General features: G+C 41.3%; 52 protein-coding genes, 21 tRNA genes, 3 rRNA genes and 1 other annotated feature (1 of these 77 running past the window's edge). Of the genes, 63 read left to right on the forward strand and 13 right to left on the reverse strand.

Translation table 11 applies throughout. The features are described from left to right. From LC455_RS28850 to rocF, 13 genes are all read left to right on the forward strand, one after another. Positions 1 to 117, forward strand: a 23S ribosomal RNA gene (locus LC455_RS28850); the annotation flags it as partial. Positions 118 to 255: 138 nt separating this feature from the next. Continuing rightward, a 5S ribosomal RNA gene (gene rrf / locus LC455_RS28855) occupies positions 256 to 372 on the forward strand. Between the two features lie 14 nt (positions 373 to 386). Continuing rightward, positions 387 to 461 (forward strand) — tRNA-Asn (locus tag LC455_RS28860). 28 nt (positions 462 to 489) lie between these two features. Next, positions 490 to 562 (forward strand) — tRNA-Thr (locus LC455_RS28865). Between the two features lie 20 nt (positions 563 to 582). Further along, positions 583 to 657: transfer RNA gene (locus LC455_RS28870), tRNA-Glu, on the forward strand. A 39-nt stretch (positions 658 to 696) separates the two neighbouring features. After that, positions 697 to 772, forward strand: a tRNA-Val gene (locus LC455_RS28875). Positions 773 to 809: 37 nt separating this feature from the next. Continuing rightward, a tRNA-Thr gene (locus LC455_RS28880) sits at positions 810 to 882 on the forward strand. Positions 883 to 896: 14 nt separating this feature from the next. Continuing rightward, positions 897 to 981: transfer RNA gene (locus LC455_RS28885), tRNA-Tyr, on the forward strand. 45 nt (positions 982 to 1026) lie between these two features. Then, positions 1027 to 1101: transfer RNA gene (locus tag LC455_RS28890), tRNA-Gln, on the forward strand. 3 nt (positions 1102 to 1104) lie between these two features. Continuing rightward, positions 1105 to 1177: transfer RNA gene (locus tag LC455_RS28895), tRNA-Lys, on the forward strand. Between the two features lie 54 nt (positions 1178 to 1231). Then, a tRNA-Gly gene (locus tag LC455_RS28900) sits at positions 1232 to 1306 on the forward strand. 8 nt (positions 1307 to 1314) lie between these two features. Next, positions 1315 to 1390, forward strand: a tRNA-Ala gene (locus LC455_RS28905). Positions 1391 to 1869: 479 nt separating this feature from the next. Further along, entirely contained in the window at positions 1870 to 2769 is a 900-nt protein-coding gene (gene rocF / locus LC455_RS28910; protein ID WP_223596260.1) for an arginase, read from the forward strand. Positions 2770 to 2807: 38 nt separating this feature from the next. On the opposite strand, the gene LC455_RS28915 is transcribed toward rocF, so the two are convergent. Next, positions 2808 to 2969, reverse strand: coding sequence for an aspartyl-phosphate phosphatase Spo0E family protein (locus LC455_RS28915; RefSeq protein WP_223596261.1), 162 nt, complete (start codon positions 2967 to 2969; stop codon positions 2808 to 2810). 190 nt (positions 2970 to 3159) lie between these two features. Between LC455_RS28915 and sigW the strand changes: the two genes are divergently transcribed. The 8 genes from sigW (at position 3160) to LC455_RS28955 (ending at position 11835) form a co-directional block, all read left to right on the forward strand. Next, positions 3160 to 3723 (forward strand): RNA polymerase sigma factor SigW, encoded by a 564-nt coding sequence (sigW, locus tag LC455_RS28920; protein ID WP_223596262.1) that lies wholly within the window; start codon positions 3160 to 3162, stop codon positions 3721 to 3723. 18 nt (positions 3724 to 3741) lie between these two features. Next, the gene (locus LC455_RS28925; RefSeq protein ID WP_223596263.1) at positions 3742 to 4365 is read left to right on the forward strand and encodes an anti-sigma factor family protein; all 624 of its coding nucleotides are present in this window, start codon (positions 3742 to 3744) and stop codon (positions 4363 to 4365) included. A 135-nt stretch (positions 4366 to 4500) separates the two neighbouring features. Next, positions 4501 to 5328, forward strand: a complete 828-nt coding sequence (gene cdaA / locus LC455_RS28930; protein WP_223596265.1) for a diadenylate cyclase CdaA — start codon at positions 4501 to 4503, stop codon at positions 5326 to 5328. Then, positions 5321 to 6544, forward strand: coding sequence for a CdaR family protein (locus LC455_RS28935; protein WP_223596267.1), 1224 nt, complete (start codon positions 5321 to 5323; stop codon positions 6542 to 6544). Before cdaA ends, LC455_RS28935 begins: the two co-directional genes overlap by 8 nt. A gap of 37 nt (positions 6545 to 6581) precedes the next feature. Then, positions 6582 to 7931 carry a phosphoglucosamine mutase gene (gene glmM, locus LC455_RS28940; RefSeq protein ID WP_223596269.1) on the forward strand — a complete coding sequence of 450 codons (1350 nt, stop codon included), beginning with the start codon at positions 6582 to 6584 and terminating at the stop codon, positions 7929 to 7931. 481 nt (positions 7932 to 8412) lie between these two features. Beyond that, positions 8413 to 10215: a glutamine--fructose-6-phosphate transaminase (isomerizing) gene (gene glmS, locus LC455_RS28945; RefSeq protein WP_223596270.1), complete on the forward strand. Its 1803-nt coding sequence runs from the start codon at positions 8413 to 8415 to the stop codon at positions 10213 to 10215. Positions 10216 to 10336: 121 nt separating this feature from the next. Continuing rightward, positions 10337 to 11068, forward strand: a complete 732-nt coding sequence (locus LC455_RS28950; protein WP_223596271.1) for a hypothetical protein — start codon at positions 10337 to 10339, stop codon at positions 11066 to 11068. Positions 11069 to 11070: 2 nt separating this feature from the next. After that, positions 11071 to 11835, forward strand: a complete 765-nt coding sequence (locus LC455_RS28955) for a hypothetical protein (RefSeq protein WP_223596272.1) — start codon at positions 11071 to 11073, stop codon at positions 11833 to 11835. A 64-nt stretch (positions 11836 to 11899) separates the two neighbouring features. On the opposite strand, the gene LC455_RS28960 is transcribed toward LC455_RS28955, so the two are convergent. Then, the gene (locus LC455_RS28960) at positions 11900 to 14008 is read right to left on the reverse strand and encodes an MMPL family transporter (RefSeq protein WP_223596273.1); all 2109 of its coding nucleotides are present in this window, start codon (positions 14006 to 14008) and stop codon (positions 11900 to 11902) included. Between the two features lie 122 nt (positions 14009 to 14130). Further along, positions 14131 to 14706 (reverse strand): TetR/AcrR family transcriptional regulator, encoded by a 576-nt coding sequence (locus tag LC455_RS28965; RefSeq protein ID WP_223596274.1) that lies wholly within the window; start codon positions 14704 to 14706, stop codon positions 14131 to 14133. Between the two features lie 174 nt (positions 14707 to 14880). Between LC455_RS28965 and LC455_RS28970 the strand changes: the two genes are divergently transcribed. Next, positions 14881 to 16536, forward strand: a complete 1656-nt coding sequence (locus LC455_RS28970; protein ID WP_223596275.1) for an FAD-binding dehydrogenase — start codon at positions 14881 to 14883, stop codon at positions 16534 to 16536. A 55-nt stretch (positions 16537 to 16591) separates the two neighbouring features. Here LC455_RS28970 and LC455_RS28975 read toward each other — a convergent pair whose 3' ends face one another. Beyond that, entirely contained in the window at positions 16592 to 17518 is a 927-nt protein-coding gene (locus tag LC455_RS28975) for an MBL fold metallo-hydrolase (RefSeq protein WP_223596276.1), read from the reverse strand. Between the two features lie 101 nt (positions 17519 to 17619). Between LC455_RS28975 and LC455_RS28980 the strand changes: the two genes are divergently transcribed. The 5 genes from LC455_RS28980 (at position 17620) to LC455_RS29000 (ending at position 23273) form a co-directional block, all read left to right on the forward strand. After that, positions 17620 to 18675, forward strand: coding sequence for an ArsR/SmtB family transcription factor (locus LC455_RS28980; RefSeq protein ID WP_223596277.1), 1056 nt, complete (start codon positions 17620 to 17622; stop codon positions 18673 to 18675). Positions 18676 to 18801: 126 nt separating this feature from the next. Then, positions 18802 to 19503, forward strand: a complete 702-nt coding sequence (locus LC455_RS28985; RefSeq protein ID WP_223596278.1) for a response regulator transcription factor — start codon at positions 18802 to 18804, stop codon at positions 19501 to 19503. Further along, the gene (locus LC455_RS28990) at positions 19503 to 20474 is read left to right on the forward strand and encodes a sensor histidine kinase (RefSeq protein WP_223596280.1); all 972 of its coding nucleotides are present in this window, start codon (positions 19503 to 19505) and stop codon (positions 20472 to 20474) included. The genes LC455_RS28985 and LC455_RS28990 overlap by 1 nt, the downstream gene beginning before the upstream one ends. Positions 20475 to 20623: 149 nt before the next feature. Continuing rightward, positions 20624 to 21394 (forward strand): ABC transporter ATP-binding protein, encoded by a 771-nt coding sequence (locus LC455_RS28995; protein ID WP_223596282.1) that lies wholly within the window; start codon positions 20624 to 20626, stop codon positions 21392 to 21394. Then, positions 21369 to 23273, forward strand: a complete 1905-nt coding sequence (locus LC455_RS29000; protein ID WP_223596284.1) for an FtsX-like permease family protein — start codon at positions 21369 to 21371, stop codon at positions 23271 to 23273. Before LC455_RS28995 ends, LC455_RS29000 begins: the two co-directional genes overlap by 26 nt. A 395-nt stretch (positions 23274 to 23668) precedes the next feature. Here the strand turns inward: LC455_RS29000 and LC455_RS29005 are convergent, their stop codons facing one another. Then, positions 23669 to 24574 carry a nuclease-related domain-containing protein gene (locus LC455_RS29005; RefSeq protein ID WP_223596286.1) on the reverse strand — a complete coding sequence of 302 codons (906 nt, stop codon included), beginning with the start codon at positions 24572 to 24574 and terminating at the stop codon, positions 23669 to 23671. A gap of 158 nt (positions 24575 to 24732) precedes the next feature. Here LC455_RS29005 and LC455_RS29010 point away from each other — a divergent pair, with 158 nt between their 5' ends. The 3 genes from LC455_RS29010 to LC455_RS29020 are packed head-to-tail and all read left to right on the forward strand — an operon-like array spanning position 24733 to position 27298. After that, positions 24733 to 25710 carry an ABC transporter ATP-binding protein gene (locus LC455_RS29010; protein ID WP_223596288.1) on the forward strand — a complete coding sequence of 326 codons (978 nt, stop codon included), beginning with the start codon at positions 24733 to 24735 and terminating at the stop codon, positions 25708 to 25710. Beyond that, positions 25707 to 26510, forward strand: coding sequence for an ABC transporter permease (locus LC455_RS29015; RefSeq protein ID WP_223596290.1), 804 nt, complete (start codon positions 25707 to 25709; stop codon positions 26508 to 26510). The genes LC455_RS29010 and LC455_RS29015 overlap by 4 nt, the downstream gene beginning before the upstream one ends. Before the next feature lie 5 nt (positions 26511 to 26515). Further along, positions 26516 to 27298, forward strand: a complete 783-nt coding sequence (locus tag LC455_RS29020) for an ABC transporter permease (protein WP_223596292.1) — start codon at positions 26516 to 26518, stop codon at positions 27296 to 27298. Between the two features lie 47 nt (positions 27299 to 27345). Here the strand turns inward: LC455_RS29020 and LC455_RS29025 are convergent, their stop codons facing one another. Beyond that, positions 27346 to 27945, reverse strand: coding sequence for an undecaprenyl-diphosphatase (locus LC455_RS29025; protein WP_223596294.1), 600 nt, complete (start codon positions 27943 to 27945; stop codon positions 27346 to 27348). 219 nt (positions 27946 to 28164) lie between these two features. On the opposite strand from LC455_RS29025, the gene LC455_RS29030 reads away from it, so the two are divergent. Then, positions 28165 to 28734, forward strand: a complete 570-nt coding sequence (locus LC455_RS29030; RefSeq protein ID WP_223596295.1) for a TetR/AcrR family transcriptional regulator — start codon at positions 28165 to 28167, stop codon at positions 28732 to 28734. Positions 28735 to 28802: 68 nt separating this feature from the next. On the opposite strand, the gene LC455_RS29035 is transcribed toward LC455_RS29030, so the two are convergent. Both LC455_RS29035 and LC455_RS29040 read right to left on the reverse strand, forming a co-directional pair. After that, on the reverse strand, positions 28803 to 29069 hold the full coding sequence (locus tag LC455_RS29035; RefSeq protein WP_223596297.1) for a hypothetical protein: 267 nt from the start codon (positions 29067 to 29069) through the stop codon (positions 28803 to 28805). Between the two features lie 134 nt (positions 29070 to 29203). Then, a complete protein-coding gene (locus LC455_RS29040) occupies positions 29204 to 29455 on the reverse strand; it encodes an alpha/beta-type small acid-soluble spore protein (RefSeq protein WP_223596299.1) in 252 nt (83 codons plus the stop codon). A 103-nt stretch (positions 29456 to 29558) separates the two neighbouring features. Continuing rightward, positions 29559 to 29773: a binding site (T-box leader), on the forward strand. A 52-nt stretch (positions 29774 to 29825) separates the two neighbouring features. Between LC455_RS29040 and argS the strand changes: the two genes are divergently transcribed. From argS to LC455_RS29070, 6 genes are all read left to right on the forward strand, one after another. Beyond that, positions 29826 to 31520, forward strand: a complete 1695-nt coding sequence (gene argS / locus LC455_RS29045; RefSeq protein ID WP_223596301.1) for an arginine--tRNA ligase — start codon at positions 29826 to 29828, stop codon at positions 31518 to 31520. A gap of 69 nt (positions 31521 to 31589) precedes the next feature. Continuing rightward, positions 31590 to 32057: a DinB family protein gene (locus tag LC455_RS29050; protein ID WP_223596303.1), complete on the forward strand. Its 468-nt coding sequence runs from the start codon at positions 31590 to 31592 to the stop codon at positions 32055 to 32057. Between the two features lie 71 nt (positions 32058 to 32128). Then, on the forward strand, positions 32129 to 33313 hold the full coding sequence (locus tag LC455_RS29055) for an MFS transporter (RefSeq protein WP_223596305.1): 1185 nt from the start codon (positions 32129 to 32131) through the stop codon (positions 33311 to 33313). A gap of 26 nt (positions 33314 to 33339) precedes the next feature. After that, positions 33340 to 33831 carry a methylated-DNA--[protein]-cysteine S-methyltransferase gene (locus LC455_RS29060; protein ID WP_223596307.1) on the forward strand — a complete coding sequence of 164 codons (492 nt, stop codon included), beginning with the start codon at positions 33340 to 33342 and terminating at the stop codon, positions 33829 to 33831. A 193-nt stretch (positions 33832 to 34024) separates the two neighbouring features. Then, on the forward strand, positions 34025 to 35848 hold the full coding sequence (locus LC455_RS29065) for an APC family permease (RefSeq protein WP_223596309.1): 1824 nt from the start codon (positions 34025 to 34027) through the stop codon (positions 35846 to 35848). Between the two features lie 342 nt (positions 35849 to 36190). After that, entirely contained in the window at positions 36191 to 36526 is a 336-nt protein-coding gene (locus LC455_RS29070; RefSeq protein ID WP_223596310.1) for a hypothetical protein, read from the forward strand. Here the strand turns inward: LC455_RS29070 and LC455_RS29075 are convergent. From LC455_RS29075 to mgtE, 3 genes are all read right to left on the reverse strand, one after another. After that, a complete protein-coding gene (locus LC455_RS29075) occupies positions 36523 to 37116 on the reverse strand; it encodes a DedA family protein (protein ID WP_223596312.1) in 594 nt (197 codons plus the stop codon). The two genes, LC455_RS29070 and LC455_RS29075, sit on opposite strands and share 4 nt — an antisense overlap. 83 nt (positions 37117 to 37199) lie before the next feature. After that, positions 37200 to 38384: an FtsW/RodA/SpoVE family cell cycle protein gene (locus tag LC455_RS29080; protein ID WP_223596314.1), complete on the reverse strand. Its 1185-nt coding sequence runs from the start codon at positions 38382 to 38384 to the stop codon at positions 37200 to 37202. A gap of 133 nt (positions 38385 to 38517) precedes the next feature. Next, entirely contained in the window at positions 38518 to 39876 is a 1359-nt protein-coding gene (mgtE, locus tag LC455_RS29085) for a magnesium transporter (protein ID WP_223596316.1), read from the reverse strand. A 255-nt stretch (positions 39877 to 40131) separates the two neighbouring features. On the opposite strand from mgtE, the gene LC455_RS29090 reads away from it, so the two are divergent. The 7 genes from LC455_RS29090 to LC455_RS29120 all read left to right on the forward strand — a co-directional run bounded on the left by LC455_RS29090 (position 40132) and on the right by LC455_RS29120 (position 48287). After that, a complete protein-coding gene (locus LC455_RS29090) occupies positions 40132 to 40908 on the forward strand; it encodes a hypothetical protein (RefSeq protein ID WP_223596318.1) in 777 nt (258 codons plus the stop codon). Positions 40909 to 41355: 447 nt separating this feature from the next. Beyond that, positions 41356 to 42435 carry a D-alanine--D-alanine ligase gene (locus tag LC455_RS29095; RefSeq protein ID WP_223596320.1) on the forward strand — a complete coding sequence of 360 codons (1080 nt, stop codon included), beginning with the start codon at positions 41356 to 41358 and terminating at the stop codon, positions 42433 to 42435. 70 nt (positions 42436 to 42505) lie between these two features. Then, entirely contained in the window at positions 42506 to 43885 is a 1380-nt protein-coding gene (locus tag LC455_RS29100; protein ID WP_223596321.1) for a UDP-N-acetylmuramoyl-tripeptide--D-alanyl-D-alanine ligase, read from the forward strand. Between the two features lie 28 nt (positions 43886 to 43913). Then, positions 43914 to 44603 carry an alpha/beta hydrolase gene (locus tag LC455_RS29105; protein ID WP_223596322.1) on the forward strand — a complete coding sequence of 230 codons (690 nt, stop codon included), beginning with the start codon at positions 43914 to 43916 and terminating at the stop codon, positions 44601 to 44603. A 205-nt stretch (positions 44604 to 44808) separates the two neighbouring features. Next, on the forward strand, positions 44809 to 46293 hold the full coding sequence (locus tag LC455_RS29110) for a DEAD/DEAH box helicase (protein ID WP_223596323.1): 1485 nt from the start codon (positions 44809 to 44811) through the stop codon (positions 46291 to 46293). Between the two features lie 70 nt (positions 46294 to 46363). After that, complete coding sequence (locus tag LC455_RS29115; protein ID WP_223596324.1) at positions 46364 to 46843, forward strand: PH domain-containing protein; 480 nt, start codon at positions 46364 to 46366, stop codon at positions 46841 to 46843. Next, complete coding sequence (locus tag LC455_RS29120; protein WP_223596325.1) at positions 46836 to 48287, forward strand: PH domain-containing protein; 1452 nt, start codon at positions 46836 to 46838, stop codon at positions 48285 to 48287. Before LC455_RS29115 ends, LC455_RS29120 begins: the two co-directional genes overlap by 8 nt. 19 nt (positions 48288 to 48306) lie before the next feature. Here LC455_RS29120 and LC455_RS29125 read toward each other — a convergent pair whose 3' ends face one another. Further along, the gene (locus tag LC455_RS29125; protein ID WP_223596326.1) at positions 48307 to 49035 is read right to left on the reverse strand and encodes a rhomboid family intramembrane serine protease; all 729 of its coding nucleotides are present in this window, start codon (positions 49033 to 49035) and stop codon (positions 48307 to 48309) included. A gap of 91 nt (positions 49036 to 49126) precedes the next feature. Between LC455_RS29125 and acpS the strand changes: the two genes are divergently transcribed. The 6 genes from acpS (at position 49127) to LC455_RS29155 (ending at position 55406) form a co-directional block, all read left to right on the forward strand. Then, positions 49127 to 49474, forward strand: a complete 348-nt coding sequence (gene acpS / locus LC455_RS29130; protein WP_223596327.1) for a holo-ACP synthase — start codon at positions 49127 to 49129, stop codon at positions 49472 to 49474. Between the two features lie 158 nt (positions 49475 to 49632). Next, positions 49633 to 50643: a LolA family protein gene (locus LC455_RS29135; protein ID WP_223596329.1), complete on the forward strand. Its 1011-nt coding sequence runs from the start codon at positions 49633 to 49635 to the stop codon at positions 50641 to 50643. Positions 50644 to 50727: 84 nt separating this feature from the next. Continuing rightward, on the forward strand, positions 50728 to 51891 hold the full coding sequence (gene alr / locus LC455_RS29140) for an alanine racemase (RefSeq protein ID WP_223596331.1): 1164 nt from the start codon (positions 50728 to 50730) through the stop codon (positions 51889 to 51891). Positions 51892 to 52075: 184 nt separating this feature from the next. Next, positions 52076 to 52357, forward strand: a complete 282-nt coding sequence (locus tag LC455_RS29145) for a CopG family ribbon-helix-helix protein (RefSeq protein WP_223596333.1) — start codon at positions 52076 to 52078, stop codon at positions 52355 to 52357. Between the two features lie 4 nt (positions 52358 to 52361). Next, positions 52362 to 52712 (forward strand): type II toxin-antitoxin system endoribonuclease NdoA, encoded by a 351-nt coding sequence (ndoA, locus tag LC455_RS29150; protein WP_007083556.1) that lies wholly within the window; start codon positions 52362 to 52364, stop codon positions 52710 to 52712. A gap of 534 nt (positions 52713 to 53246) precedes the next feature. Next, positions 53247 to 55406, forward strand: coding sequence for a Tex family protein (locus tag LC455_RS29155; protein WP_223596338.1), 2160 nt, complete (start codon positions 53247 to 53249; stop codon positions 55404 to 55406). 20 nt (positions 55407 to 55426) lie between these two features. On the opposite strand, the gene cmpA is transcribed toward LC455_RS29155, so the two are convergent. Continuing rightward, a complete protein-coding gene (gene cmpA, locus LC455_RS29160; RefSeq protein WP_223596335.1) occupies positions 55427 to 55540 on the reverse strand; it encodes a cortex morphogenetic protein CmpA in 114 nt (37 codons plus the stop codon). 96 nt (positions 55541 to 55636) lie between these two features. Here cmpA and LC455_RS29165 point away from each other — a divergent pair, with 96 nt between their 5' ends. The 13 genes from LC455_RS29165 to LC455_RS29225 form a co-directional block, all read left to right on the forward strand. Further along, positions 55637 to 56110: a SprT family protein gene (locus LC455_RS29165; RefSeq protein ID WP_223596337.1), complete on the forward strand. Its 474-nt coding sequence runs from the start codon at positions 55637 to 55639 to the stop codon at positions 56108 to 56110. Between the two features lie 115 nt (positions 56111 to 56225). After that, positions 56226 to 56300 (forward strand) — tRNA-Asn (locus LC455_RS29170). Positions 56301 to 56304: 4 nt separating this feature from the next. Next, positions 56305 to 56395: transfer RNA gene (locus tag LC455_RS29175), tRNA-Ser, on the forward strand. 10 nt (positions 56396 to 56405) lie between these two features. Further along, a tRNA-Glu gene (locus LC455_RS29180) sits at positions 56406 to 56477 on the forward strand. 49 nt (positions 56478 to 56526) lie between these two features. Beyond that, a tRNA-Asp gene (locus LC455_RS29185) sits at positions 56527 to 56603 on the forward strand. A 26-nt stretch (positions 56604 to 56629) separates the two neighbouring features. Then, positions 56630 to 56704 (forward strand) — tRNA-Gln (locus tag LC455_RS29190). Positions 56705 to 56877: 173 nt separating this feature from the next. Beyond that, a tRNA-Lys gene (locus LC455_RS29195) sits at positions 56878 to 56950 on the forward strand. Between the two features lie 17 nt (positions 56951 to 56967). Then, positions 56968 to 57052: transfer RNA gene (locus LC455_RS29200), tRNA-Leu, on the forward strand. A gap of 61 nt (positions 57053 to 57113) precedes the next feature. Next, positions 57114 to 57199, forward strand: a tRNA-Leu gene (locus tag LC455_RS29205). A 61-nt stretch (positions 57200 to 57260) separates the two neighbouring features. Beyond that, positions 57261 to 57337: transfer RNA gene (locus LC455_RS29210), tRNA-Arg, on the forward strand. A 6-nt stretch (positions 57338 to 57343) separates the two neighbouring features. Next, positions 57344 to 57420 (forward strand) — tRNA-Pro (locus LC455_RS29215). 14 nt (positions 57421 to 57434) lie between these two features. Then, positions 57435 to 57508, forward strand: a tRNA-Gly gene (locus LC455_RS29220). Between the two features lie 113 nt (positions 57509 to 57621). Further along, a 16S ribosomal RNA gene (locus tag LC455_RS29225) occupies positions 57622 to 57671 on the forward strand (its annotated part continues 59 nt past the right edge of the window); the annotation flags it as partial.

A 57671-nucleotide genomic window follows, 5' to 3' on the forward strand; every position in this document is an offset into this window, starting at 1 on the left:
TTTCCCATAGCGTCAAGCTAGTAAGAACCCTGAAAGATGATCAGGTTGATAGGTCAGAGGTGGAAGCGCGGTGACGTGTGGAGCTGACTGATACTAATCGTTCGAGGACTTAACCAAGTCATATGAACATATGAAGGTGAACTCGTTTTTACAAACTTCTTCTGTATTATCTAGTTTTGAGGGAATGAAAAAATTAAAATTTCCTCTTGCATAATATAAAAAAGACATTATAATAAAATAGTGTCGATTAAATAGTCTGGTAATAATGGCGAGAAGGTCACACCCGTTCCCATACTGAACACGGAAGTTAAGCTTCTCAGCGCCGATGGTAGTTGGGGCACGCGCCCCTGTGAGAGTAGGACGTTGCCAGGCTGTTATATTATTGTTCCGCAGTAGCTCAGTGGTAGAGCTATCGGCTGTTAACCGATCGGTCGTAGGTTCGAGTCCTACCTGCGGAGCCATTTTTATTTCATCAAGAATATCAGCTATGCTTCCATAGCTCAGTAGGTAGAGCACTTCCATGGTAAGGAAGAGGTCAGCGGTTCGAGCCCGCTTGGAAGCTTACCTATATTTAAATTGTATGGCCCCTTGGTCAAGCGGTTAAGACACCGCCCTTTCACGGCGGTAACACGGGTTCGAATCCCGTAGGGGTCACCATAGTTATTTCGTAATAACGAAAATAACTTTCATGAATTAGGAGGATTAGCTCAGCTGGGAGAGCATCTGCCTTACAAGCAGAGGGTCGGCGGTTCGATCCCGTCATCCTCCACCATAATTTTTTTGCGATAGCGAAAATAATTTTCATTTGTGCCGGTTTAGCTCAATTGGTAGAGCAACTGACTTGTAATCAGTAGGTTGGGGGTTCAAGTCCTCTAGCCGGCACCTTTCTTTTTTATGGAGGGGTAGCGAAGTGGCTAAACGCGGCGGACTGTAAATCCGCTCCCTCGGGGTTCGGCGGTTCGAATCCGTCCCCCTCCACCACTTATATTTTTTTTATTTTTGGACATTCTAGTTACTATCAACTATTGGGCTATAGCCAAGCGGTAAGGCAACGGACTTTGACTCCGTCACGCGTTGGTTCGAATCCAGCTAGCCCAGCCAAGAGAGCCATTAGCTCAGTCGGTAGAGCATCTGACTTTTAATCAGAGGGTCGAAGGTTCGAGTCCTTCATGGCTCATTTTAATATTTAAACCCTAGGTTAACATTGTCTTGGGTTTTTATTTATGAAAATGCGGAAGTAGTTCAGTGGTAGAACACCACCTTGCCAAGGTGGGGGTCGCGGGTTCGAATCCCGTCTTCCGCTCCATAGTTAATGGGGTCTTAGCTCAGCTGGGAGAGCGCCTGCTTTGCACGCAGGAGGTCAGGGGTTCGATCCCCCTAGACTCCACCATCACACTACATATAAAATTTATGCCTTGAATCGTACTGGTTCTAGGCTTTTTTTGTGTTTTCAAAACATTTTAGTCCGTATTGATTTCAGTATCGTTGTTTCTATTAGACAATTTTCCGACTTCATCGGATTATTTTATCCCATAGAGCTCTCCTATGGGACACATCCCAAAGAAATTAAGCCGGTAATGTCCCATAGAACTATTCCATGAGACACTTCCCAAAGTTTTACCTACCAAAATGTCCCATATTGGTATTCAATTGAGAATTTCTTACTTTTTATACTACTTTTTTTCAATAACAAAAAAACTAATTAAACGTTTGATTAGTTTTGGTGTTTTTCGTTCGTATAAAAGTCCAATTATTAACCTAACTGAAATGACGACCAACACGCATATATATACATAATTTTGTCGAGTTGAGTCATCCCACTGAAAGCGGTTAAAATAGTACATATTAAAGGGTAGGAGGAATTTAAAGATGAGTAAAAAACTTTCAATTATTGGGATGCCGATGGACTTAGGACAAATGCGCCGCGGTGTAGATATGGGACCAAGTGCAATCCGTTATGCTGGCATTAATGAAAGACTAAAGCCACTATTTGATGATATCCACGATTTAGGAGACATTCCAATCGGCAGACCGGAAGTCGTAATCGATAAAGAATCAAACCTGCGCAATCTCGATCTTGTTGCAGAAAAAACATCCATGCTGGCAGAAAAAGTAGATGAGGCAATCCAATCCGGTTCATTTCCGCTCGTACTTGGCGGTGACCACAGTATTGCAATTGGAACCTTAGCGGGGGTAGCAAAGCATTATAAAAACCTAGGTGTCATTTGGTATGATGCCCATGGTGACTTAAATACTGCAGATACAAGCCCGACAGGAAACATCCACGGCATGCCTTTAGCTGCGAGTATTGGATTAGGGCATCCGAAATTAACGGAACTGGGTGGTTACTTCCCGAAGGTTAAACCTGAGAACGTAGTCATTATCGGAGCAAGATCCTTGGATGAAGGGGAAAGAATCCTCATAAAAGAAAAAGGAATTAAAGTCTACACAATGCATGAAATCGACCGCCTAGGAATGGCGCACATCATGGAAGAAACGATTGCTTACTTGAAAGAAAGAACAGATGGCGTACATCTTTCATTAGACTTGGATGGGTTAGATCCAAGTGAATGTCCAGGAGTAGGAACACCGGTTATGGGTGGTATCAGCTACCGCGAAAGCCACTTGGCTATGGAAATGCTCGAAGAGGCAAAGATTATAACCTCTGCAGAATTTGTGGAAGTAAACCCTATTTTAGACGAAAAAAATAAAACAGCACAAATCGCTGTTGGTCTAATGGGCTCATTATTCGGAGAAAAATTACTATAAAGAATAAAGCAGCTGCATCCTGTTTCGGTGTAGCTGCTTTATTTTTCCACAAGAGATGAATATTCATTTAGTAGAGAGTCCAGCCTCCGACTAGCCTCAATTACTTCGTGATGGGCAAATGAGTTTACAGACGCAAGTCGAACCATATCCATCCGGCAGCTTTCAATTTCCGCTAATAGTCCCTCCAGTCGGGCACCCATGTAAAACATGACCTCTTTCCAATGTATTATTACTTTTATCCCCAGCAGGAAATTCTTTAAACTAGTATTTGAGCCTTTTTGGTAAATTTTTGTTAATATTATAGGTATGGAGAAGTTTTTTCGTGAAAAACGAAACTTTTTTGCTAACGATTCGTATGAACGTATAGCGTATTGGAGCTGAGAAACGTTAATGGAAGCTATTGTAAAAAAGAGAATAAAACAAGTGATAAAAGGCGATCAGGATGCATTTGGGGAGATCGTTGAAATTTATAAAAACAGTGTCTATCAGCTGTGTTTCCGAATGCTTGGAAATAAACATGAAGCCGAGGATGTGGCACAGGAGGCGTTTATTCGTGCCTATGTGAATATAAAGTCGTTTAACCAAGATTTGAAATTTTCCACCTGGCTATTTCGGATTGCCACCAATTTATGTATCGATCGAATGCGCAAAAAGAAACCTGATTATTACTTAGATGCAGAAGTGGTCGGAACAGAAGGGTTAACCATGTATTCCCAAATTCCTTCCAATACTCCACTGCCAGAAAAAGAGCTGGAAAGCCTAGAGTTGCAGGAAACCGTACAGAAGGAAATATTAAAGCTGCCAGAGAAATATCGGTCTGCGATCGTTTTGAAATATGTAGAAGAATTATCATTAAATGAAATTAGTGAAATTCTTGATCTTCCTCTAGGGACAGTTAAAACAAGAATTCACCGAGGACGGGAAGCTTTAAGACAACAATTACGTTATGTTTGATAAGAGGTGAAACAAAAAATGTGTCCAGAACATATCATCGATCTCATGCACGAGTATTTAGACGAGGAAATTGACCAAGAAAAAGAACGGATCTTAAGAGAGCACATTCAAAGCTGTAAAGAGTGTGAGGCTATATTTAATGAACTAAAAAAAACAGTAGCCTTCGTTAAAAGTATATCAAATATGCAGGCACCGGCAGATTTTACAGCCAATGTCCTAGCGCGTCTGCCTAAAGAGAAAAAGAAGGTTTTGATGGGGGGCTGGCTGAGAAACCATCCAATGCTAGCTGCAGCCTCATTATTCCTAATTTTAATGGTAGGAAGCCTATTTTCCATCTGGAATCAGGACCGGGAATTCTCGGTATCGAAGCAAAAAAACCTGGTGGTTAAAAATAATACTGTCATTGTCCCTAAAGGCGAGGTTGTCAAAGGTGATGTGATTGTTCGGAATGGGACCTTAAAAATTGAAGGGGAAGTGCAGGGAGACGTTACCGTCATAAATGGTGAAAAGTACCTGGCATCCGCCGGTCATGTGACAGGACAAATTGATGAAGTGAACGAAGTGTTTGATTGGATTTGGTATCATATGAAAAGAACGGTCCAAGAGACCATCGAAATCTTTGACCATTCTGAAACCGAATAAAAAACAAGTCACTCGTTTATGAGTGATTTGTTTTTTTTAATGAGATACATATAATAAGTACAAGCTTGATTTATGCTATAATAATGTAGTTGTATTCCAATATATACGTTTTAAGAAAATTACGGAGGAAAAACAATGCCGTTTGCCGATTTTACTATATGGAAGTATTTAGCTAGTATTGTTGATATTCTCCTCGTATGGTATGTCATATACAAACTGATTAACATTATAAGAGGAACCAAAGCGGTTCAGTTACTAAAAGGGATTTTTGTCATTCTTCTTGTAAAAGTAGTCAGTGATTTTTTTGGCTTATCCACTTTAAGCTGGATGATGCAGCAAGTCATAACATACGGGTTTCTTGCGATTATTATTATTTTTCAGCCAGAACTCCGCAGAGCACTTGAGCAATTGGGAAGGGGGAAATTTTTCTCAAGAAGCTCAAGTCCCGATGATGACGATCAGGAAAAAGCTGTTCAGGCAATCATTAAGGCAACTGACTACATGGCCAAGCGCAGAATTGGGGCTTTAATCTCGATTGAAAGAGAAACAGGTATGGGTGATTACATAGAAACAGGTATTCAACTAAATTCTAAGATTTCATCTGAACTCTTGATTAACATCTTCATTCCAAATACACCGCTCCATGATGGGGCCGTTATCATCCAACGAAATAATGTTGCTGCAGCAGCATGCTATCTTCCTTTATCGGAAAGTCCGTTTATTTCAAAGGAGCTTGGAACGCGGCACCGGGCGGCATTAGGAATCAGCGAGGTAACCGATAGTATTACCGTCGTTGTTTCAGAAGAGACGGGCAGCATCTCACTGACGAAAAATGGTGAACTTCATCGTGACTTAAAGGCAGAAGAATTTAAGGAACTCCTCACGAGTGAATTGATGATACCAAACAAGACTAAACAAGCTTCTTCAGCTCGTTGGAACTGGAGGGGGAAAAATAATGGATAAGCTGATGGATAATCGCTGGTTTATCAAAATTCTTGCATTACTTTTAGCCATTTTGCTTTATTCAACTGTATCGAACAAAGAAAATAAATTAACAGTTAACGTCCCAAGCCAATCGACTTCTGCGACGATTAAAGATATGCCCGTAAATGTCTACTATGATACCGAGAATTTAGTGGTTTCGGGGATTCCAAACACAGTGGCTATCACAATTAAAGGGCCTATTACCCACGTCCAATCCACAAAGGCCTTAAAAAACTTTGAAGTGTATGTGGATTTGACAGAAGCTAAGATAGGGAAACAAAAAGTAAAGCTTAAAGTAAAAGATTTATCTGATAAATTAAAAGCCACTATTAATCCTGCTTCTGTCACCGTGAATGTTCAAGAAAAGATCACCAAGGAATTCAAAGTGGAAGCTGAATTTAATGCAAGTCAAGTGGAGGAAGGTTATTCAGCCGGACAGCCGATTGTCGAACCAAACAAAGTAAAAATCACCGGTGCAAAAAGCGTGATTGATCGAATTGCCTTTGTCAAAGCAACACTAGAGGAAAAGTCTAAACTGAAAGAGACGATTACCAAAGAGGCCCACGTACAGGTTCTTGACAAAGACTTGAATAAATTAGACGCAGTGGTCGCGCCAGAAACCGTAAAAGTGACGATACCAATAAAAAATAATAGTAAAACTGTTCCAATTAGTATTCTTAAAAAAGGAACGCCTCAGGATGGTATTACGATTGATTCCATTGATCTGGATGTGAAGGAAGCAACGATTATTGGACCGGAAGATATCCTGAAACAGACTGAAAATGTCCGCGTGGAGGTAGATGTTAGTAAAATTACCGAAAACACTACCCTTAATCTTCCGGTGATCATTTCAAATGGGATCACGAAGGTGACACCACAAATGGTAAAAGCAACGGTCTTGGTGAAAAAGGAAGAGGAAAAAACCGTTTCAGGAATACCGTTAAAAATCCAAGGATTATCTGATACGTACATAGCGGAGATTAATGATCCTGATAATAAGATCATCAATCTGATTGTAAACGGACCAAGCTCGCTTGTAGATGGATTAAAGCCTGAGGACTTTAATGTATATATTGATTTATCCAATTTGGATGAAGGCAGTCATGAAGTGAATATCCACGTGGATGGCCCTGCCAATTTAAACTGGAAGCCTAATAAAGCGACTGCAAAAATTACAATTACGAAAAATGCCTAATACCTAGCAATAATTGTTGAAGGAGCGATTTTTTAAAATGGGAAAATATTTTGGTACCGATGGGGTACGCGGAGTAGCAAATAGTGAATTAACACCGGAATTGGCCTTTAAACTAGGCCGGTTTGGTGGATATGTTTTAACAAAGGATAAAGATCGTCCAAAGGTTTTAATTGGCCGTGATACTCGTATTTCAGGTCATATGCTTGAGGGTGCCCTTGTGGCAGGTTTGCTGTCCATTGGAGCGGAGGTCATGCGTCTTGGCGTGATTTCTACTCCGGGGGTAGCTTATTTAACGAAAGCTTTAGGAGCACAGGCTGGGGTCATGATTTCAGCTTCTCATAATCCAGTAGCAGATAATGGAATTAAATTTTTCGGCCCTGATGGTTTTAAGCTTTCTGATGACCAGGAATTAGAAATTGAAGAGCTTATTGATATGCCGGACGATCAGCTGCCTAGACCTGTAGGTGGTGATTTGGGCTTGGTCATGGACTATTTTGAAGGAGGACAAAAGTACCTTCAATACTTAAAGAATTCCGTGGATGAAGATTTCTCCGGTATTCATATTGCACTGGACTGTGCAAACGGTGCAACTTCTTCTTTAGCGACACACTTGTTTGCTGATCTGGATGCAGATTTGTCTACGATGGGGGCTGCACCAAACGGATTAAATATTAATGCCGGTGTTGGCTCAACACACCCTGAAGCACTCGCAGCCTTAGTGAGGGAAAAAGGGGCCGATGTGGGTCTTTCCTTTGATGGTGATGGGGACCGCTTGATTGCGATTGATGAAAAGGGAGAAATCGTCGATGGCGACCAAATCATGTACATTTGCGGCAAATATCTTAAAGAGCAGGGGCGCCTAAAGCATGGAACAATTGTATCCACCGTTATGAGTAATCTTGGCTTTTATAAAGCGCTTGAAACTCATGGCATTCATAGCGTTCCGACCGCCGTTGGCGACCGTTATGTAGTCGAAGAAATGAAGAAGAGCGGATTTAATCTTGGCGGGGAACAATCTGGCCACATTATTTTCTTAGACTATAACACAACCGGCGATGGTTTATTATCAGGACTTCAATTAGTGAATATCATGAAAGCAACCGGGAAGCCATTGTCAGAGCTGGCTAGTGAAATGAAGAAATTCCCGCAAAAGCTTGTAAACGTTAGAGTGACAGACAAACATCATGTGACCGATAATGTAAAGGTTAAAGAGATCATTGAACAGGTTGAAGAAGAGATGTCTGGAAACGGAAGAATTCTTGTTCGGCCTTCCGGAACCGAACCATTAGTCCGAGTTATGGCGGAGGCACCGACAAAGGAGCTTTGTGAATCGTATGTCGATCGCATTGTCACAGTCGTAAAAGATGAAATGGAACTAAAAGAATAGATGAATCGTCTAATATGCATAAGGGAACTCTCCAAGTCCCTTATGCATATTTTATTATGTATGGTGGTTATAGAAAATGGAAAAAAATATTATTTTGTGTAATTAGTTGACGGGGTGCCTCCAATCATGTAGTATTAACTTGCTTTGTTTATTCAAAGCTTTTTTTACCATTTTATGAAAAGAAAGGTGGGCAGCAGACAAAACGGATTTACTAAAGCGCCTGAACTAATCTAGAGACGTTGATTAGTTGACGAGGAGGAGGTTTATCGAAACTTCGGCGGATACCTCCCGGCTGTGACGCAGGGCCGAAATTTCTTCTTTAAAACACTTAGGCAACTTTGTGGACAAAGAGAAGGAAATGCGCATACTAAAAGTAATGTTTATAAGGGTATAGACAGATACCCGACTAAAACAGAGATAAGGGGGCAAGGTGGGCCTCCAAAGCGTTCTTTGCCCCCTGTATCAGGGAGGAAAAAGAAAAATGTGTGGAATTGTTGGTTATATTGGAAATAATGACTCGAAAGAGATTTTACTAAAAGGTTTAGAAAAGCTTGAATATAGAGGATATGACTCAGCAGGTATTGCTGTTAAAAATGAGAACGGAATTCATGTCTTTAAAGAAAAGGGCCGAATTGCAGATTTGCGTGCGATTGTCGATGAGAACGTTTTGGCTAAAATCGGTATCGGACATACGCGCTGGGCTACCCACGGAGTTCCAAGTAAAGTGAATTCTCATCCGCATCAAAGCACATCTGGACGTTTTACGCTTGTGCATAATGGTGTAATCGAGAACTATGATCTATTGAAGCGTGAATATCTAACAGATGTTACATTCGTCAGTGAAACAGATACAGAAGTTATTGTTCAATTGATTGAACGTTTTGCGAGTGAAGGCTTAGAGGTTTTAGAAGCGTTCCGCAAAACCTTGACTCTTTTACATGGATCTTACGCTTTAGCTCTTTTAGATGCTGAAGATAATGAAACCATCTATGTAGCAAAAAATAAAAGCCCTCTTTTGGTTGGACTAGGCAGCGGATTTAATGTTGTAGCAAGTGATGCAATGGCGATGCTGCAAGTAACGGATCAATACGTGGAATTAATGGATAAAGAAATTGTTATCGTTACAAAGGATGAAGTAACGATTCAAAACCTTAACGGTGAAGTTATTAACCGTGCGCCATATAAGGCTGAACTTGATGCCAGTGATATTGAAAAAGGCACCTATCCTCATTACATGCTAAAAGAAATTGATGAGCAGCCGCTTGTGATGCGTAAAATCATTCAAACATATCAGAATGAGAACGGTGAATTAACGATTGACGAGAAAATCGTGGACGCTTTGAATGCTGCTGACCGCCTTTATATTATTGCGGCAGGTACTTCTTATCATGCAGGTCTTGTTGGAAAGCAATTCATTGAAAAAATGGCGAAAATCCCTGTAGAGGTTCATATCTCCAGTGAATTTGGCTATAACATGCCGCTTCTTTCTGAAAAACCTTTGTTCATCTTCATTTCACAAAGCGGTGAAACAGCTGATAGCCGTGCCGTTCTTGTTAATGTCAAAGAAATGGGTTACCCTGCATTAACCATCACCAATGTTCCTGGTTCTACGCTTTCTCGTGAAGCGGACTATACATTGCTGCTGCATGCAGGCCCTGAAATTGCGGTTGCGTCAACTAAGGCATATACAGCCCAATTAGCTGTCCTTGCGATTATGGCTGAAGTAACAGCCAAGAGCCGCGGATTAGAAATTGGTTTTGACTTGATTCAAGAGCTTGGTTTGGTGGCAAATGCAATGGAAGTTCTTTGTGACTCTAAAGAATTGCTTGAAGTAATCACAAGAGAATTCTTATCTGTAACACGCAATGCCTTCTTCATCGGCCGCGGAATCGACTTTTACGTTGGCCTAGAAGGTGCACTGAAACTGAAAGAAATTTCTTATATTCAAGCTGAAGGATTTGCCGGTGGGGAATTAAAGCATGGTACAATCGCTTTAATCGAAGAAGGTACTCCAGTTATTGCTCTTGCTACTCAAGAAAGTGTAAACTTAAGCATCCGCGGTAATGTGAAGGAAGTTGTAGCCCGCGGTGCCAACCCATGCATCATCTCGATGAAGGGATTAAATATGGACGAAGACAGCTTCGTCATTCCTGAAGTAAATGAATTATTAACACCACTTATCTCTGTCATACCATTACAAATACTTGCCTACTACGCAGCTCTGCACCGTGATTGCGACGTCGATAAACCGCGTAATCTTGCAAAGTCTGTAACGGTTGAGTAATTTGTTCTTAAGAATCGGGAAACGTACTTTATGTGCGTTTTCTCGGTTCTTTTTTATTTTGTTAAAACATAATAAAGGAATATGCAGGCGATTGGTGAATTATGTAAATAGGAGGTGGACAATGACCTTAAATTATAATTTTGCTTTTTCGTTTCAACTTATTCCCATTATTACACTTATTTTAGCTTGGTGTGTTATTGCAATTATTGCCTATCGAATGATGAAAAAACAACAGGTGAAACCAAAGGCCTGGAAAGGTCTCGTTTGTGTTCTGGTCGGTCTTTTTTCTTTCTCGATTAATTTTCCGTCGTTATGGGATACGCCGATTAAGATATCCATCCTACCGCTTGGTGTTTGGATTTTGTATGCCTTTCTAAAAAGAAAGGAAGGGAGCTGGGTGACCTATAGGCGTTTCGCGTGGCTCGGGTTTTGGGCTAATTTTATTTTTCTAGCGGCTGCCCTAATTGCAGTGCCCATTCAAAATGCCACATATCCTAAAAATGAGCTGTCTACCTATATGTCTACCGTCGAGAATGCATCGATCAGGAGTATCCATCCCTCTGGGAAAAAACGCGTTTTAGATACAGATACTTTGCTAAAGCAATTACATAATATGAGTCAAGAAAAAATTCAGGGTATTCAGTGGTATCAAGAAAAAGAAATTAGAAGTGAGCAATCGACCAAAAGGAATGAACGGTTTCCATATCAGCTTTTCGGAACATCTTCAAAATGGGGAAGCGGCCTGTACCCGATTATTTACGTAGAAGCCGATGGAAAAGGAATATTAATATCAGCGCCTCAAAAGCAGCTTTTTTTTCGTTCCAATGAATCATTGCTGAAAGGAGGGGAATAAGCATGCTGAACAAGAGATTCGTCTTTATTGGTTTAGTAGCTGTTGTTATTGTATTGGCGGCGGCAGCCTGGTTTTATTGGGTTAATTTTTCCAAACCAGCCTCCTTTCCCGCTAATGAACAATTGATTGAGAGAATGAATAAAGTTTTTCCAACAGCAGCTGTTAAGAGCATTCAGGATCATGTTCATGTTGATGAGCGGCATGTGTTCGTCCCGTTTGTTTCGGAAGAGGGCCGGTACGGGGTAAGTTATTGGGCTTGGAAGGAGCATAAATGGAAGTTGCTTTCTATAAATAATGCCGGGGAGCCGCGTCTTTGGAAGATTAATAGTAACGATCCTTCAACGTTTTATATAGCGTGGAATTCCCATCCGGATGACAAAGTGAGCTATATGAAATTCTATTTTATTCGTGACAGAGGGTTTCAAGGCCATGATGGGATTGAAACCTATAACCCAAGGATCCAGCTAGAGAAAAAGGTACCCCTTACGGATAAGTCCTATGGCGTATTATCCATGCCGGCTGATTGGTTAGCAATCATGAAATCATTGCAGCAAGAAGGAAATCCTAATATTTCTGATAGACTTATTGATAGTGTGTTACCAAATAATAATAATTTGTATTTTGGGTTTATTCCATTTGATCAATCAAACCAAGAGACAGGTATCATGAACTCCGTGAATGGCAGCAGCTTTACCAATGGTGATATAAATCTCGATTATATAAGTATTTTGAGCAAATCTAAAATTGAAGAACCGTTAGAACAATAATCAGGACATAAAAAACGAGCTTGTTTAGGAGAATCGAACAAGCTCGTTTTTTGATGTCGTGAATCTAGTTACTCTCGCTAGTCGCTTTGTCCTTCTCTAATAAAACAATGAGACCTGGTAATAATATCCCCCTGATTAAGAAGGTATCCAGTAAAATTCCCACAGCGACAATGAAGCCAAAAATAAACAGTAGTTGGATGGGCTGTGTCATCAAAACTGCAAAGGTTGCAGCGAGAATAATTCCTGCAGAGGAAATGACCCCGCCTGTGTTAGCAACAGCAATTTCTACTGCTTTTTTAACAGAATGTTTGGCTCGTTCTTCTTGGAATCTTGAAATAAGCATAATATTGTAATCAATTCCGAGCGCTACCAAAAAAACAAAAGCATAAAGAGGAACGCGGTTACTGATCGTGTCGATACCAAAGAAAAGGTTGCTTAAAAACATTCCCAATCCCAATGCAGCAAAGAACGAGATTAATATCGTCCCCATCATGTAAATCGGCATTTTAACGGATTTCGTTAGGACAATTAACAATCCAAATATTAAAATCGTTTCCAGTAACACGATGATGATGACGTCCTGGTTGTTAACAGAGCGGTCATCGACTTTCACAGCAGTTTCCCCTGCAAAATAAAGTTTCCCATTCAGGTGACTGTCTGTAATGATTTGTTTTTTATGACTTATGATTTTCTCTAAGGCATCCAAGGTCCCGATAGAATATGGATTTCCTTGAAACGTTAGGCTATATTGAATGATCTTTTTGTCCTTGGCAGTTCCAGATAAACGGACATTACTAACACTTGGCTGCTTGGCTAGTGTACTGCGTAATGTTTCCTGCTCCGCGGCCGTGATTGGTTTTGCTGATTCAAACACGACGGCTGTAGGGGCAAGTTCGCCCCTCTCAAATTTAGCAGCTAAGATTTCATAGCCTTGGCGGGAAGGCATATCTTTAGGGAACGATTTTATTGTATCGAACTCATACTTAAGATTAAATAGATTACTAGCAGACAACAGCAGGAAAAGACCGATTACAAAAACGGAAAGTCCGGGCTTCCTTACAACGAAGCGTCCGATTTTGTCCCAAAGAAAATGTTTCTTGGCCGATTGACCTCCAACACGCGGAATTTTAGGCCAGAAGGATTTCCTGCCGAAAAGGGTAAACAAAGCTGGAACGAGTGTAACGGATGCAATCATGATTACCATCATGGTGGCAGCAAAGGTTGGGGCAAAGTTTTTAATATCTCCTAATTGAGCAAAAAACAATACGAGCATCGCCGCTAAAACAGTTCCCCCAGAAAAGAAAACCGGCATTCCAGTTTCCCTCATCGCCGCTTTCATGGCATCAAACTTGCTTTCATGACGGGTGAGTTCTTCCCGATAGCGAGAAAACACAAATAAAGAATAATCAATCATCGCAGCAAATAACAAAATTGACATAATGGATATGGTTTGATTGCTCAAAGCTAGGCCCGCTTTACCCATTATTCCAAGTACCTGCATTACCACTTCATAGACGAAAACGGCTGCTAGGAGTGGAATCAACGCCAATAACGGTGAACGATAAATTACAATCAATAAAATAAGGATTAAGCCCACTGTCGATAAAATAAGGACGACATCTGCACGCGAAAAAAGATCAAGAGAATCTGCGGCAATCCCTGCAGGTCCGGTAACATACAGCTTAAAATTTGATGAATCAGCAGCAACTTTCTTGATTTGTGCTAAAGACTTTTTCATATCCTTTGTTTCTAGAGAAGAATCCAAGGTTAAAGGGATAATCGCCGTTTTCTTATCGGCTGAAAAGAAACTGGCGGCAGCTTGTGGAGGCAGGGCTGCTAACGGGATGATCTGAGTAATCCCTTTAATGTTTTTGTTTTCGAATTTAGCTAAAACCTCTACCAGCTGGGTGGGCTCTATCTGACCATCCCTAGATTGGAAGACTAATATGGCAGGGGTTCCTTCATTAGTAGGAAAATACTGATCCATCTTCTTTTGTGCAATGGCAGATTGGACATCCTTAGGAAGGGAATCTATTCTCGATACTTCGTAATTCTTTGCATTTGGAGCAAACACAGCCAAAACAATGGTAATGATGAACCAGGCAGCAAGGGTGGTCCACATTCCTTTTTTGGTTGAAACATAGTCGGTTATAGCTTGTAAGAATAATTTCATTTTTTGCTGTTACCCCCTTCTTTTTATTAGGTTTAAGGTGACACATGTGTCACTTTAGCGAAAAAAATAAATTGACACTAATGTCACTATGTATTATCTATAAAAGTAACATATGTGTCAATTTAAGGTTTTATGTACATTCCATGGCAAATCATTTCTTTAATGGATTGGACCCAAACCGAATGGGGGATATTAAAATGATTCGGAATGGCGACAGATTGAAAAATATAGCCCAAAATAAGTGCTTCCGGTATCTGCGGATTTAATTTCTTTTCTTCTTTCCCAAGCTTAAGGAAGTTCTGTAAACATTGATACATTTCTAAATGAAACTTGTCTAATTGATCCTTATTTTCTTTCACTTTATTGTTAGCCATTACTGGAATCTGCTGGCCTATCTTAATCATTTTTTGAATGTCGGAATAACTGAAAATAAGATTTAAAAGAAAGTCGAACTGCGCCTCAAATCTATCTAGTAATTCTATTTCTTTTAACTTGGTAAGAAAATGCTCCATTTCATTAAGCATATAGTCGGTAATTAACTCTTCTTTATTTTCATAGTACTTATAAAGTGCTCCCCGTGATACGTCTAAATCAACAGCAAGAAGACTAAATGTAAATCCCTCATAGCCATGCGTGAGAAGAAGCTGTTCTGTGGCTTGAAATAAATCATCTTTAGAAAATTTGCGTTCACGTGCCATTTTTTCACCCCAAGCCTATTATAAACAATGAAGGAAACAATGGAAAATAACATTTTCTAAATGAGTATATTGACTGTTAATAGATTCCAATTTTATACTAGCAATACAATATAAATATCTGAAAATTATGTATTATTTTTAAACTGAAGAATAGATGGCAGGGGGGATGAATTCATGGATTTTGATGTAATCGTAGTAGGAGCAGGCCTTGCCGGTTTAGTAGCAGCGGCAGAGATTGCCGATGCGGGCAAAAAAGTGCTGCTGTTAGACCAAGAATCAGAATCCTCATTGGGGGGACAGGCGTGGTGGTCTTTTGGCGGCTTATTTCTGGTTGATACGCCGGAACAGCGCCGGATGGGAATAAAGGATTCTAAAGAATTGGCTTGGCAGGACTGGTTGGGAACCGCTGGTTTCGACCGGGAAAATGACGAGGATTACTGGGCGCTAAAATGGGCAGAGGCTTATGTTGATTTTGCTGCGGGGGAGAAACGTGCCTGGCTTTATGACATGGGTGTGCGTTTTTTTCCAGTGGTAGGATGGGCAGAACGCGGCGGATATCTAGCTGATGGACATGGAAACTCAGTCCCTCGCTTCCATGTTGTCTGGGGAACAGGACCCGGCATTGTTGCCCCATTTGAACGAAGGGTTAGGGAGCACATGAAAACGGGATTAGTGGAATTCCGCCCTCGTCATCGCGTTGATGGTCTTATTAATAGTAATGGGGCAATTGTTGGTGTGAGCGGTTCTGTTCTTGCTCCGAGCTCTGCTGCCCGCGGGGAGGATAGCAACAGAGACGTAATAGGAGGCTTTGAATATCGTGCGCAATCGGTGTTAGTCTCTAGTGGAGGGATTGGTGGAAACCACGATCTTGTTCGTAAAAATTGGCCGAGCCGATTGGGAGAGCCTCCAAAACATATGATTTCTGGCGTACCCGCACATGTCGATGGCCGGATGCTCTCCATCACCGAGGAGGCAGGGGGGAGAATTGTCAATCGGGATCGTATGTGGCACTACACTGAAGGGATCCAAAATTGGAATCCGGTCTGGACCAACCATGGTATCCGCATTCTTCCAGGGCCATCCTCCATATGGCTGGATGCTCGCGGCCGGCGCTTCTCAGCACCTAATTTCCCAGGCTTCGATACATTAGGTACACTCGAGGCCATTCAAAAGACAGGTTACGATTATTCCTGGTTTATTTTAACGCAAAAAATTATTGAAAAAGAATTCGCCCTCTCAGGATCAGAGCAAAATCCGGATATAACCGGAAAAAGTATTCGCAAGGTATTGGGAAGAGCTTTACCTGGTGCGCCTGGGCCGGTAAAGGCATTTATGGATAAGGGCGAGGATTTTATTATTGCGGATAATTTGGCTGATTTGGTAGCCGGTATGAATAAACTAACGGGTGACAATCTGTTGGAGCTGGCAGAAATCGAGCGGCAAATAAAGGCGCGGGACCGGGAATTGGATAATACCTTTTCGAAGGATCTGCAAATAACAGCCATCCGTGGTGCGCGTAAGTATCTTGGGGATAAATTAATCCGTGTTGCCACACCGCATAAAATTCTGGATCCAAAGAATGGGCCCTTGATTGCGGTCCGCCTGCATATCTTAAGCCGAAAAACATTAGGCGGATTACAAACCGATTTATCCGGAAGGGTCCTAAACGCAGCCGGAGAAGCCATCCCGGGATTGTATGCAGCGGGAGAAGCATCAGGCTTTGGCGGAGGCGGTGTACATGGTTACCGCTCCCTGGAAGGTACCTTTGTAGGAGGTTGTCTGTTTTCAGGAAGAGCAGCAGGCCGGGCGATTGCGAAAGAATTGGGATAAAAAAATGAAAACACCTCATTGGCAGGTTGTCCAAGGAGGTGTTATTCCGTTTGTATTACGCTATTTTTTCCAACAGAAAACGCAGATTACTGTAAAAAACGGAGGGTACCAGGTAATCTTTATATGCTTCAGGGATGTCAAGCTCATGAATATTTTCCATCGTTCCATCTTTTTGCGAGCAATCATATGCAAGCTTTTTAAAGTCTAACAGATAATTTTGCATAACCGTCAAATCCTCCGCAGTTCCAACCTTCCCATGTCCCGAAACAACCACTCTAGCATCCAGCAATTTTATTTTATCAAGCGAGTTAATCCAATTATCGATATCTCCCTGCCTGAAATCTGCATGGCAGCCGATATGCATCAAATCCGCTAGAAAAAGAATCCTGTCTTCAGGCAGATATAGGAACGAATCGCTGGATGAATGACAGCTGCCGCAGGTAATCAGTTCAGCGGAACGGCGCGTTCCATGGAATATCATTTTCTCTTTAAAAGTCATGCTCGGTAAAGTGAGAGAGGAATGATCGGCACCATTGGTAATTGCCGTATATTCACCTAATAAAGTTTCTGTTTCTTGACGTTTAGCTAGGTTTGTTTCCCGCTTCATTTCATTTCTCATTTGATCGAGGTAGTGGGTGTTTTTTTTCACCATTTCAATGAAATTCGGCTGTCGGACCGCAATCTGCTGCCTCGTCTGATTGGTACTAATGATCACTGCATCTGAAAATACCTGGTTACCATGTACATGGTCTATGTGTTCATGACTATTAATGACGTAAGAAGTTTTTCGGCCAGTCAGTTCCTCGGCGGCACTGCGCAAATCTTTAGCTGCGCTTGGAGTGGCGAAGGTATCAAATATAATCGTTTGCCCTCCGATATCAATTATTCCTGCGTTCGCCCAGGAGCCCGTCCCCGGAGTAGAGATGGCTGCATATACTCCTTCCGACATTTGTTGAAGGGAGAAATATTTAGAAATATTCAACGTTTTTCACTCCTTTGTTTTTTATGTCATTAATTATATGATGTTAGTAATAAACTAAACTACTTATTGAGTAAAGAGTAAATCAGTTGGAGGGCATTAGTATGTCTTTTTCCATGCACCTTGCAAATCTTTCATCAGAACAAATAGCCTTTAGTTATTCTCCAGCGCACGAAACCATATTGGCCCTGCATGTTTTTGATGACTGCAAACACCATCCGCTGCACATTCCTTGGGTGATTAATGCCCGTAAAAAAGTTAGTTCCGGTCTAAAAGAAGAAATTGATGCCTTCAGTCTCTTTTATCAACGGCCAATTATTAGTTATTGGGGCCATCAAGGTACGGCCTTTCGCTCTTTTGATAAGGAACTGCAGGGATTTTTGGAATTACCGATCGAGGAATTCTATCAAAAAATTGTTGATTCTATTAGGAGCCATTCAGGCCTTCAACTAGAATTTTTCGAAAAAGCCATTGAGAGGTATCCAAAGTCCCATAATGTTTTATTGGGATTATTAGAAAACCCTGATGAAGTCCGGCTACGATTTACTCATTTATTGAAGGCCTTTTGGGATGCCTGTCTCAGGGAGGAATGGCCAAGAGTAGAGGAACTATTTTTAAAAGATATTACCTTTCGCGGGAAAAAATTAATGAATGAAGGGCCTTTGCCGCTGTTAGAAAGTCTATCACCGGAGATTGTGATTGATTCCAAGAAAAAACGGGCTGTAATCAGGCGGATTTCCAAAGCAGACATCTTTTTTGAGGAAGAAGAGGTTTTATTATTAACACCTTCTTACTTTGTCTGGCCGCACTTATTAGTAAATCGCCGTAACCCGGTGGGAATTAACTACTCTATCATGGAAAACCAGCAGGAAGCCATAAAACCAATGCCTCCAGAGAACCTGTTGAAATTTTTCCGTGCAATGGGGGATTTGACCAGACTTCAGATGGTGCAATTTTTGGCTGAAAAGCCTCGGTCAACGCGGGAGTTGGCCGCGCTGATAGGTGTTACCGAAGGAGCGGTTTCGAAACATTTAAAGCAGTTGCAGGATGCGGAGCTTATTACATCCAGGCGCGAAAGCTATTATGTGTTTTATCAACTTCAATACGAAGCATTTAATGAATTTCCTGTTGGTTTGCAGCAATTTATTCAGCTCGATTAGGGAAACTGGAAGTGAAAATAAATGAAATTGAACATCTCTCATAGACATGGGAGATGTTTTGTTGTTTCCATTGTTTCCCTTATTTTTGTTACAATCATGAGTATGATAGGCAAAAGGAGAATGAGGATGTTTAAGATTTTTATTATTGAAGATGACAAGCAACTGGTCAGCTTGCTGAAAGAGCATTTATATAAATTTGGGTATGACACAAAATCTGTCGATGATTTTGCAGCTGTCCGCACTCAATTTGAACAATATGATCCACATCTCGTTTTATTGGATGTCAACCTGCCGAAGTTTGATGGCTACTATTGGTGCCGGCAAATCCGCAGTATCTCCACGTGCCCGATTCTGTTTATTTCGGCTCGCGAAGGAAAAATGGACCAAGTGATGGCTCTTGAAAATGGAGCGGATGATTATATCACGAAACCTTTTGATTATGAAATTGTCACCGCCAAAATTAATAGCCAGCTCAGACGGGCGTATGGGACCTATGCCAGTTCACAAAATGGACGGACCACCACTGTTGCAGGACTGACGCTTGATGTTGAACGAATGAGTCTTACTTTTAGCGGACAGGAAATTGAGCTAAGCCATACGGAAGCAAAAATTCTGGATGAATTGATGAAAAGAGCAGAGCGGGTGGTCAGCCGTGACCGGCTGTTAGAAAAAATCTGGGACGACCAGGCATTTGTTGATGATAATACTCTGAATGTATATATTACGAGGGTGCGGAAAAAGTTGGCTTCTTTAGAGATTACGGAAGCACTTCAAACCATTCGCGGCCAGGGATATCGGCTCCTTCCGATCTGGGAGGATAATAAATAATGAAGCTTTTTTTCCGCGAGCAAATTCTTCTAATTATTTTTTATCTTCTTCAATTATTGGTCATCTCGTTCATTTATTGGCTGGATGGTTATCGAAATTTGAAGATAAGTTTATATGCTGCTTTCCTTAGCGGCTTCCTACTGATAGGGTATCTCTTCATTCGCTACATGACGAATCGCTCCTTTTATCAACGGTTGGAAAAACCGCTCACATCAATGGAGGACTTTTCAGGTAATCTGCAGCCATCACCCCTAGCAGAAGGTTTACAGCGGCTTCTAAAAAGCCAATTCCGCCATTATAAAACGGATTTACATAATTATAAGTACAAGCTCGAAGGCCATATCCAGTTTATCAATCAATGGGTTCATCAAATGAAGACGCCATTGTCCGTTATCCATTTAATGATTCAGGACGAGGACGACCCGCGATTTACGTCAATTGGAGATGAACTTGATCGGTTAAAAAAAGGGCTCGAGATGGTTCTATATACCGCCCGCCTCGATACATTCGATAGGGATTTTTATGTTGAGACCCTTGATTTGCAAAAGGTTGTCCGAACTGTCACATCAAGCCAAAAACGATTATTTATTCGCGGCCGAGTATTTCCAAGCTTTCAATTTGAGGGGAACTTAAGTGTGGCCACTGACGAGAAATGGCTGTCTTTTGTGTTAACCCAGCTGATAACAAATGCCGTTCGTTATACAGTCGAAGAGGGAAGGAAAATTTATTTCCATGGTTACCATCGGGGAATGAATGTAGTTCTAGAAGTTCGGGATGAAGGTGTGGGGATCCCTTCAAGCGATTTACCACGTATCTTTGACCCCTATTTCACAGGCCAAAATGGCCGCAACTTCCAAGAATCAACCGGAATGGGCCTCTACCTCGTCAAACAAATATGCGAAAAACTAGGCCACCGCATCGAAATAGAATCCACCGTTAACAAAGGGACAATAGTGCGTATCATAATATAGGTGTCAGGCACCATCTGTGTACATCTGTCCTCCTGCGGTGGACACTATTGTTTTCTTACTTATTTGTAAGGTAACTGTAAGTTAAGGAAATGGGAGATGGGCGGGTTTCTCGCTACAATTGGGTTATCAATAATACAGGGAGTGAGATCATGTCCATCTTGGAAGTGAGACATTTAGAAAAGATATATGAGGGGAAGGTCGCCCATAAGGCTTTAGACAATATCAATTTTTCGATTGAAAAAGGGGAATTTGTTGGGATTATGGGACCGTCCGGAAGTGGGAAAACGACTCTCTTAAACTTAATTGCAACGATCGACCGGCCAACCGCCGGTGAAATATTTATCAATGGGAAAAATCCACATGTGTTAAATCGAAAAGAAACGGCGTTATTCAGACGACATGAGTTGGGTTTTGTCTTTCAGCATTTTAACCTGCTGGATACGCTAACGGTGGAGGAAAACATTGTCCTGCCGTTAACCCTTGATGGCGAAAGCGTAAAAGAGATGGATAAAAAACTGCAATATGTGACCAAAAAACTAGGGATTGATTCCATTTTAAAAAAGAGAACCTATGAAATCTCCGGCGGACAAATGCAGCGAACCGCGATTGCGCGCTCTATCATTCACAGCCCATCTCTCATTTTGGCCGATGAACCGACGGGGAACCTGGATTCAAAGGCCTCTAAGGATGTCATGGAGACATTTACAGCTATAAATAAAGAGGAAAAAGCAACAGCACTAATGGTAACACACGATCCGTTTGCTGCCAGCTATTGCCACCGCGTCATTTTTATTAAGGACGGAAAGCTCTATAACGAAATCTACCGCGGTGAGAACCGCCAAGCCTTTTTCCAAAAAATCATGGACATGCTTGCCTTGTTAGGAGGGGAAAGCCGTGACCTTTCCGCAGTTCGCTTATAGAAATGTCGTCCGTAATAAACGGACCTATGCCGCTTATTTTTTAAGCAGCGCCTTTTCCGTACTGGTTTTCTTTGTATACGCGCTATTCATCTTCCATCCGGATATTAAACAGGGTGTGACGAAAACTGCGGCCATCCAATTAATGACAGCTGCGGAAGTGATTATGTATGTTTTTTCCTTCCTCTTTGTTCTCTATTCTGTCAGCACGTTTCTCAAATCTCGGAAACGAGAATTCGGTATTCTCATGATGCATGGAATGACAAGGAACCAATTGAACCTTATGGTGTTTTTAGAAAATATGCTGATTGGTATTGGTGCCATTGTGGTTGGAATTGGTTTGGGGTTAATCACTGGAAAACTATTTTTAATGATAGGGGCGAAGATGATTGGCATCGGTCCGCTGCGATTCTATTTTTCTGAAAAAGCATTGCTGCTGACAACCTGTGCTTTTATCATTCTCTTCTTCTGTATTTCGTTATTCACAACAGCACTTGTAAGAGTAAACAAATTAATCGATTTATTCCAAGCGGGGGAGAAGCCTAAAACAGAGCCAAAGGTATCACCGTTCTTATCATTGCTCTCAGCCGTATTGCTTATTGCCAGTTATTATTTGTCTGCCACTACTACCCTGCAGACATTGATTTTCCGGATGTTTCCCGTAATTGGAATGACCATTGTCGGAACGTATTTCTTTTACACCCAGCTATCCGTGTTCATTACCAAATTACTACAGAAAAACCGCGGACTGTTTTGGAGAAAAACAAATATGATCACCATTTCTTCTCTTCGGTATCGCTTGAAAGATAATGCCAGGATGTTTTTTATGGTGACCATTGTGTCAACCGTAGCTTTTTGTGCCGTTGGGACACTTGCTTCTATGAATGTGATGAATAGGCAAGTGAAACAGGACTATCCGGCAGAAATCAGTTATCTAGCTAATGATGACCAACCTGTTCACCAGCAGAATTTAGTGCAAATTGAGACGGAGCTAAAGGAAAGAAAGCTAGAATATACATCCCATCAAGTTCCGATAAAATATATTGCTGTTGCATCATCTACCGATCGATTTACACCAAAGGAAATACCAGTTGTTTCCTTCTCGGACTATAAGAAAATAATGTCTTGGGCTGGAAATGCTTTTAAGGAAAAACGTCTTGTCGGAAAAGAAGTGCTAGGAATGCGGACGGGATCCTTTAGTAACCCGGAAAAAGTGACGTATACATTAAAACAAGATCATATTAAGCTTCGTCAAAGCAAGATGTCCAAATATGTTGTCCTTCCGATGCAGTTAATTTTTTCTGAGGGTCTCGTTATTAGTGATGAACTTTTTGAAAAAGTAACTCCGGAAAAAACTAAAGTATATACTAGCTTTTACACTAGTGACCTTAAGAAAACATCCGGCATTGGTGATAATCTCGTCGAGCATGGCATGAAGTTTTATTCTGATAAAGTCCCTTACTCGATGACAGTCAGCGGGACTGTATATGAAAATCAAATGAGTATGTATAAGATGATGCTATTCGTTGCGTTACTGATTGGGGCTGTCTTCTTTATTGCGGCAGGAAGCTTCCTATATTTCCGCTTGTATGCGGATTTGGATTACGACAGACGCCATTATTTAACGATTACAAAGGTTGGGTTGACCGATCAAGAGCTGAACAAAATTGTAACCCGTCAGCTATCACTGCTTTTCTTCGTTCCTATCTTAGTAGCCTTCGTGCATAGTGTCTTTGCTTTCATGGCCCTGCAAAGCTTATTCTCCTTATCGATTGCAAAAGAGATTGTCATTGTCCTAGCAAGTTTCTTAATCGCACAATTCATTTATTTCTTCTGTATTCGTTTTCGTTATTTACGAAACTTGAAGAAAACGTTGGTTTAGCAAATACACCGTTCAGACTTCCTGAACGGTGTATTCATATTCATTTAATCAAAATTTTTAGGTGATTTGGTTGAGGTTTACCATGTTTTATTACTAATTCAAGCGAAATGTCCCATAGAATGGCTCTATGAGACAAAACAGAAATGGAATTCAAGCGAAATGTCCCATAGAATGGCTCTATGAGACAAAACAGAAATGAAATTCAAGCGAAATGTCCCATAGAATGGCCCTATGGGACAAAACAGAAATGGAATTCAAGCGAAATGTCCCATAGAAGGGCTCTATGGGACAAAACAGAAACGAAATCAAAGTGAAATGTCCCATAGGGGAGTTCAAGAGGACAAAACATGCAAAGGCCCTGACTTAAATTATCCTATACATTACCATATTGCCTTTTATTCATATAGAGCCCATCGACGATCGCCAATAATTTTGAAATTTTTCCCAAGAATTCTGCTAATTCGTTTCCTTGACTCAAAAACTTGGCACCAATCTAAAACCGCATTAGTCGTAATTTTCATCTCCGGAAATAGAAGCCTTAACTCCTCAACACACCTCAATACCGCGGCTTCAACCAGCTCTTCGTGGCCACACTCACTACACACACACTTATGACCACGAACAAAAATTAAAAAGGAATGGCACAATGCACAAGTAACACCTTTTCGCATCCGATGATAATCATAAGGCGGCAGCCTTGGATATGGAGGCTCTTCAATATGTAGAGAAATTAATTTGTCAGCCAGCTTCTCATGCTTTCCGGTTAATCTTGATGGTATCGTATCCAAATTTCTCAAATAGCTATTAACCTTTGTTGGTAAAATAATGGGCTCGTGTCGAGGGGCTTGGTATAAGGTAAACTCGGGATTGATATGAACAACCCATGGTTCGATAGGTATATAAAGTCCAAGACTTTGGAGTAATTGGCGGAGTAAAGATGAGCTTCGTTGCAACTGAATCAGTGGATCCTTTCGTTCAGTGCCATTAATAGAATAAAACTTTTCGTTTTCATAGTAATATTCACCCTCAAAGTTTTTCACTTCGTTCATTAAAATCTTTGGCTGCGAAATAATCATTGAATCAATTTGGAACTTGGTATCGTGGATCTTAAGCAGCAGCCCATTTAAAATAAAACATTCGCACCCAAGCTTTTCCGTCAATGAATTAAACTTCACCTCGCCTTCATAGCCTTTTTTAAGGCTTAAATATTTGTGCTTGGCATCCATAGGTAAATCCATTCTCGTGTTTAAAATGCCAAAAATAATGAATTCAGCTGTTTTCGTAAGGGGCTTTTTAACCATATGCCACATCCTTTCACAAACATTTTATAAAAAAGTAATACCACACATCGTCCAAAATCATGAATATTTTATTACAATTTAGAAAATTCTTGACATAAATGAGAACCGAATGTTATTATTTTCCTCCGCGACAAAAATACAAGGAGGCGAATTCAAAGTTGATCGAATTAAAAGGCATAAGCAAGTCCTATAAAGTCGCTAAGCGCCAAACGGGACTCCGGCAGGCAGTAAAAGCCCTTTTCCACCGGGAACACACCATTGTCGAAGCGCTTAAAAACGTCTCATTTACCATAAACCCGGGTGAAATCGTCGGCTATATCGGTCCAAATGGGGCGGGCAAATCAACTACCATTAAAATTATGAGCGGGATATTGGTGCCTGATACCGGGACCTGCACGATAATGGGGTACACTCCTTGGAAAGATAGAACCAAGTATGTAAAAAATATCGGCGTCGTCTTTGGTCAGCGATCACAGCTATGGTGGGACGTTCCGGTAATAGACTCGTTTGAACTCCTTAAAGATATTTATAATGTTCCGCAGCAAGAATATAAAACTACCACAGACCTGATTATCGAAACGCTTGAACTGCAAGAAATCATCTATTCACCCGTCCGCCAATTAAGCCTTGGGCAACGGATGCGCTGTGAAATTGCGGCTTCCCTCATACATAATCCAAACATCCTATTTTTAGACGAACCAACCATTGGGCTGGATGCTGTTTCAAAAATCGCGGTCCGCCAATTCATCAAAACGATAAATCAAGAAAAAGGAGTAACCGTGATCCTCACCACCCACGATATGAATGATATAGAGGCGCTTGCAGAAAGGGTAATCCTAATCGGAAAAGGGAGCCTTTTGTACGACGGCCAATTAGAAGAATTAAGAAAGAGGTTTGGCACCAAAAAAACAATTACAGCGGAATATAAACAAAGGGCAAATCCGATTCAAATACCAGGAGCATCCGTTCTTTCATGGTCACCGGAGCGCGCAGTATTAAGTGTAGACACAGCTAACTTTAAAACATCGGATATTATCACTCATTTAACCACCCAAGTAGACCTGGTAGATGTCACAATCGAAACACAGCCTATTGAGGATATCATCGTGCAGCTTTATAAGGAGTATCAAATATGAGGGTATATCTATCCGTGTTGAAGCTTCGTCTCCTTAATGGCATGCAGTACCGGGCGGCTGCACTTGCTGGAGTGGCCACACAATTTTTCTGGGGATCCATGATCATTATGGTGTTTCAAGCATTTTACCAAAACGCCGCTGATACTCAACCGATTTCCTTAAAAGAACTAATCACCTACATATGGCTGCAGCAGGCATTTCTGGTTTTCGTTACCGTGTGGTTTCGCGATAGTGAGCTGTTTGATTTAATCACGAGCGGCAATATCGCTTACGAGCTTTGCCGTCCATGTGAGCTATATGGATTTTGGTTTGCCAAACTGTTGGCGCAGCGGTTATCAAGCGCCATACTGCGTTGTTTCCCGATCTTAATCGTTTCGTTCTTTTTGCCAAAGCCCTACAACATGACTTTTCCACCAAGTTTATCTGCTTTTCTATTATTCTTAAGCTCCCTAATGCTAGGGTTACTGCTTCTGGTAGCCATCTCCATGTTTCTGTACATTTCCGTATTTATAACCATGTCCCCTATGGGGTCGCTGTTGATCTTTGGTATCCTCGGTGAATTTTTTGCGGGTTTAATTATTCCGGTTCCGTTAATGCCATCGTGGCTGCAGAATATAGCTAATGTGCTTCCGTTCCGCTGGACGGCTGATTTTCCGTTCAGGGTTTACTCAGGGCATATTCCACCAAAAGAAGCCCTCATCGGCATTGTTATTCAACTGGTGTATTTGCTAGTTCTTGTTTGGCTGGGAAGAATCAGCATGAATCGTGTTTTACGAAAAGTCGTCGTCCAAGGAGGGTGACCAATATGAAATTATATTTCAAGTACCTTCAAATTCTCTTTAAATCACAGATGCAATACCGCACATCCTTTTGGCTCCTCACGGCTGGCCAGTTTTTTATTCCTTTTGCCGTCTTTGCCGGGCTTTACCTCTTGTTTGAACGGTTCGGGCAAATAAAAGGCTGGCAGTTTTTTGAGGTGGCGCTTTGCTTCGCCGTCATTCATATGTCCTTCAGTTTGAGTGAATGTTTTGCCAGAGGGTATGATATGTTTTCAAGCCTTGTCGTCAGAGGGGATTTTGACCGGATTCTAGTTCGGCCGAGAAGTACATTTATCCAGGTGCTTGGATCAAAATTTGAGTTTACGAAAGCGGGGCGGCTGCTTCAAAGCGCCCTTGTATTAATCTGGGCCTTGAGCAAACTTTCCATTGAGTGGACCCCGATTAAAGCTATTACCCTTGTGCTAATGGTAACAAGTGGTGTTTTTATTTTTACCGGAATCTATATACTTGCCGCTACAATGTGTTTTTGGACTGTGCAGGGCCTTGAAGTGGCGAATATATTTACTGATGGCGGCCGGGAAATGGCTCAATATCCATTAAACATCTATCAAAAATGGGTGACCCGCTTTTTTACCTTTGTGATTCCTTTTGGTACCGTCAACTATTTGCCGTTACTCTATTTGCTTGGAAAAAATAACGGCGATGACCTTCTGTATTTACTCACACCAGTGTTGGGAAGCTTATTTTTCCTTCCATGCTTGCTCGTCTGGCAAATTGGTGTAAGACACTATCGTTCAACAGGATCGTAATCTCAGGGGGAAAGGAGAAACCCACAGGCAAAATTATGACCGTGGGTTTAAAGACTTTTGGACTTATCCTTAATAGGTAAAAAGCGTTTTTCGATATCCTCATAAAACACTAGAAATCGATCTATGATGTAAAGCCTAGGCATGACCCGGTGTACCAATAGTGCAGATATTATTCCTAAAAGGGCGCCAGCAGCCACATCGGCAGGGTAATGAACGCCAACCCAGATACGGGATACACCAACACAGACTGGGATGACAAGCCAAAACCACCAGCCATTTTTCCGAACAATCCAAAAGGAGATAAAAATGGAAAAAAATAAGATTGTATGATCACTGGGGAATGAATTATCAACAGCATGTTCCACTAGCTTATTAACATGCGGCAGTGCGGCAAAGGGCTGGTGATGCGAATAAAACTGGCCCGCAGCTTTTCCAAGGATTTCAGCAAGTGCACAGGCAAAAAGTGACTGGATAACCATCCTTCGATTTTTGGTTGTTCTTGAGAACCAAAATAGGACAATAATTAAGCATAAAAAATACAACATATATTCTGCCATAAAAATCACCATAGGGTTCAAGGCGGGAAATTGTGAACCCAAATCATTGATCGAGAGAAAAACATCAATATTTATTTTGGAAAATGCCATAACCAACCTCCGATATTTTTGATACATTTATTGTAAAAAGAGCCGAGGCCCCGATGCCATGCAATAAGATTACACTTACTTACAAACTTGTAAGCTTTTTAAGCATGGCGAATGGGTCTGTTTTTTTGCTTCCAGTTGAATCCCAAATTTAGCTATGTTATAGTGAAAATATATATTTGACTGAAAAACTAAATTGGTCAAAGGGGCAGGTGTTCGAAAATGGCACTCGATCGGAGAAAAATGATTGTCGAAGCAGCAACGAAATCTTTTTCGTTGTTCGGCTATAAGGCCACGACTATGGACCAAGTCGCAAAGCTCGCGAATGTTGGGAAAGGAACCATTTATACGTTTTTTAAAAATAAAGAAGAGTTGTTTGAAGAGATCATTTCTTCATTGGTGAAGGAAATGATTGCGGAGGCGGAGTTTGTGATTCAACCGGATTTGCCGTTTACGGAAAATGTTCACCGGGCGCTCTATCGCCTCTTAGAATTCCGCTCTCAGCACCAGCTGATGATTAAGCTTGTTCAAGAAGAGAAGGAAATGGGGACTTTAGCGGTTTCGGAAAAGCTCCAGCATGTCGAAAATGAAATAATCGAGTATCTTAAGGGGAAAATGGAAGCCGCGATAACGAAGGGAGCGATTCCGGCAGCAAACACCGAAATCACGAGCTTTCTGCTTTTAAAAATGTATATCGCACTTGTTTCAGACTGGGAAAGGAATCATGACCCTCTAAGCTCAGAACAAATCGCCGAAGTGATGAAGGTATTTTTATTAAAAGAATTAGTGTAAATTTGGTAAAAATGTCTAAATGAACAAGGCAACAAAAAAAGACTCGTGCAAGCACACAAGTCTTTTTTTTAATGATAAAAATTCCGTGAGGACACCGCAAATTGTGGTTCCTCTTTACTTTTAATCGTATATTCTTCCATTAAACTTATAAATGTTCCGAAAAGGTAATTCACCACAGCGCCTAATAGGATGCCGAATCCTAGCGCAGTAAAGAAAAATGAATTGAAACCGCTTCCAAATTGTCCGAGCAATATAAGAATAATCCCTAATCCACTGCCATAGATAGCAATCTTTTTGAAGGTAAATAAGCTTTTTAAATGTTTGATTTGCATCACGATTCACTCCCCTTTACTGAATATTCTACCAATTGTCACAGAATTGTCAAACTTTTTGTCACAAAATCGTCAAACTTTTTTGAAACTTCCTATTGAAAAAAATTGAGGCCAGCAAAACTGGCCCCATTTCCATCTTATTTTTTTGCTAAATTCTGCTGTGCCATTTTCACGAGTTCGCGAACCATGCTGCCGCCAAGCCTGCCGCCGACTTTTCCAGCCTGCTCGGAGGTGAGCTGGCCGTTGTATCCTTTTTGGAGCGGGACGCCTACCTCTTCTGCGGCTTCAAATTTTGCATCCTCAGGGCTGCTGGCTTGTGCGACCTTCGCTTTTAACTCATCCAATCCTCTTCTGGCTTCTGGAACAAGAATTTTATTTCTTCTGGCCATAAAAATCCCTCCTTATCCCTTAGGATTTCCATTGTGAAAAAAATAATCAGCGGCCTATGGATAAATCCTAATTTATCCAGTATAATAACTGATAATCAATTCGGAAAAATCAATGAAAAAGAGAGTAGTTATCTAGGAAGTGATAGCGAGTCAGGGACGGTGGGAGCCTGATACGGAGCAGATAATGAAGCGCACTTTTGAGATGCTTGCCTGAAACTGAGTAGGGTACGCCGGAGAATCCTCCGTTACAAAGGGAAAGCTGGTTCATATTGAACAATTAGAGTGGTACCGCGGGATATTCAAACTCTCGTCTCTTTTTTATAAGAGGCGGGGGTTTTTTGTTTATATAGAAAAAAGGAGGTCAAAAACGATGAATTTTAAGAAGGAACTCGCTGAAATACTTTTTGAGGTACTGGAAGGGGCAATCTCGCTCCATGATCTTGAACTGCTGATTGAAAAACCGAAAAACCAAGCGCACGGTGACTTGGCTTTTCCAGTTTTTCGCCTCGCAAAAATAAAACGTAAATCGCCAAATGTGATTGCGCAGGAACTCCGTGAACAGATCCAATCACCGACCTTTGAAAAAGTAGAAGTGGTCGGCGCGTATCTGAATTTATTTTTAAACAAAAAGCTTGTTTCGGAAAAGGTCGTCAATGCAATCATTAACGAAAAGGATCAATTCGCATCACAAAACATTGGCAATGGAGGTAATGTCACAATCGACATGTCGTCACCTAATATTGCCAAGCCATTTTCAATGGGACATCTCCGTTCCACGGTTATTGGGAATGCCATCGCTCTAATTATCGAAAAATGCGGCTATAAGCCAATTAAGATTAACCATCTCGGTGACTGGGGAACGCAGTTTGGTAAATTGATTACTGCCTATAAGCTATGGGGAGACGAAGAGAAGGTTAAACAAAACCCAATCAAAGAACTTTTGGCGCTTTATATCAAGTTCCATGAGGAAGCTGAATCCAGCCCATCGCTTGAAGTTGATGGACGTGCCTGGTTTAAAAAGCTAGAAGATGGCAATGAAGAAGCATTAACACTCTGGCAATGGTTCCGCGATGAGTCATTAAAAGAGTTTTCAAAAATTTATCAGTTAATGAACGTTGAATTTGATTCTTACGCAGGAGAAGCTTTTTATAATGATAAAATGGACCGGGTTGTCCAACTGCTCGAAGAGAAGCAGTTGCTGGTCGAATCCGACCAGGCGCAGGTCGTGGAGTTACTTGAAGACGAGCTGCCGCCGTGCCTGATTAAAAAATCTGACGGAGCCACGCTTTATGCGACCCGTGATTTAGCCGCCGCCCTTTACCGTAAGGAAAACTATAACTTTGCCAAGTCTCTTTATGTGGTTGGGCATGAGCAAAGCCTTCACTTTAAACAGTTAATCGCTGTGTTGACGAAAATGGGTTATGACTGGGCTAAGAAAATGGTGCATGTTCCGTTTGGCATGATGCTGAAGGACGGAAAGAAAATGTCAACTCGTAAGGGCAAGGTTGTTTTACTAGAAGAAGTGTTAAATGAATCGATTGCAATGGCTCGACATAATATCGAGGAGAAAAATCCAAACCTGCCCAACAAGGATGAAGTAGCGAAACAGGTGGGTGTCGGGGCCGTTATTTTCCATGATTTAAAAAATAATCGTATGAACGATATTGAATTTTCGTTGGAGGAAATGCTCCGCTTTGAAGGGGAAACAGGACCATACGTCCAGTACACCTATGCACGTGCCTGTTCGATCTTGCGAAAAGGAAAGTGGGAGGCGGTTGTCTCGGACCATGCCTACAGCACTTCATGGGAAAAGGAATGGAAGGTTATCAGCCTGTTAATGGAATTCTCTAATGCCATTAAACGTGCAAGTGAGAACTTCGATCCTTCGCAGGTGGCAAAATATGTGGTAGACCTGGCACAAGCCTTCAACAAATACTATGCGGAGGTAAAGGTGCTAGAAGAAAGTGAAGAGCAAGAAGCACGTTTAGCCCTTGTTTACTCGGTAACAGTTGTCCTGAAAGAAGGATTGAGATTATTAGGCGTTCAAGCCCCTGATGAAATGTAAATACATTTTACTTCATAATTGGTTGATTATGGTATAAAATAGTGATGAAAACGTTAGGAGGGCTAAATAGTGAGTGAATTACTTTTTAAAAGCTTTGAATTCGCAAGGAACTACTTTTTAAAAAATGTTGATGCTCTTGATGAGTCCATTGTGGATGTTCAGCCGGCAGGCTTTAACAACACGATCCACTGGCATGTGGGCCATGCGTTAACGGTGGCGGAGCAATTCTTATTTGGCTTTCCAAAAAAATCAACGAATTTACCGGCAAATTATATGGAACTGTTTGCTACTGGTACAAAACCGGCTGATTGGAACGGTGATGTTCCATCTGTAAAAGAATTATCAGTACAGTTGAAAGAGCAAATCCAACGAGTGAAAGAAATCCCTGCTGAGAGTTTTAGTGAAAAGCTGAAAACACCGTTTCTCGGGTTAGAAACCTTCGGGGAGGTCGCGCATTTTGGAATCTTCCACGAGGCGGCTCATTTAGGGCAAATCCAAGCGATGAAACGCGTGATTGAATCAGCGCAGGAAAAATAACAAATGATAAATGAAAGTTCGTTTCTACCAAATTGGTAGAAACGATTTTTCATTTTCAAGAGAGGAAGTTTATGGCTAACCAACAGATGAAAGAAAGACCAAAGGAAAGGATTTGGACAAGGGATTTTGTTCTGATTGTATTGGCGAACTTTTTTGTATTTATTGGATTTCAAATGACCCTTCCGACCATCCCCTTATTCGTTGAGGAATTAGGGGGGAACGATCAATTAATTGGGATTGTGGTGGGCATTTTTACCTTTTCATCCTTGTTGCTGCGTCCCTATGCAGGAAAAACGCTGGAGACACGGGGAAGAGGCTTTGTATTTTTAATGGGATTAGCCATTTTTGTTATTTCAGTGGGCTCCTTTGGATTTATGACGAGCATTATCTTCTTATTTTTGATGAGGGTGGTACAAGGAGTGGGCTGGGGATTTTCCACTACAGCATCCGGAACCATCGCGACCGATTTAATTCCTGCTGCCAGAAGGGGCGAGGGAATGGGCTATTATGGACTCTCAGGGAACTTGGCCTTGGCCTTTGGCCCATCGCTAGGGCTTGCACTGACGAGCATCATCTCTTTTAAGCAATTATTCCTTCTTTGCGCGGGTTTAGGTTTGGTGGCGTTGCTGCTATCTTCAAAAATCCGTTATAAAAAGGTGGAACGAATTCAGGCACCAGCAAAGTTGAATCTTTATGAAAAAAGTGCTTTAAAGCCCTCCATGCTATTGTTCTTTCTGACTGTAACCTTTGGCGGGATAGCTACTTTTCTTCCGTTATATACGGCTGAAAAGCAAATCGAAGGACTACAATGGTACTTCTTGCTTTATGCAGCTGCCTTAATGGTCACGAGAACCTTCTCAGGACAGCTGTATGATCGGAAAGGCCATCAAGCAGTCTATATTCCGGGCACATTATTAATCATGCTGGCAATGGTGCTGCTCGCCTGGCTGCCAAACAGCCTTGTCTTATATCTAGCAGCCATTCTGTATGGGCTTGGCTTTGGAACGGTGCAGCCAGCCCTGCAGGCATGGTCGATTGAAAAGGCGCCTCTAAATCGCCGTGGAATGGCCAATGCCACCTTCTTTTCTTTTTTTGACTTAGGTATCGGTTTCGGAGCGATTGTATTCGGGCAAATTGGGCACCTGCTTGGATACAGCAGTATCTACAAAGCGGCAGCGCTATCGGTCTTTATTTCGATGCTGCTTTATTTCTTTTTTATTTATAAAGAGCGTCGGGGTCTTACCCAGCAAGGATAAATGTTTCAAGATTAGGAGAGGTTTTTATGAGAATAGGGTTTGCCGCTTACCAGGCCCCCTTTGGAAAAATAAGAGTCATTGCAGATGAAACAGGTATAAAACGAGTCGAGCTATTTGAAGAAGACTGGGAAAAGTACTTAGCAGAACATCCATATATTCAAGAAGATATGGAGCTTTGCGGGGAAGCCATTCGTCAATTAGATGAATACTTCTGCGGAACAAGAAAAGAGTTTGATTTGCCGCTTTCGGTAGAAGGAACCGATTTTCGGAAAAAGGTTTGGAATGCTCTCCAAACAATTCCTTACGGTGAAGTGAGAAGCTATGCGGATGTGGCTGAAATGATCGGCAATCCAAAAGCAGTCAGAGCGGTCGGCCAGGCAAATCGGAATAATCAAATACCCATTATTATTCCTTGCCACCGTGTGATAGGGAAGAGTGGTAATTTGGTTGGATATGCCGGAAGCCATACTCCAATTCAAAAAATGCTCCTAGACACTGAAGTCAATGCCACAAAATAAGCTTCCATTTTGAATAGAACCAGAGTGCATGGAGAATCTCTTGTCTCCATGTTTTTTTCTGGCCTCATAATCGAGTGAGTTTCGTAAAGAATAACGATAAGAATGCTTGTCAAAAATAAAACACTTCAAATAATCCCATATGTTGTGATAAAATCAATCGGTAATTCTACTTCAAAAACGGTGGGTGAATCCCTTGCTCTCTTCTGTTAAGAGATTATTAATCGGCCGGCCGCTAAAATCAACGGCTTTAGGCGAACAAAAATTAAATATTTTAAAAGCGTTAGCGATTTTGTCTTCGGATGCCCTATCGTCTGTAGCATACGGGACGGAGCAAATCCTGATCGTGCTTGCAACAATTAGCGTGATTGCGTTTTGGTACTCTATTCCCATTGCAGTAGGGATATTGGTTCTCTTAGCAGCTTTAATTTTGTCTTATCGGCAAATTATCTATTCTTACCCGCATGGCGGTGGTGCCTATGTTGTTTCAAAGGAGAACATTGGCGAGAAGGCTGGTTTAATTGCAGGTGGTTCATTATTAGTTGATTACATATTGACGGTGGCTGTTAGTGTATCGGCGGGGACAGATGCCATCACCTCTGCGTTTCCATCTTTACATGCACACACTGTTTCTATTGCCTGTGTGTTAGTTATTTTCATTACGATTTTAAATCTCCGCGGGATTACAGAGTCTGCTTCGATTCTGGCTTATCCGGTTTATTTATTTGTTGTTGCACTGTTTATTTTAATTGGGGTGGGGATTTTTAAGATCTTTACTGGCGAAGTATCGCCGACACATCATGTAGCCATTGGGGCTCCTGTTCAGGGAATAACGTTATTTTTGCTCCTGCGCGCGTTTGCTTCCGGGTGCTCGGCATTAACAGGGGTTGAGGCTATTTCGAATGCGATACCCAATTTTAAAGACCCTGCCCCAAAGAATGCAGCTAAAACGCTCATTTTAATGGGGTCACTCCTTGCTCTTTTATTTACGGGAATTACTTTCCTCGCTTATTATTACGGAATTGCTCCAAAGGCAGAGGAAACGGTTGTATCACAAATTGCCAAAGAAACCTTTGGACGAAATTATCTTTACTTCTTTGTCCAAGGAACGACCGCCCTTATTCTGGTGCTGGCCGCCAATACCGGCTATTCTGCGTTTCCATTGTTGGCCTTTGCTCTTGCAAAGGATAAATATATGCCAAGGATGTTTACCATCAGGGGCGACCGGCTTGGCTATTCGAACGGGATTGTTTCCTTAGGTATCGCTTCAATCCTGCTTATTATTGCATTTAAAGGGAAGACAGAGCACTTAATCCCTCTTTATGCGGTCGGGGTATTTATTCCATTTACACTGTCACAAACGGGGATGATTATAAAGTGGCTTCGAGAAAAGCCGGCTGGATGGGTAGCGAAGCTAAGTGCCAATTTAATTGGCGCGCTTATTACTTTAACCGTGCTCATTATCTTCTTTGTTACAAAATTAGGGCAAGTATGGTTTGTGTTTATTTTCCTTCCATTAATCGTAATTGCATTCCTGAGAGTTAAAGTGCATTATGAAGCGGTTGGGGAACAATTAAGAATTGATCCGGAAAAACCGGCCCTTCAAATCGATGGGAATGTGATTATTGTTCCGGTTGCAGGAATCACAAAGGTTGTTGAAAACTCCATTAATTATGCCAAGTCGTTAACGGATCAAATTTTTGCGGTATATGTTTCGTTTGATCGTGAAGATGAAAAGCGCTTTGAGGAAAAATGGGAGAAATGGCAGCCGGATGTCCGTCTTGTTACCTTGCAGTCGCATTACCGCAGTGTGCTTCAGCCACTATCAAAATTTATTGATACGGTCGAGCATAAAGCAAGTGAGAATAATTACCGGGTTACTGTATTGATTCCGCAATTTATCACGAAGAAGAGCTGGCATAATATCCTGCATAATCAATCCAGCCTATTAATTCGGACCTATCTGATTTTTAAAAAGAAAGTCATTGTCTCAACATTGCCGTTTCATTTTAAAAAGTAAAAACTGGCAATGCCGCTTGGGGATTTTTGTGATAGAATGATTTTATTAAATAAATATAAAAAAGTTTTCTAGGGTTCCGTGGCTTTTTAGAAGTCAGTCTGGTCCGAGAGAAAACGCACACAAACTTTGAGAATCGTCTAGCAGCAGCGCCTAGGGGCTCGCAGGTCTACAGCCAATCCGTCAAGAAGGTTAAAGAGCAACCTTCTCGCCGGCTCGTCTTATGCCTGTCGCCCCTGGTCAAGGCGCTTCCGCTTTTGAGTGTGTACACGGAAGGATAAAAGCCTGGGAGAATTATCGATGAACGATATTTCTTCTAGGCTTTTTATTTTGGGGAGGGAGAACATGATGGAATTTTTAGTTGAAAATAAATGGGCTATATTAGTCAGTCTTGAGGTACTTGCGTGGTCATCCACCTTTTTTCTGTTATATGCCCGCTATGGATTAAAATCGGATTTCTGGTTTAAGATCGCAACTTTCCTGGTGATCATTACAGGAGTAATTCCACAAGTGTTAATGGGAATTATAAACTTTATCTCAACGGGTAAATTAGATTTATTTACTTTGATCATTGTCCTGCTCATTATTTACGGACTGACCATCGGCAAGCAGCATGTGAAAAAACTGGATGCCTGGGCTCAAAGGAAATTTTCTAAAAACGATGAAAACCACCGCGCTTAGTCGGTGGTTTTCTTTGTTTTTTTGATTAAAAAGTAAATGGCTCCAATCACAAGGGCGGCAATAATAAATGGCACGACAAATGGATGGGCTTTTTCTTTAATATGGGACCAGTTGCTGCCCAAGGTTTGACCTAAATAAAGGAATAGGATGGTCCACGGAAGGACTGCTGCCACGGTATAGAGAGTAAATTTAGCAGCTGACATTTTGGCAATACCGGCTGGAATGGAGATGGCGTGTCGGACAACCGGAATAAATCGTGCCGAAAATATAACGCCGGCTCCGTATTTATTAAACCAATTTTCAGCAATATCGATATGGCTCTTTTTTATCAGGACATATTTTCCGTATTTCTCTAAAAAAGGACGGCCTCCATAATATCCTGCCCAATATAAAAACAATTGGGCAATCGTGCCGCCGATCGTACCGGCAATGACGGCACCAGGAAAACCGAGATGACCTTGAGAAATCATATAACCGCCATAGCCTAAAACAATCTCACTTGGGATAATCTCTATCATCAATCCTAAGGCAATGCCGAAATAACCTAATTGCGATAAGAACTCCAAAATAGAGTTAATATAGTGTGCCATAGTTCACCTTCACTTAAGTAAATATATATTTTCAATATGATTTATTTTATAACAGTTTATCTAATAAAGAAATATTTTGGTTTTCATGAACTAAATGATTTTTCAGAAGAGAACATATAGGTTCGATGGTGATAGCGGATGCTGTACACCAGGCCCATAGCAAACATATTGCCCATCAGCGAGCTGCCGCCATAGCTAATAAACGGCAAAGGAATGCCGGTTATTGGAAGTACCTGAATCGTCATGCCGACATTTTGAAAGACATGGAAGGTCAATACACTGATAATTCCCGTACAGACATATGTATTAAAGGGATCGGTCGTCTCTAAAGAAGTCTTAATTAAATGGTAAATAAGCATAAAGAAAAGGCCGATAACAATACTGCCGCCGACAAATCCATACTCCTCACCGATGACGGCAAAGATAAAATCGGTATGGGCTTCAGGAATATACACTTCGCGTTGGCTAAAACCCTTTCCGGAAATGAGACCGGAACCGATGGCACTTAATGATTTTAATAAGTGGTAGCTGGAACTGGTGGAATGATTATTTGGATCAAGCCAGGCATAAATCCGGTTAAATTGATAGGTTTGAACATGAAGGTATTTTTCAAGAAATTCAGGCTTTTGCAAAACGAGATAAAAAATTAGGCCTGCAAGGGAGGCAGAAAAGCTGTAAATCGGTAAAATGATTTTCCATGTGATCCCAGACAATAAAATCATCCCAGTTAGAATTGAGAGAATAACGAGTGCTGTTCCCAAGTCAGGCTGCAGCATAATTAATCCGAGCGGAACTGCCGTGGTAATCGCCAATTTACATAGTAAACGAAAATCCGTTTTCAGCGATTTCTCCAAATGCTTTTCTTGATGGGTGGTAATGACACGGCTAAGAGCTAAAATTAAAAAGGTTTTAACAAATTCGGAAGGCTGGATTGAGCCTAGTTTGGGAATGATGAACCAGCTTTTTGCCCCATTTCGATGGGGAGCAATGGACTCCGGCGCAAGAAAAACAGCAAGCAGCAACAAAAGACCCAATCCATATAAATACCAGGAGAGACGCTTGTACTGATAGCTATCGATAAAGATGGATACTAAGATAATTCCAGCCCCAACGGCATACCAGAAAACTTGTTTGACTAAAAAATTTTCATCGTACTGGGCAGAGGTTTGTGCACTATAGATGGCCACACAACTTATCAGGAAAAAAAGAATCAATAATAATGTTAACGTCCAATCAAATCGGTCTGCTTTTTTTACGTATCTTTCCATTCGTCACACCCATTTTATCCGCGATTAAGGAGGTGCTGCTGAAAGAGATTAGCTTTGTGCGCCACACCCTTTAGGAAATATATTACATTCCTATAACATATATAACGATTATGGGGATAAAAGGTTTCATTTTTTACATTAAATGCTTTAGAAACATTGTAGCAATCCCAAAATAGGTGAGGAGCGAAAAAATATCATTTAAGGTCGTAATAAGCGGCCCTGAGGCAACAGCCGGGTCGATTTTAAAACGGTACAAAATAAGCGGGATGATAGTGCCCGCAAGTGTCCCAATAATCAACGTGAAAAATAGCGAGCAGCCAACTACTGCTCCTAAAATTAGATTTCCCTGCCAAATATAAGCAATAATCGAAATCAGGACGGCACAGGTGATCCCAATCGTGATGCCTACCCCAAGCTCGCGGATGACCAAACGGACAACCACTCCTTTATTGATATCATATGAGATGAGACCTCTCACGACCACTGCGAGGGATTGCGTGCCGGTGTTCCCGGTCATCCCGGCAATCATCGGCATAAAAAAGGCGAGAGCGACAACCTGCTTAAGGGTATCTTCGAAACTGCTGATGATCCTTCCGGAAATAAGTCCAATAAATAAAAGGAGAATGAGCCACGGCAGCCTTCTGGCGGCGGCTATGAATGTTTTTGTTTCAAAGTCAATCGATTTCCCCGTTGCCGATAATTTTTCAATGTCTTCATTGGCCTCTTTGATGACAACATCGATAATATCATCGACGGTGACAATTCCAACAAGGACATTTTCCTCATCGACAACAGGAACTGCTAAGAAGTCATAACGCTCGGCTGTTTGCGCGACTATTTCCTGGTCTGTCAGGACCGATACAGAAATCACCCGCTCATACATGATAGCTTCGATTTTTTCCTCCAGCCCAGCTAAAAGTAAGTCACGGTAAGATACAACGCCGACCAGTTTTCGGTCTTCATCGGTGACATACAGATAATTCATCGATTCGGCAAACTCTGCAAAGCTTTTAAACTTATCGACTGCTTCTCGAACTGAATAATAGCTGCGAATCCAGATAAAACGGTTCGTCATGATCCTGCCTGCGGTTTCTGGCGGATACTTCATGATATCCTTAACAGCCTTGGACTCCTCTGTGTTCATCCCTGATAGGAGGGAATCCTTTTTCTCGGGAGATAAATCATGTAACAATAAAGCCAAGTCATCGTTATCCATTAAATCGAGGACTTTACTGGATTTCTCAAAGCCGAGCTTATTCAACAAATCGAGCTGCTCTGTCGTTTCAAGCTCCTCCATGAGGTCGGCAAGGACGTCGAAATTTAAAAAGAGAAGAAACCGTCCTTTATGCTTCTCCGGTAAATCCTCATAGATTTTCGCAATATCATAGGGCTGAAGCTCCTCTAAAATCGCCTCAAAATCAACTTTTTTATTTTCTTTTAACGTCTTAATTATATATAAACTTAACTCATCCTGTGACATATCTTTAATCATGCTGATTAACCTCACTTTAAAAACCAATAATAACTTATACATAGTATATGTATTTTTTAGGGTGTCAGGCACCAATAATAAAATTGCTATGATGTAAACGGTGTTAATCAAAAAATATTTTTTGTAAAAGAATTGAAATAAGCTATTTGGCCTATTATTTGATAAAATGAGGAAGTATGGAAAAGGGTATTTGGCAGTTTATTGGAAAAGGAAAATTAATATAAATATATTGTGTTTGAACGGAGGAGTTTGGCTTTGAAGAAGCATCATCAAGACATACGGGATCTCATTTATGTCCATTTAAATCAAACAGACCAGTATGTAATGTCCTACGGTATTGAATTCGATGAATTTACGGCTGCTTTTTCAGGTTCATTAAACCATTTGCTGCTATTAGCGCACCGTTTTGATGATGCTGATTTTAATATGCACACACTGCTCGAATATTGTCCGGAAGATAGAATTAATAAATTGGCTGCAGAAGATGTCTATAGTTACGGGAATTTTTGCTGGATTGATTTTATTGAGGAAGATGGGCTGAATGAGCTGACAGGGCAGGAGATGGCAGAACTTTTATACTTAGGACACCATAAGCATCATTTAAAATTGCCATTTTATAATAAACTGGGTAACCGTTTTGTTTATTTGGCGCAGGATGACGGCTGGTATAACAAAATCTATTACCGCAGCTTCAAGGACTTTTTTCATTTACTAAGCATCGCCCTGGCAGCAAAGCTCGGGGAGCTTAAACCGGAAAAATCCCTTCTCGGACTTAGAAAAAAACGGTCATATCCTCCGGTGGCGAAGGAAATCCTCCTTTCGTTAACACCTTTCATTAAAGAAGGAATTTGCATATCCTTAAGGGATGCGGACCATCAGCGCACGAAGATTGAAGTTCCAATCTGGGTCATCGGCGATTTTGCCAATATGGACGATATGTATGAGGAATATCAGGACATCTCAAATAAGCCATTCCATGCCAAACTCATCTTTGACAAAAAAACGAAGGAATGGAAGCTGAATGTCATATAAAAAATAGGTAGGTTGCCTAGTGTTAATTTTTTCACTCTGTTGATTGGAGCGGAAGGCGCGAGACTCCTCGAAAATGCTATCGCATTTCCTTCGTGCGTGGGCGGATTCGAGGATGTAATTCAATGTCCTGCGGGAGAACGGGGCAGGGGAGACCCCGCAGGCGCTTTAGCGCCGAGGAGGCTCCACGGACCGCCCGCGAACCGCTCGCGCCTGGAGCGGAAATCAACAGCCAAGTTAACATAGCTAAAAAAATAGTCCCGCCTTGGGGCTATTTTTTCATGAGGATCTGGATGACAAAATTCCGATGGATTAGTTTTTAAGCAAGCAGTATCGTTCATAAACTAATCAATAGAGAAAAACATTTAAAATGGGCTATTACACATTTCCTTTCTTAATTAATAAAGTGTTAAAATAATACGTGAATGAGAATATGGAGGTTTGTTTCGTATGAAAACAAAACTAGGTTTGTTATATGGAGGAAAATCCGCTGAACATCAGGTATCCCTGCAAACGGCATTAGCGGTAATTAAAGCATTAGACCTTGAAAAATTTGATATTCATCCTATTTACATAAACACAAGCGGACAATGGATTAAAGGACCGCAGTTAAGTGAGCCGCCGGCAAATGTCAAAGCACTTGAATTCTCTCAAGGAAATCAATTGTCGCCATTATCCTTGGCACCATCCCTTTTCCAAGCCGAGAAACAAGAAAGAGAACCATTGGATGTCATTTTTCCATTGCTGCATGGACCTAACGGTGAAGATGGAACCGTGCAAGGCTTGTTAGAACTATTAAACTTGCCGTACGTCGGAAATGGGGTTCTAGCTTCGTCCGCTGGAATGGATAAGGTAATGATGAAGAATGTGTTTGCGCAAGCCGGACTCCCACAAGTAAATTATGTTGCTTTTATTAAAAGTGAATGGGCGAAGGCGAAGGATGAGTCTTATGCGAAGGTGGAGGAAGAGCTTGGCTATCCTTGCTTTGTGAAGCCGGCGAATCTTGGCTCGAGCGTCGGCATCAGTAAATGCCGAAACCGCACTGAGTTAGAGGCTGCATTCGTTGAGGCTTTCCAATTTGACCGAAAAGTCATTATTGAAGAGGGTGTTATTGCCCGTGAGATTGAAGTAGGCGTTCTCGGCAATGATGAGCCGGAAGTCTCTGTTGCCGGTGAAATTGTGCCGAAAACAGACTTTTATGATTATAAGGCAAAGTATGAAGATGGCGATACAGCCCTAATTATTCCTGCCGATATTAGTGAAGAGGAATACGCTGAGATTAAGGAAATGGCTATCGGAGCCTTTAAAGCATTGGATTGTTCCGGTCTTGTGCGCGCCGATTTCTTTTTAACGAAGGAAGGCAAAGTTCTAATTAATGAAGTAAATACAATGCCAGGTTTCACGCCATTCAGTATGTTCCCGCTATTGTGGAAGCACACCGGGGTCGAGTATCCGCAGTTAATTGAACGTCTCGTAAATCTTGCAGAAGAAAGACATGCAGAGAAACAAAATATTAAATACACGTTCTAATCAAAACAACAGGTGACACGGCTGAACTGCCGTGTCCATTTACATTTAAAAATAAAGGAGGGTATCAACAATGATAAAACGTTCTTTACAGCAAGTTGCTGAAATGATTTCTGCTAAAAATGATATCACTTCATTTGCTAAAACGATGATTTCTGGTGTTTCAATCGATTCCCGTAAAATAGGAGCAGGGAACCTGTTCGTTCCGTTTAAAGGAGAACATGCTGATGGACATAAATATGTAGAGGATTCTATCCGTAAGGGCGCGGCTGCTGCCCTTTGGCAGAGTGATGTACCAAATCCTCCGACCCATTTGCCAATCCTGATTGTCGAGGACTGCCTGGAAGCTTTACAGGAATTAGCACGTAAGTACCGACGAGAGCTAGCCGTGAAAGTCGTCGGGATCACGGGAAGTAACGGAAAAACGACCACAAAAGATATGACAGCGGGAATTTTATCAACCCAATATAAAGTTCAAAAAACGGAAGGGAATTATAATAATCATATTGGCCTCCCGTTAACTGTATTAGGCTTGGATGAGGACTCGGAAATTGCCGTCTTGGAAATGGGGATGAGTGGCCGGGGAGAAATTGAATTTTTAACAAAGCTCGCCTGCCCTGATGCTGTCGTGATTACAAACATCGGGGAATCACATCTTTTGGACCTTGGCTCCCGTGAAGGAATTGCCGAAGCAAAGCTTGAAATCCTCCAAGGCCTGCAAGATGGCGGTATTGCCGTCCTGCATGGTGATGAGCCGCTGCTCATGGAACGGATTCAACAATATAAAGGAAATATTCAAGTTCAAACGTTTGGCAGAACGGATGAGAATGATTTCTATCCAACTGAAATTATTCAAATGGAGCAGGGAAACCGCTTCACCATTAACGCTGCAAATGAATGGTTTGAACTACCTGTGTTAGGAACTCATAATATTTTAAATGCCTTAGCATCGATGCTGATTGCCCGTTATTTTTCCGTCCCTTTTGACAAAATAAACGAAGGGCTAAAAGGGATTAAACTGACAAATATGCGCATGGAGTTAGTCGAAGGCAGTCACGGAGAAAAAATTATCAATGATGCTTACAATGCCAGTCCAACCTCAATGCTCGCTGCAATTGAACTCGTGGCAAACCTTCAAGGCTATGAGCGAAAAGTCCTTGTTCTTGGCGACATGCTAGAGCTTGGGCCTGAAGAGGAGCAGTATCATTCTCAAATTGGAGAACGCTTAAGCAGCGATAAAATTGATTTTCTATTTACTTTTGGAAACCTAGGCAGATATATTGCCAAAGGAGCAAGCGAAAAGCTTGGCGAAGATAGAGTTTTTGCTTTTACTGAAAAGCGCGAGCTCCTTCAAGAATTAGAGCAGTATGTAAACGAAAAAACATTGGTGCTAGTTAAGGCATCCAGAGGGATGAGATTAGAAGAAATCGTCACAGCCCTGCAAGGTAAATAATGGGTTTTAAAAATGGCAGGTGAGCATTATGATTGGCTGTTTATGTATTCATGGTTTTACGGGAGCGCCCTATGAAGTAGAACCGCTTGTCGAATACTTGAAAGAGCGAACAGATTGGATATTCAGTGTCCCAACACTGCCTGGTCATGGTGAGTCGGGGTCGTTAAAAGGGATCCACTTTGATGAGTGGATTCATCATGCCGAGGAAGAATTGAAAAGTCTGATTGAAGTTTGTGATACCGTGTACGTGATTGGCTTTTCCATGGGTGGCATGATTGCCAGCTTTCTGGCAGCCCAATATCGTGTGGACAAGCTTGTATTATTAAGTGCGGCAGCCTTTTATGTGAATCCTAAACAATTGGCAGCGGATATTTTCTCTGCCCTGAAGGATTCAGTAAATGGAAACTTACAGAAGAATGAATTATTTCAGCGCTATAAAAGAAAAATAACAGAAACCCCACTTGCGGCCACCTTGCAATTCCGTCGGCTTGTTTCCTTTATCAAACCTATGCTGCATCAGGTACAGACGCCGACTTTAATCGCACAAGGAGAGTGTGACGGGATTGTGCCGCCGAAAAGTGCTGAATACTTATTTCAGACGATTGGTGCTAATCAAAAAAAACTCACCTATATTAAACAGTCGAAACATCATATTTGTCATTGCGAGGAAAAAGAGGCCCTATTTTCCCAAGTATTGGATTTTTTGATGGAGCAGTAAGGATGTATAGAATTTGTCTTTATTGCATTATACTAATGTAAATGGTATGATTATCATCAACGTGTCTAAAGAACGATGAAAATAGGGCATACTCCTTTGGAGAATGTCTTTTTTTTGATAAAATAATGATGTACCTGATACGTATCGGAAAAAATATTCAGCACGATTTAAAATATTTTCATATAGATGAAGGAGATTGAAAACATTGACCAAGTTTCAAGAATTAGGCCTAAGTCAGGCCACTTTAAAAGCTGTCCTCAAAATGGGTTTTGAGGAAGCGACCCCAATCCAAGCAGAAACGATTCCATTGAGCCTAGAAAATAAAGACTTGATCGGCCAAGCTCAAACAGGAACTGGTAAAACCGCTGCATTTGGAATTCCATTGGTTGAAAAAGTTGATACGACTGCTGATGCAATTCAAGGGATTATTATTGCGCCTACACGGGAATTAGCGATTCAAGTATCAGAGGAACTTTATAAAATCGGATCAGGTAAAAGAGTTCGTGTACTTCCGATTTATGGAGGTCAGGATATTGGACGCCAAATCCGTTCATTAAAGAAAGCTCCTCACATTATCGTTGGTACTCCTGGACGTGTGTTAGACCATATTAACAGAAAAACAATGCGCTTAGATACTGTTAACACGGTTATTCTTGATGAAGCAGATGAAATGTTAAATATGGGATTCATTGAAGATATTGAATCTATTCTTGCATCAACACCGACTGAGCGCCAAACATTACTTTTCTCAGCTACAATGCCGGGACCAATTCAAAGAATGGCAGAGAAATTCATGAAGGACCCTCAAGTTGTTCGTGTGAAAACGAAAGAAATGACGGTTCCTTTAATTGATCAATACTATCTTGAAACACAAGAGAAAAACAAATTTGATGTGTTAACAAGACTATTGGATATTCAATCACCGGAGCTGGCGATTGTTTTTGGCCGTACAAAACGCCGTGTCGATGAATTAGCTGAGGCATTGAATTTAAGAGGGTATACGGCAGAAGGTATTCATGGCGATCTAAGCCAGGCAAAGCGTCTGCAGGTTCTTCGTAAATTTAAAGAAGGAACAATTGATGTTCTTGTCGCAACAGACGTAGCAGCACGTGGTCTTGATATCTCTGGTGTTACACATGTTTACAATTTCGATATTCCACAGGATCCAGAAAGCTATGTTCACCGTATTGGACGTACTGGCCGTGCCGGAAAAGCAGGCGTAGCAATGACATTCATTACACCACGTGAAAAGTCTTACCTTGCTGTGGTTGAAAAAACTACGAAGCGGAAAATGGAAAGAATGAAGGCGCCGACTCTTGATGAAGCGTTAGAAGGCCAACAGCGTGCAGTTGTTGATAAAATCACGCAAACAATTGAGTCCAACAATCTTCATTATTACAAAGCAGCAGCAGATGAATTGCTAGAAGCAAATGATGCTACAACAGTAGTAGCCGCTGTATTGAAGATGTTAACAAAAGAACCGGATACAACTCCAGTTAAATTAACAGAAGAAGCACCTCTTCCGCAAAAACGGGAAAGAAAGCCGTATAATGATCGTGACCGCCGTCGTAAGGATGATTCACGTGGAGGCTACAATTCTGACCGCCGAAAAAAAGCACCGGTCAAGCCAAGAAGCGGTGAGAAAAAAACTGGCGGAAGATCTTCAAAGCCAAGAAGCTTTAACCATTAAGACAAAAAGCATGGATATTATATCCATGCTTTTTTGAATATACTAATTGGGATGGTAGGAGGAGGGTTCTATGTTCTCTAAACCGCAAAAACGAATTTCTGCAAAAGCCCTAAAGGTGTGGCGCATCTCAGGTATCATTAAATCAGCAATTGGCTGGTCAATCACCGCTTTATTCCTTTTCCTCATACATATTTTCGACTGGCCTTTTTGGATTTCCGTCCTCTTAATCGTGCTTGGAGTGATTTTTCCCTTTTTACATATTATTCTATTACCTGCTTTAAGATGGAAGCGCTGGCGATATGAGGTGCGGGAAGAGGAAATTGAATTGCAGGAAGGAATTTTTATCATCACCCGCACGCTCGTCCCGATGGTTCGGGTCCAGCATGTGGATACCGTACAAGGTCCAATTTTACGAAAATATAAGCTTGCCTCTGTGGTTGTTCATACGGCCGCTACTGCCCATGAGATTCCTGCCTTGGAAGAGAGCGAAGCAGAGGAATTGCGATTCTTTATTTCAAAATTGGCAAGGGTGGCGGAAGAAGATGTCTAAACCGAAACGGCTTCATCCAATCGCAAGTGTGATTCAAACTGGTAAGAGATTAAAAGGCTTCACCCTGCCTGGGATTGCCTTTATCATCTCTGTTGGCCGGCATGGCAAGGAAGGTTTAGTGGGTTCTTTGGTCATTTCGTTAGTCGTTGTTTTTATTATTTTATTTACAGGGATACTATCTTGGTTAAGGTTTACTTTTCGTTTCGAAAACGATGAACTTCGGATTGAACATGGAGTCTTTATCCGCAAGAAACGTTATATTCCATTTGAACGGATTCAAAGCATCGATTTGACTGAAGGGATTTTGCAGCGAATATTTGGATTAGTGAAGGTTCAAATTGAAACTGCTGGCGGCGGTGGAGGTGAGGAGGCCGAAGCGGTCCTTTCGGCCATTTCCAAAGAAGAAGCTAGGCTGATTCAGGAGTATGTAGCCGCTGCAAAAATTGGTGGAGCGGGTGAGACGCAGTTTGTTCAAGAAGGACAGCCTGTTTTTAAAATTTCTTTCGGCCAATTAATGATTCTATCATTAACATCAGGTGGAATTGGAGTTGTGATATCTGCCATATTTGCGTTGCTTTCGCAATTAGACGACCTCATTCCGTTTCAACGATTATTTGGCAGTTTTGAAAAATGGGCGGTACATAATTTATTTATCATCGCAATCATCGTGTTTCTTGGGTTTTTCCTTGCATGGCTGATCGCACTGGTCATGACGATGCTGAAGTATGCGAATTTTACCGTTATGAAAACAGAGAAGGATTTCGTCATTTCACAGGGATTGTTAGAAAAAAGGCAAATTACCATTCCTTTGAACCGCATACAAGCTATCCGCGTTAGTGAAACTCTTGTCAGGCGCTTCCTCGGCTGCGGTACTGTCACTATTGAAAGTGCAGGCGGCTCCAATGCGAATCTCGAAGGTGCAAATGTCACTCTTTTGCCGATTGTAAAAGTGAAGCAAATTCAATCAATTATCGAGCCTCATTTACCTGATTATATCTTTGCGAATTCTTTCAACCCAGCCCCTAAACGGGCGATGTGGCGGTATATCTTACGCACCTGGTACTTCGTGATTCCAATTGTCCTTGTTTCGCTTATCTTTTTAAAAGTATGGGGTATGCTTTCTTTCATTTTATTAGCGCTTGTAACCAATTGGGCTATATTAAAATACAAGGCTGCAGGCTGGGCTCTCAATAAGCAGCAGCTAAGCTTGAGGTTTCAGTTTATAAAACGAACAACCGTTTTTATGAAGAAAAACAAAATTCAGAGCTTAGAAACGAGGGAAAGCCTTTTTCAACGGAAACGAAACCTAGGAACCATCGAAGCCAATGTTAAATCGGGAGTCGGTGCTGGGGGCGGGTCTGTCATTGATTTAGAAAAAAGTGATATAGAGAAAATCTTTGAATGGTATTCAAGAAATAAAAAAGGGGACTGCAACGAAGTTTAGCTTCGTTTGCAATCCACTTTTACCTTTGCGCTAAAAAAACAATAATGGCGATAATAATAATCGCACCCCAAATAATAAGCTTTATTGGAGATTGAAAAGACAGATTTTTTCTTTGGCTCCCAGCCCAGCTTGTCGTGACTTGAATGGAATCCGCCAAATCTTTTTTATTAAAATAAGGAATGGCGCCAAGTAAAAAACCGCCAAGTAACCCAAACAGGTGGGCTGTTATATTTATATTTGGCTGTATAAAGGTCATAATTAGACTGACTACGGAAAGAGTAATAATAATTTGGGAATTTTGCTTTGTGAGCATATGTTTCCGAAAAATAATAATCGCAATGTAATATCCAAACAGTCCAAATATTGCACCGCTTGAGCCAACATGCATATATGTTAACGGCTCAAGAAGCAGTGTTGCTAGATTAGCGATGAGTCCGCTGGTGAGATACACGAAAATAAATCTTCCGGATCCTAGCATACGCTCAAGGGCTGGTCCAAATAATACAAGCGAAAAACTATTAAACAGCATATGTGAAAAACTGCCGTGCATAAATGTCGGCGTAATCAGTCTCCAATATTGCCCTTCCATAATATAAAGATTGACGCCGGAAAGGTTTTCGAAGAACCAATCGTTTGGAAACATGGGTAAAATAGTTAAAAGATATAATGCTGCATGAATGGCAATAATAATAGAAACAATCGGATAATAGCGGATAAATTCCCGCAAGCTTTCGGTTCGAGTAAACATTATGGACCTCCTCTCATTACCATCATAAACAGAATGGCTATCTTGTACACTAATATGCTAGTAAGAATTTAAATAGAAGGAAGATAAAACGATGATTAAAGGGATTGGCATTGATATTATTGAACTTTCCAGGATTCGGGAATTGCTAAATAGACAGGGGAAATTTGCGGAGAGGATTTTAACTGCTCGTGAAAAGGATTCACTTGAAACCCTTTCTGAACGCCGTAAAGTAGAATTTCTAGCAGGAAGATTTGCTGCAAAAGAGGCTTTTTCAAAAGCCTTTGGTACTGGAATTGGCAAGGAGTTATCCTTTTTAGATATTGAAATTGCATCAGATTCATTTGGAAAGCCAATTATCGTTAAACCAGAGGTTAATGCTCATTTATCTATTTCGCACAGTCGTGAATATGCAGTTGCTCAAGTGATAATCGAAGAATAAGGATATATTTTTTAAACAGCTTGGCAATCTCCTTATCATAAACCCAAAGGTTGTCTCATATATTCATAGGGAAATAGGAGAGACAAGGTCAACTATGGGCATTCCCTGCCTTTCTCTTCTTAAAATCATATGAAATGAGACAAGAAGGGGTTGAAGGAATGAGGAAAAAGTTGTTGCTGCTCATGACGGGACTGATGGTCATCTTCATGCTTGCTGCCTGTGGCTCTAAATCGCAAGATGATGTGGTGAAGGAGTTAAATGGTAAACTCGGAGATCTGTCCGGTTATAAAGTAAATGCAAAAATGACACTGAAAATGGGTTCAGATTCTCAAGTTTATAACGTTGAAATCTGGCATAAAGATCCTACCTTTTATCGGGTAAATTTGAAAAATGCTGAAAAGGATCAAAGCCAAATGATATTGCGTAATGAACAAGGGGTATTTGTCTTAACGCCTGCGCTAAATAAAAGCTTCCGCTTCCAAAGCGATTGGCCGCAAAACAGCAGCCAAGCTTACTTGTATGAATCATTGATCAAGGATATTGTCGCAGATAAAAATGCCAAATTCTCGACAACAAAGGATTACTATGTATTTGAAACGAAAACCCGTTATCAAAACAATAGTATGCTTCCATTCCAGGAAATTAAACTGAATAAAAAAGATTTATCACCAGCTGTTGTCAAAGTGATGGATCCTGATCGAAATGCCCTGGTAACAGTGGAGTTCTCCAAGGTGAAATTTAACGCCAGCTTCGACAAGGACGCTTTCGATATGAAGAAGAACATGACTCGCGCTCAGCTTCATTTGCCGGCCATGGCAGAGGGCGGCGACAAGGCCTTTACGGTTAAGTATCCGACGGCTGAGTTGAAAGGAACAAAGTTAATTGGGGAAAAAGAAGTGAAGATCAAAAATGGAAAACGAGTTGTATTAACCTATGATGGCAAGAAGTCATTTACTCTAGTTCAGGAGAAAGTTACGGTTAAAGAAGCAACGGCTCCAACATACGTTGAAGGGGATATTGTTGATCTAGGATTGACCATCGGAGCAGTTACTGATCATTCCATCTCCTGGTCTCATGATGGCGTCGATTACATGATTGCTTCGAAAAACCTAACAAAAGAAGAATTGATTGATGTTGCACAATCAGTTCAAGGCGATGCGGTAAAATAAACGCTATCCTACAGGCTCTTTCCTAGAGCCTGTTTTTTTATGGTAAAATATAATAATGTGATAACTCTTATAGGAAGTGGAATTATGGAAAGTCTTGATCATTTTTATCGAGATACCTGGGCTGAAGTGGATTTAGATTGTATAGAAGAGAATATAACCTCCGTGAAAAATCATCTCCCTAAAGAGGTCGAAATCATCGCGGTTGTGAAAGCCAATGCTTACGGACATGGAGATGCTAAGGTGGCTGAAACTGCTTTGGCCGCAGGGGCTGCTTATTTAGCTGTTGCTTTTATGGATGAAGCTATCGCATTACGGAAAAAAGGCATTCAAGCTCCCATCCTGGTATTAGGTGCCTCGCGTCCTCAAGATGTGCATATGGCTGCAAAAAATCAGATCACTCTTACCGTTTTCCAAAAAGATTGGCTTGAGGAAGCAAAAAAACATTTGCAAGCTGGTGAGAAGCTAACCGTTCATATAAAGGTTGATACAGGCATGGGGAGACTTGGCATTCGTAGCAGTGAAGAGTTAAAAGAATTGGAGCAAATGATGGCGAATGAAGCAAGGTTTCTTTTTGAAGGAATCTATACCCACTTTGCGACAGCTGATGAACTGGATCAAACCTATTTTCAGCAGCAATTAGCTGCATTTGAAAATCTGCTGACTGCGTTAACGAAACGGCCGAAATATGTTCACTCCAGCAATAGTGCCGCTGCCATTCGTTTTCCAAAAGCTTACTTTAATGCAGTACGTCTTGGGATTGCGATGTACGGCTTAACACCATCGCTTGAGATGGAAAAAGAAATTCCTTTTTCTTTAAAAGAGGCCTTTTCCTTAAAAGCGCGGCTTGTCCATGTGAAAAAGATGCAAAAAGGCGATAAAGTGAGTTATGGGGCAACGTATGAGACAGGGAAGGATGAATGGATTGGAACGATTCCCATTGGTTATGCTGACGGATGGATTCGTAAGCTGTCCGGCCTAGAAGTGCTGGTGGATGGGAAGCGGGTGCCGATTGTCGGCAGAATATGTATGGATCAATGCATGATTCGCCTTCCTTATGAGGTTCCGGTTGGAAAAACAGTAACATTGATTGGGGCAGACGGTAACCAAACGATATCGATCAATGATATTGCTGCTAAATTGGAGACAATTAATTATGAAATCCCTTGTATGGTAGCAGGGCGTGTTCCGCGGCTTTACAAAAAAGGCGGTAAAATTGTCGAGATAAAAAATTATTTGCTCGATGAATAACTGGGTTAAAAAAAGAAATTTTAACATATTTATGATATTGCGGTTGTTTGTGCATAAAAGAGGCTTTTATTGGCTTATAATACAGTAGAATTATATTTAGTCTATGAATTGGGCTCGTTTAGTGTTATTATAAAATATGGTACAGATAAAAAATGGTGTGTAGTGATGGTGGAGGTGTATGTTTGTGTCTGAAACTGGCGCAACTACGGAAATCTTAGTGAAGTTACCGCAACACTTATTAACTGAGTTAGATGGTTTCGTAAAGCAGGAAAATGTAAACCGAAGCGAGTTTATCTACCAGGCAACAAAAATGTATTTACGCGAACGTAAAAAGAGACAAATTCGCGAGTCCATGAGACGTGGATACATGGAAATGGCAAAGATTAATCTTCGAATTGCATCTGAAGCATTTCAAGCAGAATATGAGGCAGAACACACAGTTGAACGTCTTGTAAGCGGAGGATAAACCTTTGATTGTCAAGCGTGGTGACGTTTATTTCGCGGACCTATCCCCAGTTGTTGGTTCTGAACAAGGCGGCGTCCGTCCTGTACTTGTCATCCAAAACGACATCGGGAATCGGTTTAGTCCCACAGTGATTGTTGCAGCGATTACAGCTCAAATTCAAAAAGCGAAGCTCCCAACTCATGTAGAAATTGATGCGAAGCGCTACGGATTTGAACGGGATTCGGTCATTCTGTTAGAGCAAATTCGTACAATTGATAAGCAGCGGTTAACCGATAAAATTACCCATCTCGATGACGAAATGATGGAAAAAGTGGATGAAGCCTTGCAAGTCAGCTTAGGTCTCATCGAATTCTAGTTAAATGAACGCTCTTTTTAAAAGAGCGTTTTTTCATACATATTCTGCCTTTATACATAAACTGCTTAGAAGCAAGCTTTCATGGCTTGCTTTTTTTTATAAAAATTTAATAGTGCCCGTGAAGGTGAAAAAAGAAAGGTAGCGGTCACTACTCATAAAGCCCGTGAGCAAGAAAAAAAGGAGTGGCGGTCGATAAGAGCGGTTCATAAAGCCCGTGAGCAAGAAAAAAAGGAGTGGCGGTCGATAAGAGCGGTTCATAAAGCCTGTGGGCAAGAAAAAAGAGAAGCGGCGGTCGATAAGAGCGGTTTATAAAGCCTGTGAGCAAGTAAAAAGAGGAGTAGCGGTCGATAAGAGCGGTTCATAAAGCCTGTGAGCAAGAAAAAAAGAAGCGGCGGTCGGTAAGAGCACTTCCAAATACCCGCGACCATGAAAAAGTCGTCGTGAAAAAGTGGGCAACACTCGTTTAATGAAACGACCCTGCTAATTTGATACAATAAGAAAAAAGATTGGAGGATTATTCTTGTGACTGAAACAATGGTAAAAGAAGATCAGTTGTTAGGGAAGATTGCCACCGAACTCGCTATTCCCTATAAGCAAGTTAAAAATGTTATCTCTCTATTAAATGAGGGAAATACAGTTCCATTTATTGCACGCTACCGAAAAGAAATGACCGGCGCTCTTGATGAAGTACAAATCCGCAATATCCTAGAACGCTGGCAATACATACAAAACCTTGAACAAAGAAAAGAAGAAGTTATTCGTATCATCTCTGAACAGGGTAAATTAACAGATGAACTCCAGCAAAATATAACAAGGGCTGAAAAACTTCAAGAGGTAGAAGACTTATATCGTCCATACAAACAAAAAAGACGAACCAAGGCCACTATTGCGAAAGAAAAAGGTCTCGAGCCATTGGCAGAATGGCTGCTAACTTTTTCGAACCAGAGTATCGAAGAGAAAGCAAAAGAATTTTTATCCGAGGAAAAAGAAGTCCGAACGATTGAAGAGGCTATCTCAGGTGCGAAAGACATCATCGCTGAAATGGTATCTGATGATGCGGAAGGCCGTAAATGGATTCGTAAAGAAACAACCAAATCCGGTACAGTTGCTTCTACGGTAAAAGAAGCAGAAAAGGACGAGAAAAATGTCTATGAAATGTACTATGAGTACGAAGAACCTGTAAACAAAATCGTTCCCCACCGAATTTTAGCTTTAAATCGTGGCGAAAAAGAGGACATTCTTCGAGTCTCAGTAAAAATGAATACCGACTTAATCCTGTCGTATCTATCTAAAAAATGGATCCATAAGACAAATTCATATGCAGCGCCGATCGTGTTAGAAGCGGTAGAAGACAGCTATAAACGCTTAATTCAACCATCAATTGAGCGTGAAATCCGTTCTGAGTTAACAGAAAAAGCAGAGGAACAAGCGATTCATATTTTTTCTGAGAATCTCCGTAATTTATTGTTGCAGCCGCCATTGAAGGGAAAAGTCGTCATTGGTGTCGATCCGGCTTACCGGACAGGCTGTAAATTAGCCGTTGTCGATGAAACGGGTAAAGTGCTGAAAATTGATGTGATCTATCCACATCTTTCCGATTTCAAAGCAAAAGAAGCGCGAGAAAAATTCATTAACATCCTGCGTGAATATAAGGTAGAAATGGCGGCAATCGGGAACGGTACCGCATCAAGGGAAACGGAGCAGTTCGTCGCTGATATTTTAAAAGAAATGGATGAAGAAATCTTCTATTTGATTGTCAATGAAGCTGGCGCCAGTGTGTATTCCGCCTCTGACTTGGCAAGGGAAGAATTTCCGAATTTCCAGGTTGAAGAAAGAAGTGCGGTATCCATAGCAAGACGTTTGCAGGATCCATTAGCTGAATTGGTAAAAATCGACCCGAAATCAGTCGGCGTAGGCCAATACCAGCATGATGTTTCACAAAAAAGACTTTCAGAATCGCTGCATTTTGTCGTAGAAACAGCGGTTAACCGGGTAGGCGTAAATGTAAATACCGCTTCATCCTCCCTTTTACAATATGTTGCGGGTTTAAACAAAACAGCTGCAAACAATATTGTCAAAATGCGAGAAGAGACAGGAAAATTCACTAGCAGGGTTCAGTTGAAGAAAGTGCCCCGCCTTGGTGCGAAAACCTATGAACAGGCTATTGGTTTCTTGCGGGTATTAGATGGGAAACAGCCTTTAGACCGGACAGGAATTCATCCGGAAAACTATGACGAGGTAAAAAAACTATTAGCAAAACTGGGCTTTACTACGGACGCTTTAGGTTCCGAAGAGTTAAAAGCTGCATTAAGCGGTCTTGACCTAAAGTCTGTTTCTGAAGAATTGGCGATTGGCGAATTAACGTTAAAAGATATCGTTGATGCTTTGGTGAGACCTGAGAGAGACCCGCGCGATGACTTACCTCGTCCACTCTTGAAAAAAGATGTATTAAAACTAGAGGACTTGAAAGCCGGTATGGAGCTGCAAGGAACTGTACGGAATGTTGTTGATTTCGGGGCATTTGTCGATATTGGCGTTAAACAAGACGGGCTTGTTCATATTTCAAAACTGAGCAACCGATTTGTAAAACATCCATTAGATATTGTTTCAGTCGGTGATGTGGTTACAGTTTGGGTAGATTCCGTTGATATGAAAAAAGGCCGGGTTGCCCTAACCATGCTGCAGCCATCTTAATTCAAGAGAAAACACTGCTTTTAAGAGCAGTGTTTTTTTCTGTAAAAAAACCAGCACTGGTTTAACATCTTGATCTGGTAGCGGTTCTTTTCATAGAAAGCTCTTTTCATTTGGTTTTGAAACCAAGTCGGCATAATTAAAACCTCCCGAAAAGCATTCTTCAATAAGGGTATAAACAATATATGCTATAATAGGTTGTCACGTTCGAAAAGAAAGGGAGGGGAGTTTAAGTGGATGATTCAAGTCTTCAGTTATTGGTAGAAAAAATATCAAGTGAATCATTTGGAAAACCATTTAAGCATCGTGCTTCCTTTAATCCTAGGTTAAAATCAACCGGCGGCAGATATCTTTTAAACACACACAATATTGAAATCAACAAAAAGTATTTAGAACAGCTTGGGGAAAAAGAATTAATCGGGATTATTAAACACGAACTATGCCATTACCATCTTCATCTTGAAGGAAAAGGATATCAGCATCGTGATCAAGACTTTAAAGTTCTTCTAAAAAAGGTTGGGGCACCCCGGTTTTGCACTCAACTCCCAGAACGGAAAGTAAAACGTTCTCTGAAAAAAATACTTGTCTATCAATGCACGAAATGCAGGCAATCCTATCAAAGAAAAAGAAGCATTAATACAAACAGATATGTGTGCGGAAAATGCAAAGGGAAATTGGCGAAGATCCAAGAGTTGATATTTGAGTAACATAAGATTTGGAAAAAATCTTTATTGAAAAATCATATTGACTTTATGTTAGTTCGTCATTATAATGTAAAGAGTCGACAGGGCAATCGCCTAACGTAGTCGAGATAATAATTATTCCGCAGTAGCTCAGTGGTAGAGCTATCGGCTGTTAACCGATCGGTCGTAGGTTCGAGTCCTACCTGCGGAGCCATATTGGGGAAGTACTCAAGAGGCTGAAGAGGCGCCCCTGCTAAGGGTGTAGGTCGGGTAACCGGCGCGAGGGTTCAAATCCCTCCTTCTCCGCCATGAAAATTTTGGCCCCTTGGTCAAGCGGTTAAGACACCGCCCTTTCACGGCGGTAACACGGGTTCGAATCCCGTAGGGGTCATCAGAAATGGAGAATGAGCTGAAGCTCATTTTCTATTTCTTAATTAATTGGTCTGGTAGTTCAGTTGGTTAGAATGCCTGCCTGTCACGCAGGAGGTCGCGGGTTCGAGTCCCGTCCAGACCGCCATTTAATTTTTATTTTTTTCTTATTTTTGGGCTATAGCCAAGCGGTAAGGCAACGGACTTTGACTCCGTCATGCGTTGGTTCGAATCCAGCTAGCCCAGCCATTTCTTTTATTGAGCCATTAGCTCATGAACATGAAATGAGCCATTAGCTCAGTCGGTAGAGCAGATTGCGAGCTTCAATGAACTTACTTCTGCGGGCAATCTGCGAGAAAGAACGAGAGTTCTTTTGAGCATCTGACTTAGGCTAATAAAAGATTAGGGAATCATCTTAGAATGAGCCATTAGCTCAGTCGGTAGAGCATCTGACTTTTAATCAGAGGGTCGAAGGTTCGAGTCCTTCATGGCTCACCTTTAGACAATATTATGCGGGTGTGGCGGAATTGGCAGACGCACCAGACTTAGGATCTGGCGCCGCAAGGCGTGGGGGTTCGACTCCCTTCACCCGCACCAAATATTTCCTCTTGAAAAGCAATTGATAATCTGATAAGATTATTTTTGTCGCCGATTTAATGCGGTCGTGGCGGAATGGCAGACGCGCTAGGTTGAGGGCCTAGTGGGGGCAACCCCGTGGAGGTTCAAGTCCTCTCGGCCGCACCAAAAAAGGATTTGACAAACCAAATTAAGTGTGATAAACTTTAAAAGTTGGTTTTAACAAGATGCGCCCGTAGCTCAATTGGATAGAGCGTCTGACTACGGATCAGAAGGTTATGGGTTCGACTCCTTTCGGGCGCGCCATTATTACGGGAAGTAGCTCAGCTTGGTAGAGCACTTGGTTTGGGACCAAGGGGTCGCAGGTTCGAATCCTGTCTTCCCGACCATTCAAATTTTATATGCGGGTGTAGTTTAGTGGTAAAACCTCAGCCTTCCAAGCTGATGTTGTGAGTTCGATTCTCATCACCCGCTCCAAATTACCTTATATAATTGTTCTTTGAAAACTAAACAAACAAAAACGTCAACAAACAATAATATTCGTTTCTTTCGAAACGAAGCCAACGTTTTAATTTATGAGCTAATCAACTTTCTTGGAGAGTTTGATCCTGGCTCAGGACGAACGCTGGCGGCGTGCCTA

Source organism: Neobacillus bataviensis (assembly GCF_019969725.1).

Coding starts and splice junctions, on each gene's coding strand:
- LC455_RS29020 (WP_223596292.1), top strand. CDS start 26,516: ATGAAATTATATTTCAAGTACCTTCAAATTCTCTTTAAATCACAGATG.
- LC455_RS29080 (WP_223596314.1), bottom strand. CDS start 38,384: ATGGAAAGATACGTAAAAAAAGCAGACCGATTTGATTGGACGTTAACA.
- LC455_RS29040 (WP_223596299.1), bottom strand. CDS start 29,455: ATGGCCAGAAGAAATAAAATTCTTGTTCCAGAAGCCAGAAGAGGATTG.
- glmS (WP_223596270.1), top strand. CDS start 8,413: ATGTGTGGAATTGTTGGTTATATTGGAAATAATGACTCGAAAGAGATT.
- LC455_RS29155 (WP_223596338.1), top strand. CDS start 53,247: ATGGTAAAAGAAGATCAGTTGTTAGGGAAGATTGCCACCGAACTCGCT.
- LC455_RS29105 (WP_223596322.1), top strand. CDS start 43,914: ATGATTGGCTGTTTATGTATTCATGGTTTTACGGGAGCGCCCTATGAA.
- LC455_RS28925 (WP_223596263.1), top strand. CDS start 3,742: ATGTGTCCAGAACATATCATCGATCTCATGCACGAGTATTTAGACGAG.
- glmM (WP_223596269.1), top strand. CDS start 6,582: ATGGGAAAATATTTTGGTACCGATGGGGTACGCGGAGTAGCAAATAGT.
- LC455_RS29075 (WP_223596312.1), bottom strand. CDS start 37,116: ATGGCACACTATATTAACTCTATTTTGGAGTTCTTATCGCAATTAGGT.
- acpS (WP_223596327.1), top strand. CDS start 49,127: ATGATTAAAGGGATTGGCATTGATATTATTGAACTTTCCAGGATTCGG.
- mgtE (WP_223596316.1), bottom strand. CDS start 39,876: ATGATTAAAGATATGTCACAGGATGAGTTAAGTTTATATATAATTAAG.
- LC455_RS29060 (WP_223596307.1), top strand. CDS start 33,340: ATGAGAATAGGGTTTGCCGCTTACCAGGCCCCCTTTGGAAAAATAAGA.
- alr (WP_223596331.1), top strand. CDS start 50,728: ATGGAAAGTCTTGATCATTTTTATCGAGATACCTGGGCTGAAGTGGAT.
- LC455_RS28970 (WP_223596275.1), top strand. CDS start 14,881: ATGGATTTTGATGTAATCGTAGTAGGAGCAGGCCTTGCCGGTTTAGTA.
- LC455_RS28995 (WP_223596282.1), top strand. CDS start 20,624: ATGTCCATCTTGGAAGTGAGACATTTAGAAAAGATATATGAGGGGAAG.
- LC455_RS29125 (WP_223596326.1), bottom strand. CDS start 49,035: ATGTTTACTCGAACCGAAAGCTTGCGGGAATTTATCCGCTATTATCCG.
- LC455_RS28955 (WP_223596272.1), top strand. CDS start 11,071: ATGCTGAACAAGAGATTCGTCTTTATTGGTTTAGTAGCTGTTGTTATT.
- rocF (WP_223596260.1), top strand. CDS start 1,870: ATGAGTAAAAAACTTTCAATTATTGGGATGCCGATGGACTTAGGACAA.
- cdaA (WP_223596265.1), top strand. CDS start 4,501: ATGCCGTTTGCCGATTTTACTATATGGAAGTATTTAGCTAGTATTGTT.
- LC455_RS28960 (WP_223596273.1), bottom strand. CDS start 14,008: ATGAAATTATTCTTACAAGCTATAACCGACTATGTTTCAACCAAAAAA.
- LC455_RS28915 (WP_223596261.1), bottom strand. CDS start 2,969: ATGGGTGCCCGACTGGAGGGACTATTAGCGGAAATTGAAAGCTGCCGG.
- LC455_RS29135 (WP_223596329.1), top strand. CDS start 49,633: ATGAGGAAAAAGTTGTTGCTGCTCATGACGGGACTGATGGTCATCTTC.
- cmpA (WP_223596335.1), bottom strand. CDS start 55,540: ATGCCGACTTGGTTTCAAAACCAAATGAAAAGAGCTTTCTATGAAAAG.
- LC455_RS28950 (WP_223596271.1), top strand. CDS start 10,337: ATGACCTTAAATTATAATTTTGCTTTTTCGTTTCAACTTATTCCCATT.
- LC455_RS29115 (WP_223596324.1), top strand. CDS start 46,364: ATGTTCTCTAAACCGCAAAAACGAATTTCTGCAAAAGCCCTAAAGGTG.
- argS (WP_223596301.1), top strand. CDS start 29,826: ATGAATTTTAAGAAGGAACTCGCTGAAATACTTTTTGAGGTACTGGAA.
- LC455_RS28935 (WP_223596267.1), top strand. CDS start 5,321: ATGGATAAGCTGATGGATAATCGCTGGTTTATCAAAATTCTTGCATTA.
- LC455_RS29030 (WP_223596295.1), top strand. CDS start 28,165: ATGGCACTCGATCGGAGAAAAATGATTGTCGAAGCAGCAACGAAATCT.
- LC455_RS29120 (WP_223596325.1), top strand. CDS start 46,836: ATGTCTAAACCGAAACGGCTTCATCCAATCGCAAGTGTGATTCAAACT.
- LC455_RS29015 (WP_223596290.1), top strand. CDS start 25,707: ATGAGGGTATATCTATCCGTGTTGAAGCTTCGTCTCCTTAATGGCATG.
- LC455_RS28980 (WP_223596277.1), top strand. CDS start 17,620: ATGTCTTTTTCCATGCACCTTGCAAATCTTTCATCAGAACAAATAGCC.
- LC455_RS28990 (WP_223596280.1), top strand. CDS start 19,503: ATGAAGCTTTTTTTCCGCGAGCAAATTCTTCTAATTATTTTTTATCTT.
- LC455_RS28965 (WP_223596274.1), bottom strand. CDS start 14,706: ATGGCACGTGAACGCAAATTTTCTAAAGATGATTTATTTCAAGCCACA.
- LC455_RS28985 (WP_223596278.1), top strand. CDS start 18,802: ATGTTTAAGATTTTTATTATTGAAGATGACAAGCAACTGGTCAGCTTG.
- LC455_RS29005 (WP_223596286.1), bottom strand. CDS start 24,574: ATGGTTAAAAAGCCCCTTACGAAAACAGCTGAATTCATTATTTTTGGC.
- sigW (WP_223596262.1), top strand. CDS start 3,160: ATGGAAGCTATTGTAAAAAAGAGAATAAAACAAGTGATAAAAGGCGAT.
- LC455_RS29055 (WP_223596305.1), top strand. CDS start 32,129: ATGGCTAACCAACAGATGAAAGAAAGACCAAAGGAAAGGATTTGGACA.
- LC455_RS29070 (WP_223596310.1), top strand. CDS start 36,191: ATGATGGAATTTTTAGTTGAAAATAAATGGGCTATATTAGTCAGTCTT.
- LC455_RS29100 (WP_223596321.1), top strand. CDS start 42,506: ATGATAAAACGTTCTTTACAGCAAGTTGCTGAAATGATTTCTGCTAAA.
- LC455_RS29025 (WP_223596294.1), bottom strand. CDS start 27,945: ATGGCATTTTCCAAAATAAATATTGATGTTTTTCTCTCGATCAATGAT.
- LC455_RS29095 (WP_223596320.1), top strand. CDS start 41,356: ATGAAAACAAAACTAGGTTTGTTATATGGAGGAAAATCCGCTGAACAT.